Source organism: Nocardiopsis sediminis (genome assembly GCF_042650565.1).
Classification (GTDB): domain Bacteria; phylum Actinomycetota; class Actinomycetes; order Streptosporangiales; family Streptosporangiaceae; genus Nocardiopsis_B; species Nocardiopsis_B sediminis.
Map to the genome: position 1 here is coordinate 574,132 of NZ_JBHSBH010000015.1, position 45,942 is coordinate 620,073.

The 45,942-nt window shown below is 71.6% G+C and carries 37 protein-coding genes, 2 tRNA genes and 1 pseudogene; 15 read left to right on the forward strand and 25 right to left on the reverse strand.

The window, feature by feature from the left end:
- Positions 1-18: 18 nt before the first annotated feature.
- The 3 genes from ACFOVU_RS25080 to ACFOVU_RS25090 all read right to left on the reverse strand — a co-directional run bounded on the left by ACFOVU_RS25080 (position 19) and on the right by ACFOVU_RS25090 (position 4,595).
- Positions 19-1,431, reverse strand: a complete 1,413-nt coding sequence (locus tag ACFOVU_RS25080; RefSeq protein ID WP_378537513.1) for an LVIVD repeat-containing protein — start codon at positions 1,429-1,431, stop codon at positions 19-21.
- Positions 1,432-1,633: 202 nt separating this feature from the next.
- Entirely contained in the window at positions 1,634-3,040 is a 1,407-nt protein-coding gene (locus ACFOVU_RS25085; RefSeq protein ID WP_378537515.1) for an LVIVD repeat-containing protein, read from the reverse strand.
- Positions 3,041-3,182: 142 nt separating this feature from the next.
- Positions 3,183-4,595 (reverse strand): LVIVD repeat-containing protein, encoded by a 1,413-nt coding sequence (locus ACFOVU_RS25090; RefSeq protein ID WP_378537517.1) that lies wholly within the window; start codon positions 4,593-4,595, stop codon positions 3,183-3,185.
- 255 nt (positions 4,596-4,850) lie between these two features.
- On the opposite strand from ACFOVU_RS25090, the gene ACFOVU_RS25095 reads away from it, so the two are divergent.
- Entirely contained in the window at positions 4,851-5,549 is a 699-nt protein-coding gene (locus tag ACFOVU_RS25095) for a DUF305 domain-containing protein (protein WP_378537519.1), read from the forward strand.
- Positions 5,550-5,627: 78 nt separating this feature from the next.
- On the opposite strand, the gene clpX is transcribed toward ACFOVU_RS25095, so the two are convergent.
- The 5 genes from clpX to ACFOVU_RS25120 all read right to left on the reverse strand — a co-directional run bounded on the left by clpX (position 5,628) and on the right by ACFOVU_RS25120 (position 10,568).
- Positions 5,628-6,899 (reverse strand): ATP-dependent Clp protease ATP-binding subunit ClpX, encoded by a 1,272-nt coding sequence (gene clpX / locus ACFOVU_RS25100; protein ID WP_378537521.1) that lies wholly within the window; start codon positions 6,897-6,899, stop codon positions 5,628-5,630.
- A 246-nt stretch (positions 6,900-7,145) separates the two neighbouring features.
- The gene (locus ACFOVU_RS25105; RefSeq protein WP_378537523.1) at positions 7,146-7,832 is read right to left on the reverse strand and encodes an ATP-dependent Clp protease proteolytic subunit; all 687 of its coding nucleotides are present in this window, start codon (positions 7,830-7,832) and stop codon (positions 7,146-7,148) included.
- A gap of 68 nt (positions 7,833-7,900) precedes the next feature.
- Positions 7,901-8,488: an ATP-dependent Clp protease proteolytic subunit gene (locus ACFOVU_RS25110; RefSeq protein ID WP_378538213.1), complete on the reverse strand. Its 588-nt coding sequence runs from the start codon at positions 8,486-8,488 to the stop codon at positions 7,901-7,903.
- A 315-nt stretch (positions 8,489-8,803) separates the two neighbouring features.
- On the reverse strand, positions 8,804-10,249 hold the full coding sequence (gene tig / locus ACFOVU_RS25115; protein ID WP_378537525.1) for a trigger factor: 1,446 nt from the start codon (positions 10,247-10,249) through the stop codon (positions 8,804-8,806).
- Between the two features lie 244 nt (positions 10,250-10,493).
- Positions 10,494-10,568: transfer RNA gene (locus tag ACFOVU_RS25120), tRNA-Pro, on the reverse strand.
- Positions 10,569-10,678: 110 nt separating this feature from the next.
- Between ACFOVU_RS25120 and ACFOVU_RS25125 the strand changes: the two genes are divergently transcribed.
- The 5 genes from ACFOVU_RS25125 (at position 10,679) to ACFOVU_RS25145 (ending at position 15,943) form a co-directional block, all read left to right on the forward strand.
- Positions 10,679-10,752 (forward strand) — tRNA-Gly (locus ACFOVU_RS25125).
- A 182-nt stretch (positions 10,753-10,934) separates the two neighbouring features.
- Positions 10,935-11,432, forward strand: a complete 498-nt coding sequence (locus ACFOVU_RS25130) for an adenylyltransferase/cytidyltransferase family protein (RefSeq protein WP_378537527.1) — start codon at positions 10,935-10,937, stop codon at positions 11,430-11,432.
- Between the two features lie 234 nt (positions 11,433-11,666).
- Positions 11,667-13,538, forward strand: a complete 1,872-nt coding sequence (locus ACFOVU_RS25135; protein ID WP_378538215.1) for an ABC transporter ATP-binding protein — start codon at positions 11,667-11,669, stop codon at positions 13,536-13,538.
- A gap of 97 nt (positions 13,539-13,635) precedes the next feature.
- Positions 13,636-14,262, forward strand: a complete 627-nt coding sequence (locus tag ACFOVU_RS25140; RefSeq protein ID WP_378537529.1) for a TetR/AcrR family transcriptional regulator — start codon at positions 13,636-13,638, stop codon at positions 14,260-14,262.
- A 76-nt stretch (positions 14,263-14,338) separates the two neighbouring features.
- Positions 14,339-15,943, forward strand: coding sequence for an MDR family MFS transporter (locus ACFOVU_RS25145; RefSeq protein WP_378537531.1), 1,605 nt, complete (start codon positions 14,339-14,341; stop codon positions 15,941-15,943).
- A gap of 101 nt (positions 15,944-16,044) precedes the next feature.
- Here ACFOVU_RS25145 and ACFOVU_RS25150 read toward each other — a convergent pair whose 3' ends face one another.
- Positions 16,045-16,584, reverse strand: a complete 540-nt coding sequence (locus ACFOVU_RS25150) for a (2Fe-2S) ferredoxin domain-containing protein (protein ID WP_378537533.1) — start codon at positions 16,582-16,584, stop codon at positions 16,045-16,047.
- A gap of 106 nt (positions 16,585-16,690) precedes the next feature.
- Between ACFOVU_RS25150 and ACFOVU_RS25155 the strand changes: the two genes are divergently transcribed.
- A complete protein-coding gene (locus ACFOVU_RS25155) occupies positions 16,691-17,497 on the forward strand; it encodes an ABC transporter ATP-binding protein (RefSeq protein ID WP_378537535.1) in 807 nt (268 codons plus the stop codon).
- Here the strand turns inward: ACFOVU_RS25155 and ACFOVU_RS25160 are convergent.
- The 4 genes from ACFOVU_RS25160 to ACFOVU_RS25175 all read right to left on the reverse strand — a co-directional run bounded on the left by ACFOVU_RS25160 (position 17,487) and on the right by ACFOVU_RS25175 (position 21,231).
- Positions 17,487-18,287 carry a M23 family metallopeptidase gene (locus ACFOVU_RS25160; RefSeq protein ID WP_378537536.1) on the reverse strand — a complete coding sequence of 267 codons (801 nt, stop codon included), beginning with the start codon at positions 18,285-18,287 and terminating at the stop codon, positions 17,487-17,489. The two genes, ACFOVU_RS25155 and ACFOVU_RS25160, sit on opposite strands and share 11 nt — an antisense overlap.
- A gap of 66 nt (positions 18,288-18,353) precedes the next feature.
- Entirely contained in the window at positions 18,354-18,584 is a 231-nt protein-coding gene (locus tag ACFOVU_RS25165; protein WP_378537538.1) for an antitoxin, read from the reverse strand.
- A gap of 91 nt (positions 18,585-18,675) precedes the next feature.
- On the reverse strand, positions 18,676-20,019 hold the full coding sequence (gene mgtE, locus ACFOVU_RS25170) for a magnesium transporter (RefSeq protein WP_378537540.1): 1,344 nt from the start codon (positions 20,017-20,019) through the stop codon (positions 18,676-18,678).
- Between the two features lie 108 nt (positions 20,020-20,127).
- Positions 20,128-21,231, reverse strand: coding sequence for a PP2C family protein-serine/threonine phosphatase (locus ACFOVU_RS25175; protein WP_378537541.1), 1,104 nt, complete (start codon positions 21,229-21,231; stop codon positions 20,128-20,130).
- Positions 21,232-21,511: 280 nt separating this feature from the next.
- Between ACFOVU_RS25175 and ACFOVU_RS25180 the strand changes: the two genes are divergently transcribed.
- Entirely contained in the window at positions 21,512-22,792 is a 1,281-nt protein-coding gene (locus ACFOVU_RS25180) for a GNAT family N-acetyltransferase (RefSeq protein ID WP_378537543.1), read from the forward strand.
- 16 nt (positions 22,793-22,808) lie between these two features.
- Here ACFOVU_RS25180 and ACFOVU_RS25185 read toward each other — a convergent pair whose 3' ends face one another.
- From ACFOVU_RS25185 to ACFOVU_RS25200, 4 genes are all read right to left on the reverse strand, one after another.
- Positions 22,809-23,276, reverse strand: coding sequence for a ribose-5-phosphate isomerase (locus ACFOVU_RS25185; RefSeq protein WP_378537545.1), 468 nt, complete (start codon positions 23,274-23,276; stop codon positions 22,809-22,811).
- 74 nt (positions 23,277-23,350) lie between these two features.
- A complete protein-coding gene (locus ACFOVU_RS25190; protein WP_378537547.1) occupies positions 23,351-23,497 on the reverse strand; it encodes a hypothetical protein in 147 nt (48 codons plus the stop codon).
- 151 nt (positions 23,498-23,648) lie between these two features.
- Positions 23,649-23,813, reverse strand: coding sequence for a hypothetical protein (locus ACFOVU_RS25195; protein WP_378537549.1), 165 nt, complete (start codon positions 23,811-23,813; stop codon positions 23,649-23,651).
- Between the two features lie 52 nt (positions 23,814-23,865).
- Positions 23,866-24,489, reverse strand: a complete 624-nt coding sequence (locus ACFOVU_RS25200) for a mycothiol-dependent nitroreductase Rv2466c family protein (protein ID WP_378537551.1) — start codon at positions 24,487-24,489, stop codon at positions 23,866-23,868.
- Positions 24,490-24,655: 166 nt separating this feature from the next.
- Between ACFOVU_RS25200 and pepN the strand changes: the two genes are divergently transcribed.
- The gene (gene pepN / locus ACFOVU_RS25205) at positions 24,656-27,208 is read left to right on the forward strand and encodes an aminopeptidase N (protein WP_378537553.1); all 2,553 of its coding nucleotides are present in this window, start codon (positions 24,656-24,658) and stop codon (positions 27,206-27,208) included.
- Positions 27,209-27,357: 149 nt separating this feature from the next.
- Here the strand turns inward: pepN and malQ are convergent, their stop codons facing one another.
- Positions 27,358-29,430, reverse strand: a complete 2,073-nt coding sequence (malQ, locus tag ACFOVU_RS25210) for a 4-alpha-glucanotransferase (protein ID WP_378537555.1) — start codon at positions 29,428-29,430, stop codon at positions 27,358-27,360.
- Between the two features lie 101 nt (positions 29,431-29,531).
- Between malQ and ACFOVU_RS25215 the strand changes: the two genes are divergently transcribed.
- The gene (locus ACFOVU_RS25215) at positions 29,532-30,809 is read left to right on the forward strand and encodes an MFS transporter (RefSeq protein WP_378537557.1); all 1,278 of its coding nucleotides are present in this window, start codon (positions 29,532-29,534) and stop codon (positions 30,807-30,809) included.
- Here the strand turns inward: ACFOVU_RS25215 and ACFOVU_RS25220 are convergent.
- Positions 30,712-32,130, reverse strand: coding sequence for an amidase (locus ACFOVU_RS25220; RefSeq protein ID WP_378537559.1), 1,419 nt, complete (start codon positions 32,128-32,130; stop codon positions 30,712-30,714). The two genes, ACFOVU_RS25215 and ACFOVU_RS25220, sit on opposite strands and share 98 nt — an antisense overlap.
- 164 nt (positions 32,131-32,294) lie before the next feature.
- Between ACFOVU_RS25220 and ACFOVU_RS25225 the strand changes: the two genes are divergently transcribed.
- Both ACFOVU_RS25225 and ilvD read left to right on the forward strand, forming a co-directional pair.
- Positions 32,295-33,095 carry a nuclease-related domain-containing protein gene (locus tag ACFOVU_RS25225; protein ID WP_378537561.1) on the forward strand — a complete coding sequence of 267 codons (801 nt, stop codon included), beginning with the start codon at positions 32,295-32,297 and terminating at the stop codon, positions 33,093-33,095.
- 148 nt (positions 33,096-33,243) lie between these two features.
- Entirely contained in the window at positions 33,244-35,112 is a 1,869-nt protein-coding gene (ilvD, locus tag ACFOVU_RS25230) for a dihydroxy-acid dehydratase (RefSeq protein ID WP_378537562.1), read from the forward strand.
- 12 nt (positions 35,113-35,124) lie between these two features.
- Here ilvD and ACFOVU_RS25235 read toward each other — a convergent pair whose 3' ends face one another.
- Together ACFOVU_RS25235 and ACFOVU_RS25240 are read right to left on the reverse strand one after the other, a co-directional pair.
- A complete protein-coding gene (locus ACFOVU_RS25235; protein WP_378537564.1) occupies positions 35,125-35,325 on the reverse strand; it encodes an FmdB family zinc ribbon protein in 201 nt (66 codons plus the stop codon).
- 64 nt (positions 35,326-35,389) lie between these two features.
- Positions 35,390-35,935, reverse strand: coding sequence for an HNH endonuclease (locus tag ACFOVU_RS25240; RefSeq protein WP_378537565.1), 546 nt, complete (start codon positions 35,933-35,935; stop codon positions 35,390-35,392).
- Between the two features lie 268 nt (positions 35,936-36,203).
- Here ACFOVU_RS25240 and ACFOVU_RS25245 point away from each other — a divergent pair, with 268 nt between their 5' ends.
- From ACFOVU_RS25245 to ACFOVU_RS25255, 3 genes are all read left to right on the forward strand, one after another.
- Positions 36,204-38,315, forward strand: coding sequence for a prolyl oligopeptidase family serine peptidase (locus tag ACFOVU_RS25245; protein WP_378537566.1), 2,112 nt, complete (start codon positions 36,204-36,206; stop codon positions 38,313-38,315).
- A gap of 53 nt (positions 38,316-38,368) precedes the next feature.
- Positions 38,369-38,836, forward strand: coding sequence for an acyl-CoA thioesterase (locus tag ACFOVU_RS25250; RefSeq protein WP_378537568.1), 468 nt, complete (start codon positions 38,369-38,371; stop codon positions 38,834-38,836).
- Positions 38,837-39,051: 215 nt separating this feature from the next.
- Positions 39,052-40,128 carry an RDD family protein gene (locus tag ACFOVU_RS25255; RefSeq protein WP_378537569.1) on the forward strand — a complete coding sequence of 359 codons (1,077 nt, stop codon included), beginning with the start codon at positions 39,052-39,054 and terminating at the stop codon, positions 40,126-40,128.
- 18 nt (positions 40,129-40,146) lie between these two features.
- On the opposite strand, the gene ACFOVU_RS25260 is transcribed toward ACFOVU_RS25255, so the two are convergent.
- The 4 genes and pseudogenes from ACFOVU_RS25260 to ACFOVU_RS25280 all read right to left on the reverse strand — a co-directional run.
- Positions 40,147-40,671, reverse strand: coding sequence for a globin (locus ACFOVU_RS25260; RefSeq protein WP_378537571.1), 525 nt, complete (start codon positions 40,669-40,671; stop codon positions 40,147-40,149).
- A 79-nt stretch (positions 40,672-40,750) separates the two neighbouring features.
- Complete coding sequence (ettA, locus tag ACFOVU_RS29405) at positions 40,751-43,582, reverse strand: energy-dependent translational throttle protein EttA (protein WP_449289742.1); 2,832 nt, start codon at positions 43,580-43,582, stop codon at positions 40,751-40,753.
- Between the two features lie 123 nt (positions 43,583-43,705).
- Positions 43,706-45,094: a sensor domain-containing diguanylate cyclase gene (locus tag ACFOVU_RS25275; RefSeq protein WP_378537574.1), complete on the reverse strand. Its 1,389-nt coding sequence runs from the start codon at positions 45,092-45,094 to the stop codon at positions 43,706-43,708.
- A 429-nt stretch (positions 45,095-45,523) separates the two neighbouring features.
- Positions 45,524-45,942, reverse strand: a pseudogene (locus ACFOVU_RS25280) (GTPase); the annotation flags it as partial.

The following is a 45,942-nucleotide window of genomic DNA, read 5'->3' on the forward strand; positions in this document are numbered from 1 at the left end:
CGCTTCGTACCGGGCCGGTCAGCCCCTGCCGGGGCTGTAGACGGGCTGGCTCTGCGGGTTGAACTCGTCGTAGGTGACGCGCTCGGCCCCGTTCAGGCGGTCGTCGTCGATCTCGAGGACGTCGAGGCCGCGGACGATGTCGGAGGAGTACACGTGGCCGTTGTAGTAGTACGTGGACCAGGTGTCACCGCCGAACGCGTCGGGGTCGACGCGCGGGTCGGGGTCGAAGTAGCCGATCTCGACGGGGTTGGAGAGGTCGTTGAAGTCGATGACCGAGACGCCGCCCTCGTACCAGGACTGCACGAAGAAGTTCTTCCCGGGGACCGGGATCAGCGACCCATTGTGGGCCACGCAGGTCTGGTCGCCCTGGTGCCGGTCGATCTTGAAGTAGCTCTCGAAGGACAGCTCGGGGCTGTTGCCGCGGCTGAGGCTGTAGACGGCGTTGGCGCCGCGCTCGGGGCCGATCTCCTCGGTGCAGGTCGGTGCGCCGCCGCCGCCGAGCTCGTCGGTGAACAGCACGCCCCTGGCGTCGTTGGTGAACGTCGCCGAGTGCCAGAACGCGAAGTTGTCGTCGCGGACGTGGTCGATGATCGTCGGCTCCAGCGGGTCGGCGATGTCCAGGATCAGGCCGTCGCCCATGCACGCGCCCGCCGCGATGTCCCTGCTCGGGAAGACCGTGATGTCGTGGCAGCCCTCGGTGGGACGCAGCAGGCCGGGCTGGTCGTGGTTGCCGCCGTCGGGGAAGAGCACCGGCTCGGCCGCGATCGCGGCGGAGGCGGGGTCGTTCTTGGGGACCTCGATGATGGAGATCTTGTCGTGCGGCGGCTGGCAGTTCGGGTACCGCTCCGAGGGCGCGTAGGAGGAGACGTAGATGTAGTCGGTCTCCGCGTCGCCCGGCACCAGGGTGTTGGTGTGGGAGCCGCAGTCGGTGGGCACGGCGGCCACGTACTGCGGGTTGGCCTTGTCGGAGATGTCGAAGATCCGGATGCCCTCGAACGCATCGGCGTCCTCGGGGCTGCTCTCCGGCGCCCCGCACTCCTCGCTCTCGCGGGGGTAGTCCACCGAGTAGTAGAGCAGGTCGCCGCTCACCGACACGTCGCCCTGGCCGCCTTCACACAGCACCGTGGCGGTGATCTCGGGCTCGGCCGGCGTGGAGATGTCGTAGATGACGAAGCCGTTGTAGTTGCCCCCGATGGCGTAGTCGCCCGAGAACGCCAGGTCGGAGTTGGTGCCGTCGACCGGCGAGGGCTTGGGGATGTTGGCCAGGTGCGTGATGTTGTCGCTGCTGGTCCCCTCACCCGGGGGGTTGGCGTCGGCGAGCGCGGCCGGCGCCTGGACGAGGCTCAGCAGCAGCCCGGCGATCGCGGCCCCGGCCAGGCCGGTGCGGTGCAGGGTTCGCCGTCTCTGCGACGGCGCGGGGGATGTCGGCACTGGCACTCCTCATTCCGACGCGGATCAAAAACACCCACAAACTACACATTTGCCAAGACAGTTGTACAGGGCGACGTATCGGCACAACACGAAATTTACAATTTCCCGCCCTTCTACCTGCACATATAACGCAGAGAAACAGAAAACGGCCCCCCGCCGCAGCGGGGGGCCGTCGTTCAGCGGCCGTTCACCAGCGGGCCGGTCAGCCCCTGCCGGGGCTGTACACGGGCTGGCTCTGCGGGTTGAACTCGTCGTAGGTGACGCGCTCGGCCGGGCGCAGCCTCCGGTCGTTCAGCTTCAGGACGTCGAAGCCCTGCTGGATGTCGGAGGAGTACACGTAGCCGTTGTAGTAGTACGCCGACCACGAGCCGCCCAGGATCAGCTCGCTCTCCGAGAGCGGCGGGCGGTCGAAGTAGCCGATCTCCTGCGGGTTCGCCGGGTCGTTGAAGTCGATGATCGACACGCCGCCCTGGTACCAGGACTGCACGAAGTAGTCCTGGCCCGGAACCGGGATCAGCGAGCCGTTGTGGGCCACGCAGTTCTCGGTGTCGGACTGATGCCGGTCGATCTTGAAGTAGCTCTCGAAGGACAGCTCGCCGCGGCGGATCGAGAAGATCGCGTCGGCGCCCCGCTCGGGGCCGGTCTCCTCATTGCAGACCGCGCCGGCGCCGCCGCCCAGCTCGTCGGTGAACAGCACGCCCTTGGCGTCGTTGGTGAACGTCGCCGAATGCCAGAACGCGAAGTTGTCGTCGCGCACGGTCTCGGTGACCACCGGGTTCAGCGGGTCGCTGATGTCCATCAGGATGCCGTCGCCCATGCACGCGCCCGCCGCGAGGTCCTTCTCGGGGAAGACGGTGATGTCGTGGCAGCCGGACGTCTCACGCGACGGCGTGCCGGGCCCGTTGCCGCCGTCGGGGAACAGCACCGGCTCGGCCGCCAGGGCCGCCGAGGCGGGGTCGTCCTTGGGGATCTCGACGATGGAGATCTTGTCGTGCGGCGGCTGGCAGTTGGGGAACCTGGCCGACGGGCTGTAGGACGACACGTAGACGTAGTCGCTCTCCTCGCCCGGCACCAGCGTGTTGGTGTGCGAGCCGCAGTCGGTGTCCACCGCGGCCACGTACTGCGGGTCGGCCTTGTCCGAGATGTCGAAGACGCGGATGCCCTCGAAGGCGTCCGCGTTCTCGGCGGTGCTCGCGGGCGCCCCGCACTCGTCGGACTCCCGCGGGTAGTCCACCGAGAAGTAGAGCAGGTCCCCGCTCACCGACACGTCGCCCTGCCCGCCCTCGCACAGCACCTGGCTGACGATCTCGGGCTCCTCGGGCGAGGAGATGTCGTAGATGACGAAGCCGTTGTAGTTGCCGTCGATGGCGTAGTCGCCCGAGAACGCCAGGTCGGAGTTGTAGGCGGCCTGCGTGTCGAAGGGCGGCGGCTTGGGCAGGCTGGCGACGAGCTCGACGTTGTCGCTCGTGTCGATCTCGTCGGCAGCCGTCTGCGCACCGGCCGCCGGGGCCAGTGACGCGACCAGGACGGCCGCGCCGGCCATGGCCAGGCCCATACGCCCGAGCCGGCGGCGTCCGCGCCGCCGCGCCGGGCTAGGGGGAGTCGGCATGTGGTCTCCTTTTTTTCCGATACACACCGAAATACGAGAACAGCACCGGGGTATCCGGCTGGCGTACAGCGGATAACGCCCGGAAACCGCAGATCAGGAACGCCCTTGACGGCGCCCTGACCTGCGGCTGCACGCGACGGCGTCAGCGACCCCGGTACTGGGGCTGGTTCTGCGGGTTGAATTCGTCGAAGGTGATGCGCTCCGCGCCGCGCAGGCGGCGGTCGTCCAGCCGCAGCACATCGAAGCCGCGGGTCCGCTCCGAGGAGTAGACGTAGCCGTTGTAGTAGTACGCCGACCAGGTACCGCCGCGGACCAGCTCGGTCTCGGAGACGGGGCCGCGGTCGAAGTAGCCGATCTCACGCGGGTTCGTCGGGTCGTTGAAGTCGATGATCGACACGCCGCCCTGGTACCAGGACTGCACGAAGTAGTCCTTCCCGGGAACCGGGATCAGTGATCCGTTGTGCGCCACGCAGTTCTCGGTGTCGGACTGGTGGCGGTCGATCTTGAAGTAGCTCGCGAACGTCAGCTCGGGGTTGCTGCGGCCCTCGAGCGTGTAGATCGCGTCGGCGCCCCGCTCGGGGCCGACCTCCTCGTTGCAGGTGGCCGCGCCGCCGCCGCCGAGCTCGTCGGTGAAGATGACGGCCTTGGCGTCGTTGGTGAAGGTCGCCGAGTGCCAGAACGCGAAGTTCTCATCGCGCACGGTCTCGGTGACGACCGGGTTCAGCGGGTCGCTGATGTCCATCAGCACGCCCTCGCCCATGCAGGCGCCGGCCGCGATGTCCCTGGCCGGGAAGACGGTGATGTCGTGGCAGCCCTCGGTGGGACGCGCCAGGCCGGGCTGGTCGTGGTTGCCGCCGTCCGGGAACAGGACCGGCTGGCTGACCACCGCGGCCGAGGTCGGATCGTCCTTGGGGACCTCGATGATGGAGATCTTGTCGTGTGGCGGCTGGCAGTTGGGGAAGTTCTCCGCGGGGGCGTAGGACGACACGTAGATGTAGTCGCTGTCCTCGCCCTGGAGGAGGGTGTTGGTGTGCGAGCCGCAGTCGGTGCGCACCGCCGCGATGTACTCGGGGCTGGTCTTGTCGGAGATGTCGAAGATCCGGATGCCCTCGAAGGCGTTCGGGTCGGCGGCGGTGCTCTCGCCCGAGCCGCACTCCTCGTTGACCTGCGGGTACTCCACCGAGTAGTAGAGGAGGTCGCCGCTGACCGAAACGTCGCCCTGGCCGCCCTCGCACAGCACTGCGCTGCTGATCTCCGGGGCGGTGGGGTCGGAGACGTCGTGGATCACGAAGCCGTTGTAGTTGCCGACGATCACGTGGTCGCCGGTGAAGGCGAGGTCGGAGTTGCTGACCTCGAAGCCCTCGGGCTTGGGCAGGTTCGCGACCAGGTCGATGTTGTCGCTCTTGTCGATCTCGTCGGGGGGCGTCTGCGCGTTCGCCGCGGCCGGCGACAGCAGGGACGCGCCCAGCGCGGCGGTCGACAGCAAGGCCACGGCCGCGTTCCGCAGCCTTCGCCGCAGCGGGGGTCTCGTGGACGCCCGGGGGGATGTCGGCATGTGGGGTTCCTCCTCAGTACACACCGTCTGAACAGAAGGAAGATACATTTCCCCAGGAACGGCTGACTAGCCGCGAATGCCACAAAACGCATGATAAGCGACATAAGGCCAGATCAACGGCCAGATCAAACAGTGGAAATACGCTGCGTGATGATCACAAGATCGCCGTCATACTGGACAAAACACCACCCGACTGAGTAGACAACGGGGAGCGGCTCACGAGGCCGTTCGACGACCCTGCTGGAAGGAGCCCCTGTGCGGCGCTGGGTTCTGGCGGCGGGAGCCGCCGTCCTGATCACCGGAGCAACGGCCTGCTCCTCATCGGACTCCGCCGACGGCCCGCCCGTCCTGGCCCCGGGCGCGCCCGGCGAATCCGCTTCGCCGGCCTCCCAGGAGCAGATCGACGCGGCGTCGGAGACCATCCGGCACAACGAGGCCGACGTCGAGTACGTGCTGATGATGATCGAGCACCACGGCCAGGCCATCACGATGACCGACCTCGTCGAGGGCCGGCTCGAGAACGACGACCTCGCACTCATCGCCGACCGCATCAGTGCGGCCCAGGGCCCTGAGATCGAGGCCATGGAGGGCTGGCTCGACACCAACGTCTACGGCCCCGCCGAGGAGAACCCCAACCACCAGGGGTTCTGCGCCAACGGTCCGAGCGAAGAGGGCCACCACGGCGGCGAGGGCGACTGCCCGGTGAACCTCGACCACGACGACATGCCCGGCATGGCCTCCGAGGAGGAGCTCACCGAGCTCGAGGAGGCCGACGGCGCCGACATCGACGAGCTGTTCGTCGAGCTGATGACCGCCCACCACGAGGGCGCCATCTCCATGGCCGAGGACGAGGGGGCCGACGGCAAGCACCCCGATGCGCTGAAGATGGCCGCGGACGTGATGGTCGAGCAGCAGGCCGACATCAACCGCATGGCCGAGGTCATGGACCAGTAGCGCACCACCGGCCGCATCCTGACACGCGAAAGGCCCCCGCGAGGCGGGGGCCTTTCGCGTGCGGGCGGCGGGGCCGCCCTAGGCGCTCTTCTCCTCGCGCTCCGGGCTGAGCTTGGCCCGGGGCACGATGGTGGGGTTGACGTGCTCCAGCACGGCTTCGCGGGTGATGATGACCTGGCCGACGTCCTCGCGGCTGGGCACCTCGTACATCACCGAGAGCAGGACCTCCTCGATGATGGCGCGCAGCCCGCGCGCACCGGTGCCCCGGATGATGCCCTGCTCGGCGATGGCGTCGAGGGCGTCGTCGGTGAACTCCAGCTCGACGTTGTCGAGCTCGAAGAGCCGCTGGTACTGCTTGACCAGGGCGTTGCGCGGCTCGGTGAGGATCCGGATCAGCGCCGCACGGTCGAGGTTGTGCACGCTGGTGATGACCGGGAGCCGGCCGACGAACTCCGGGATCATCCCGAACTTCAGCAGGTCCTCGGGCATGACCTCGGAGAAGCCGTCGGCGGAGTCCTCGTTGGCCGGCCGCAGCACGGCGTTGAAGCCCATGCCCTGCTTGCCCACCCGGGACTCGATGATCTTCTCCAGCCCGGCGAACGCCCCACCGCAGATGAACAGCACGTTGGTGGTGTCGATCTGGATGAACTCCTGGTGGGGGTGCTTGCGCCCGCCCTGCGGGGGGACGCTGGCGGTGGTGCCCTCGAGGATCTTCAGCAGCGCCTGCTGGACGCCCTCGCCGGAGACGTCGCGGGTGATCGACGGGTTCTCGCTCTTGCGGGCGACCTTGTCGACCTCGTCGATGTAGATGATCCCGGTCTCGGCCTTCTTGACGTCGTAGTCGGCCGCCTGGATCAGCTTGAGCAGGATGTTCTCGACGTCCTCGCCCACGTAGCCGGCCTCGGTGAGGGCGGTGGCGTCGGCGATGGCGAAGGGGACGTTGAGAATCTTGGCCAGCGTCTGTGCGAGGAGGGTCTTGCCCGACCCCGTGGGGCCCAGGAGGAGGATGTTGGACTTGGCGATCTCCACGTCCTCTTCACGCGGCCGGTCCGACTCGGACTGCACGCGCTTGTAGTGGTTGTAGACCGCCACCGACAGCGCCTTCTTGGCCTGTTCCTGCCCGATCACGTAGGAGTCGAGGAACTCGTAGATCTCGCGGGGCTTGGGCAGGCTGTCCCACTTCAGCTCGGTGGCGTCGGCCAGCTCCTCTTCGATGATCTCGTTGCACAGATCGATGCACTCGTCGCAGATGTAGACGCCGGGACCGGCAATGAGCTTTTTCACCTGCTTCTGGCTCTTGCCGCAGAACGAGCACTTCAGCAGGTCTCCACCGTCGCCGATGCGTGCCACCCAGCTACTCCTTAAAACGTAGGCCACCCCGTCATCGTCCACCCGGCGCGCCGTGCAAGGGATGACGTGCCCTCTACCAGAGCAAGCTACCGCTTTTGCAGGATATGCGCTCCCGATGTGCCCGAGGGCGGGGCGATCTGTGCGTCCTTCATCCGAGCCTAAGCGAAGAACCGGACCGGCTTCACCACTCCGGGACCCCCGGCGTGTGATCCCCCGGCCCGGCTCCGACGGCGGGCCAGCGGCGCCCTACTTCGAGGACGCGGGCTGAGAGCTCTGGAGCGACGTCTTGCGGTACGGCAGGATGTCGTCGACCAGCCCATACTTCACGGCCTCCTCGGCGGTGAAGACCTTCTCGCGCTCGATGTCGCGGCTGATCGTGTCCTTGTCCTGGCCGGTGTGGCGGGCCAGGACGTTCTCCATCTGGTCGCGGATCCGCATGATCTCACGGGCCTGTAGCTCCAGGTCGGTGACCTGGCCGTAGGTGGCCTCCGTGGCCGGCTGCTGGACGATCAGGCGGGCGTTGGGGAGCATCAGGCGCTTGCCCTTGGTCCCGGCGGCGAGCAGCACGGCGGCGGCGGTCGCGGCCTGGCCGATGCAGGTCGTCTGGATGTCGGGGCGGACGAACTGCATGGTGTCGTAGATGGCCATCAGCGACGTGAACGACCCGCCGGGGGAATTGATGTACATCTGGATGTCGCGGTCGGCGTCGATCTGCTCCAGCGTGATCAACTGCGCCATGATGTCGTTCGCGGAGGTGTCGTCGATCTGCACCCCCACGAAGATGATGCGCTCCTCGAAAAGCTTGTTGTACGGATTCATCTCCTTGATGCCGTACTGGGTCCGCTCAACGAAGGAGGGCATCACGTACCGGGCCTGCGACGGCTGCGGGGCCATTCCGTACGCGCTGGCGGGTGAATTGCCGATAATGCTCATGTCAGGAACTTTCGCCTTTCAAGCTGACTCGTCGGAGGCACAGGCCTGGGAACGCGGCGTCGGGCGTCTCAGCCGGCGTTGATCTGCTGGAGGCTGCCGACGACCTCGTCGACGAAGCCGTACTCCTTGGCCTGCTCCGCGGCGAACCAGCGGTCGCGGTCGGCGTCCTTCTCGATCTGCTCACGGGTCTGCCCGGTGTGGTGGGCGATGATGTCGAGGAGCGCGCCCTTGACGTAGACCAGGTCGTCGGCGCGGATGCGGATGTCGGTCGCGGTGCCGCCGACACCGGCCGAGGGCTGGTGCATCATCACGCGGGCGTGCGGGAGCGCGTAGCGCTTGCCGGGGGTGCCGGCGCACAGCAGGACCTGTCCCATCGAGGCGGCGAGCCCCATGCCGACGGTCGCGATGTCGTTCGGGATGTACTGCATGATGTCGTAGATCGCCATACCGGCGGTCACGGAGCCGCCGGGCGAGTTGACGTAGAGCGAGATGTCGCGCTTGCGGTCCTCGGCCGAGAGGAGAAGCAGGTCACCCACCACACGGGTGGCCATTGCGTCGTTGACCTCATCGGCGATGAAGATGATCCGCTGGCGCAGCAACCGCTGTGCGGTCTGCTCGATGACGGTCGGCTGCGGGGTCTCCCCCGCCGCGCGGATCTCGTCGAGAACGCCTGTGAAAGGCTGTTCGGTCACCCTGGCACCTGCTTTCGCCTTGAGCGGTCACTCGGAGGTTCGTCCCGTCAAATCACACTAGCGTGGGGGAACGGCCGCTGGGGCGCGCTCACAGGGGTGTTCGCTGTTGGCGCAGGCTCCCCGCGAGGGTGGCGCCGCCGACGCGCCGGGCCGCGCGGGAAGCGCGAAAGGCGCCGACGGGATGATCTCCCATCGGCGCCTCTTCCGCACCGCGGCGTGCCGCCCGCACCGGGCGGGGTGCGCCGCCCGGTGCCATGGCCCGCCGTTGCCGGCTCGGCTCTACTTGTCCTTGGCGGCGTCCTCGTCGGCCGCGGGGGCCTCGGGCTCGCCGGCGGCCTGAGCAGGCTCGGCCGCGGCCTCGGCGGCGGGGGCCTCCTCGGTGTCCGCGGCCTCGGCGGCCGGGGCCTCAGGCGCCTCGGGGCTCTCCTGCTCGACGACGTTGCCGGACTCGTCGGTGATCCGCGCCTTCTGCAACACGAGGTCCATGGCCTTGGCCCGGACGACCTCGGTGTAGGCGACCCGGATCTGGTTGGACTCCACCAGGTGCTGGGCGAGCTGGTCGGGGGAGACGCCCATGCGCTGGGCCTGCTCCACGACGTACTGGCTCAGCTCGCTGTTGTCGGCCGACAGCTCCTCCTGCAACGCGAGCTGGTCGAGGATGAACCCGGCCTTCACCGCGGAGCGGGCGCTGGAGGACAGCTCCTCCTCGAACTCCTCCTCGGTCTGCTCCTGCGACTCGAGGTAGGACTCCTTGGTCAGGCCGCCCTGGGTGAGCTGCTGCTCCAGGCTCTCGCGGCGGCGCGCGACCTCTTCCTCGATGACGGACTCGGGCAGCGGGATGTCGATGGAGTCGACCAGCTTCTCCAGCGCGCGGTCGCGGCCCTGGGAGAGCTGCTGGAGGCGGCGCACCTGCTCCAGCCGGGAGCGGACGTCGGCGCGCAGCTCCTCGATGGTGTCGAACTCGCTCGCCATCTGCGCGAACTCGTCGTCGAGCTCCGGGAGCTCCTTGACCTTGACGCTGTGGACGGCCACGGTGACGTCGGCCTCGCGGCCCTCGTACTCGCCGCCGACCAGCTTGGTGGCGAAGGTCGCGGACTCGCCCTCGGACATCCCCTCAAGGGTGTCGTCGAGCCCTTCGAGGACGGTGTTGGTGCCGACCTCGTAGGACAGGCCATTGGCCTGGACGTCCTCGAGCTTCTCGCCGTCGACGGCGGCGGAGAGGTCGATCGAGACGTGGTCGCCGCTCTGAACGGGGCGGTCGGCGCCGACGAGCGTCGAGAAGCGCTCGCGCAGGTTGCCGACCTGGTCCTCGATCTGCTCCTCGGTGGCCTCGGCGTCGTCGACCGTGACCTCGATGCCCTCGTACCCGGTCACCTCGAACTTCGGCCGGATGTCGACCTCGGCGGTGAAGGCGAGCTGGTCGTTGTCCTCCAGCTTGGTCACTTCGACGTCGGGCTGGCCGAGCGCGAAGATGTCCTCTTTCTGGATGGCCTCGTTGTACAGCTCGGGAACGGCGTGGTTCACCGCCTCGCTGATCACCGCGCCGCGGCCGACGTAGCGGTCGATCAGCCGAGCCGGCGCCTTGCCCGGGCGGAAGCCCTTGATCCGGACCTGCTTGGCGAGCGACTTGTAAGTCACGTCGAAGGCGTGGTCGAGTTCCTCGAAGGGAACCTCGATGGTCAGCTTGACCCGGGTCGGGCTGAGCTCCTCGACATCGGTCTTCACGGGGCGGTACTCCTAGATTTCCGGCTGGTGTCCGGGACGGCCCGGCACGCACGGGACACTGCCCGGCCCGCGGTGCGCGTGTCCACGCGAACCGGCGCCGGCCGACGCAGGTCACCGGGCCGTGGGGCCTGATGAAGGACTGACTGAATTCGCGATTTTCCTGCTGATCACGCCAAGTCTAGGGCAGATATGCGGGGCCTCAGGGCCCCCCGACGAGCCGCACCGGGCGCCACAGGCGATTTCGTCGGGGAGGCGGGATTCGAACCCGCGGCCTCATGCTCCCAAAGCATGCGCGCTAACCAAGCTGCGCTACTCCCCGTGGACCGTGCGCCGACGCCCGGAGAGTGGACGACCCGCGCTCCGGAGACGGTAGTCTTATCCCCGTCGGCCCCACGAGTCTAGAGGAAACTCCGGGGCCCTGACGCCATCGCGGGCGTAGTTCAATGGTAGAACTCCAGCCTTCCAAGCTGGTCGTGCGGGTTCGATTCCCGTCGCCCGCTCCACTGCCCCCGACGGCCGGTCCCGGCCGGGGTCTCCCTGCCGCCGGCCCTTTTCTCCGCGGCGCTCAGCGGGGCACGCGCGAGATCGCGTGGCCGGTGCGGATATGTTGGCGATGAGGGCGCATCCGTCGTTGTCGCGCCCGGGTGCGATACCGAGGCGTCGAGCCGTTCGTGAAGGTTGCGTGATGACGAGTTCCGATCCGCTGCGCGTGCCTGATCTGGTCTCCCAGTGGTTCTCCCGGCCCCACACGGCGAGCGCGCCCGTGGTCGTCACCGGGGTCTTCGACGTGCTGCACGTGGGCCACGCCCGCTTCCTGACCGCGATCCGCGACCGCGGCCTGCCGCTGCTGGTCGGCGTCGAGGACGACGCCCGGGTGCGCGCCTGGAAGGGCCCGGAGCGGCCGGTCAACCCCGACATCGAACGCGCCGAGATGCTGGCCGCGCTGCGCTGCGTCGACGGGGTGTTCATCATCTCCGGGCCGCCCGAGACCGCCGGCTGGGAGCCCTACACCGATCTGCTGCGCCCGCTGGGCCCGGCTGCTCTGGCGTTCACCGCGGGCGACCCCTACACCGACGGCAAGCGGCGCGGCGCCGAAGCCCTCGGGGCCGAGGTGTGGGAGCTGCCGCTGACCGAGGGCCGCTCCACCAGCGCCGCGCTCGGCCGGCTCGCGCGCTCGCTCTGACCGCGCCGCGGGCGCCCCCTGCCCCGCTGCGCGCCCGCCCCGGGCCCGCACCACACGCTCGCTCCGCCCCCGAGCCGCGGGGGCGCCCGTTTCGTGGTTCCCTGGTCCCCTATTCCCGCCGCCACCGCTTTTGCGCTCATGGTGGACGGCCGGAAGGCGGGGGCGTTCCTCGGTGTTGACGCTTCCGACGCTGTGCAGCGATCCGCGCGACGAAGGAAACGGGGTTCGGCGATGATGATGGGTGGACCGCCCATATACCGGGCGCTCGTCAATGACGGGGCGGCCAAGGGCACCCGCCTGCCGCGGGGGACGGTGCGCCGGATCGCCGGCTATGCCCGCCCGCACTGGCGGGCCATCGTGCTGTTCCTCCTGGCGACCTCGGTGAGCGCCGCGATCGTGGTGGCCAACCCGCTGCTGCTCAAGACGATCATCGACCACGGGGTGGCCCGGCAGGACGCGTCGCTGGTCACCTGGCTGGCGGTGGGGGTCGCGGCGCTGGCCGCGCTGGAGGCGGCGCTCGGGCTGACCTCCCGGTGGCTGTCGGCGCGCATCGGCGAGGGCGTCATCTACCTGCTGCGCACCCAGGTGTTCACGCACGTGCAGCGGATGCCGCTCGCCTTCTTCACCCGCACCCAGACCGGTTCGCTGATCAGCAGGCTCAACACCGACGTGGTGGGGGCGCAGCGGGCGATCACGTCGGTGCTGCAATCGGTGGTGTCCAACCTGATCTCCGCCGTGGCGGTGGTGACCACGATGGCCGTGCTGTCGTGGCAGATCACCGCCATCGCGCTGCTGCTGGTGCCGTTGTTCATCCTGCCCGCGAAGCTCATCGGGCGCCGGGTCGCCGACATCTCGCGCTCCGGCATGAACACCAACGCCGAGATGAGCGCGCTCATGACCGAGCGGTTCAACGTGGGCGGCGCGATGCTGGTGAAGCTGTACGGCCGGCCCGCGGAGGAGGCCGAGGCCTTCGCCGGGCGCGCGGCCCGGGTGCGCGACATCGGGGTCGCCCAGTCGGTGTTCGGCGGGCTGCTGTTCACCATGATCGGGCTGATCACGTCCCTGGCCACCGCCGTGGTCTACGGGGTGGGCGGCCACCTGGTGATCGGCGACGCGTTCGAGCTGGGCACCCTGGTGGCGCTGACCACCCTGCTCACCCGGCTGTACGCGCCGATCACGGCGCTGTCCAACGTGCACGTGGAGGTCATGACGGCGCTGGTCAGCTTCGACCGCGTCTTCGAGGTCCTCGACCTCAAGCCCATGATCGACGAGCGCCCCGGCGCCCGGGACCTGCCGGAGGGGCCGCTGTCGGTGCGGTTCGACGACGTGTCGTTCCGCTACCCCTCGGCCGAGGAGTCGTCGCTGCCCTCGCTGGAGCTGACGCCGCAGGCCGAGAGCGCCGACGACGCCCAGGTGCTGAGCGGTGTCTCCTTCACCGCCGAACCGGGGCACATGGTGGCGCTCGTCGGCCCCTCGGGGGCGGGCAAGACGACCCTGACCCACCTGGTGTCGCGCCTGTACGACCCCGTCGACGGGGCGGTGCGGATCGGCGGCGTGGACCTGCGCGAGGCGACCGCGGCGTCGGTGCGCGACTCCGTCGGCGTGGTCACCCAGGACACCCAGCTGTTCCACGACACCGTGGGCGCCAACCTGCGCTATGCCCGGCCGGACGCCACCGACGAGGAGCTGGCCGAGGCCATGCGCGCAGCGCGGCTGGGCCCCCTGCTCGACGCGCTGCCCGACGGCCTGGAGACCATGGTCGGCGACCGCGGCTACCGGCTCTCGGGCGGGGAGAAGCAGCGGCTGGCGATCGCCCGGCTGCTGCTGAAGGCGCCGTCGGTCGTGGTGCTGGACGAGGCGACCGCGCACCTGGACTCCGAGTCCGAGGCCGCGGTGCAGCAGGCCCTGGCCACGGCCCTGAAGGGCCGGACGTCGCTGGTCATCGCGCACCGGCTGGCGACGGTGCGCGAGGCGGACCTGATCCTGGTGCTGGAGGACGGCCGGATCCTGGAGCGGGGCACGCACGAACAGCTGCTCGCGCACGGCGGCCTGTACGCGGCCCTGCACCGCACCCAGTTCGCGCCGCAGGAGAAGGCCCGCGCGTGATGTCAGCGGCCGACGAGATGCAGATCACGCATTAATTCGTTTGCCGCATTTTTGCATCATCTGCAATATTGGACACAAGGGGGACGAAGGGGGATCGATGGGGCTGCGCGAACGCAAGAAGCTCGCCACGCGGCAGGCACTCCAGAGCGCGGCCGTCGACCTGGTCCTCGAGCGGGGGCTCGACGACGTCACGGTGGACGACATCGCGGCCGCCGCCAACGTGTCCACGCGCACCTTCTTCAACTACTTCGCCTCCAAGGACGACGCGCTCATCGGCGAGGGACCCTTGCTCTACTCCGACGAGGCCCGCCAGGTCTTCGCGGAGGGCGGCCCGACCGGCCACCTGCTGGAGGATCTGAAGCTCCTCCTGCTCTCGCCGGCCACCGACCACAACGACGACGCCGAGCCCCTGTTCGACCGGGTCCACATGCTCAAGCGCATCGTGGAGAAGGAGCCCCAGCTCGGGCCGCGCGTCATGGCGTCCTTCGCCGCCGCCGAGACCGCCATGGCCGGCGCCATCGCCGCCCGCCTGGGCGACGACCCCGAGAACGACATCCGGCCGCAGATCATCGCGGCCGTCGGCACCACCGCCATGCGCTACTCGATGCGCCGCGTCAAGTGCCTCGGCGACGTCGACGCCGACACCGCCGACCTGCGCCGCGAGTTCGACCAGGTCTTCGACGTCCTCACCGAGACGTTCACCGCCACATCCCGCCCGCTGTGACACCCGGCCGCACGCGGCCGCGCCGTCTCCGGGATGTGCCATGCCACGAAACACCAGGGGAAGCGAGTACCACCCGATGAGTTCGACCAGCGCCCAGGCGCAATTACCCGGTTCGGCCCCACTGAGCAGGCGGCAGGTGGGCTGGGTCTTCCTCGGCGTCATGCTGACGATGCTGCTGGGCGCCCTCGACCAGACCATCGTGTCCACGGCCCTGCCCACCATCGTGGGCGAGCTCAACGGCCTTGAGCACCTGTCGTGGGTGGTCACCGCCTACATGCTGGCGGCCACCGTGGGCATGCCGATCTACGGCAAGGCCGGCGACCTGTTCGGCCGCAAGATCGTCTTCCAGTTCGCGATCGTCACCTTCCTGATCGGGTCGGTCCTGTGCGGCCTCGCCCAGGACATGAACCAGCTGATCCTCTTCCGCGCCATCCAGGGCATCGGCGGCGGCGGGCTGATGATCAGCGCCCAGGCGGTCATCGCCGATGTCGTGCCGGCACGGGAGCGCGGCAAGTACATGGGCCTGATCGGCGGCGTGTTCGGCCTGGCCTCGGTGGCCGGCCCGCTGCTGGGCGGCGTGTTCACCGACCAGCTCGACTGGCGCTGGATCTTCTACATCAACCTGCCGCTGGGTGCGGTCGCGCTGGCCGTCGTCTCGGCGGTGCTGACCCTGCCCAAGCGCTCCGGCCCCAAGCCGCGGCTCGACTACCTCGGCACGCTGCTGCTGGCCGCCGCCAGCGTCTGCATCGTGCTGTTCACCAGCTGGGGCGGCAGCCAGTACGACTGGGGCAGCCCGGTCATCATCGGGCTGGGGATCGGCGCCCTGGCCGCGGCGGCGCTGTTCGTGCTCGCCGAGCGCCGCGCGAGCGAGCCCATCATCCCGCTGCGGCTGTTCCGCGACCGCGACTTCGTGCTCACCGCCCTCATCGGGATCAGCGTGGGCATCGCGATGTTCTCGACCATCTCCTACCTGCCGACCTTCCTCCAGATGGTCAACGGCGCCACCGCGACCGAGTCGGGCCTGCTGATGATCCCGATCGTGGCCGGCATGCTCACCGCCACCATCACCACCGGCCGGCTGATCACCGCGACCGGCCGGTACAAGGTGTGGCCGATCGTGGGCACCGCCGTGATCATGGTGGGCCTGGTGCTGCTGTCGCGGATGGACGCCGACACGCCCTACCTGTACAACGCGGCCGGGATGGTCGTCCTGGGGCTGGGCGTGGGCATGGTCATGCAGAACCTGGTGCTGATCGTGCAGAACAGCGCCGCACCGCGCGACTTGGGCACGGCGACGTCGGCGAACAACTACTTCCGGCAGATCGGCGCGTCCTTCGGTATCGCGGTGTTCGGCTCGATCTTCATCAGCCGACTCAACGAGCAGGTCGCCGACGCGCCCGCTCAGGGCGGCGGGCTCGCGTTCGAGGGCGGCGAGGCGGGCATCAGCTCGCTGACGCCCGAGATGCTCCAGGCCCTTCCGGCACCGGCGCGGGAGTTCATCGTGCACGCGTTCTCCGACGCGCTGCCGCCGATCTTCCTCTACGCGGTGCCCATCGTGGCCGTCGGGTTCGTGCTGGCCTTCTTCATCCGCGAGAAGCCGCTGGCCACCGAGATCCGCTCCGCCGACGACGCGGGCGACGACGGCGAGCGCGAGCCCGTCGGCGCGGGCGCCGCGGGGTAGGACGGGACCGGCCGCCCCCACGACAGGGCGCGGGCCGAGCCGCGGGAGACCGGCTCGGCCCGCGCCCCAGCGGGCAGCGGAAGCGGCGCGGCCCGTGGGGGCTACCCCTTCTTCTTTTTCTTCTTGTCCTTTTTCCCGGCCGCCTTCTTGTCCTTCTTCTTCTCCTTCTTCTTGCTCTTCTTGTCGCCGCCCGCGCCCGGGTCCTCCCGCTCGGCGCGCTTCCTCTCCCGCTCGGCGCGCTTCTTCAGCTTCTTGCGGTCGCTCTTCTTCGGCTTCTTGGCGTCCTTGGACGTGACGTGGGCGGCCAGCTCCTCCGGCAGCGGGGCCGCACCGGGGCCTCCGGCGAAGATCCAGTCGTCGAGGCGGTCGATGAGCCGGTCCTCGGTGAAGTCGCCCAGCCACACCGGGCGGCCGCCGGCAGCGCGCCCCTCCGACGAGGGCTGGACGACCACCACGTTGGCCTTGAAGCAGATCCCCAGGCAGGTGCTCACGCGCACGGGCACGCCGCGGCCCTCGTGGTCGGTCAGGGCGCCGAGCCGCTCGAGCTGCCCGCGGTGGTCGACCCCGGGGCGCTTCTTCTTCGTCCCGCAGCAGCATCCGCGGCACACCACGAGGCGGCACGGCCGATCCGTCGGGGTCACCTGCGCCGGCTCCTTCCATGGCGTCGCACGGCTGTCCGTCTCCACCGTATCCGCGCAGTTCAGGACCCCGGTCACCGGACATCGGGGCGAGCTATAGGGTGATCCGATGACCGAGGCACCGCAGACCCCCATCATCGCCGTCGACAAGGTGGATCTCGTCCGTTCCGGCAAGCTCCTGCTCGACCAGGTGAGCATGGCCGTACGCCCCGGAGAGCACTGGGCGCTGATCGGCCCCAACGGTGCGGGCAAGAGCTCGCTGCTCAGCCTCGTCGGCGCGGTCCAGCACCCCACCCGCGGCGATGTCAGCGTCCTCGGCGGCCGGCTCGGCCGCACCGACATCCGCGAGCTGCGCGCGCACATCGGCCACGTGAACCCGCGCCACGACATCCGCACGGCGCTCACCGGCCGCGAAGCCGTCCTGACCGGCGCGACCGGCAGCATCGAGCTCCCGCCCCGCTGGTCGCCCACCCCCGAGCAGGAGCAGCGGGCCGACCGGCTCATCGCCACGCTCGGGGTCGACGCGCTGCGCGACGACGTGTGGCCGACCCTCTCCCAGGGTGAGCGCGGCCGCTTCCTCATCGCCCGCGCGCTGATGCCGCTGCCCCGCCTGCTGCTGCTCGACGAGCCCGCCACGGGCCTCGACGTCGCCGCCCGCGAACAGCTGCTGTCGAGCATCGACCGCCTCCGCTCCGAGCACCCCGGGCTGGCCACGATCCTGGTGACCCACCACCTGGAGGAGCTGCCGGCCACGACCACGCACGCCATGCTGCTGCGCGGCGGCCAGGTCGTGGCGGCAGGCGAGGCCGACGACGTCCTCACCACCAAGCTCGTCACCGCCTGCTTCGACCAACCGATCGCCATCGAGCGCCGCGACGGCCGGTGGGGCGCGCGGGCGGCGTCCGTCACGCCCTGAACGGGCGCCACGTCTCGGGCAGGCCGCCGGTCAGCCGGCCGGCGGCGGCGCCCTCGGCCCAGCGGAAGGGCAGCCCCGCGGCCAAGAGCGGCCAGGGGTGGTCCATGAGCTGGATGCGCACCTGCGGCTCGGTGCAGCTCCCGGACGCGCCGCACCGCGCAACGGGGTCGCCGGCCTCGACCCGCTGCCCGGCGGCGACCACGACGGAGCCCCGCCGCAGGTGCCCCAGCAGCACGTAGGAGCCGTCCCCGGCGTCGATGACCACGTGGTTGCCCAGCAGCCCGGCCGGGCCGCGCAGCTCGCGCAGCGCGGTCTCGGCCACCATGCCCAGCACCCACGGCCAGGAGTTGCGGCTGCGGTGGTCGCGCTGGCGGTCGTGGGCGCGCACGACCACCCCGCTCACCGGGGCGAGCACCGGGAGGCCGAACCCGGGGAAGTCCTCGGGCGGGCGGCTCAGCGGCCGCCACCCGATGTCGGGGCGGGAGGCGTCGGCGGGCTCGGCGACGAGCGCGAGCGCATAGGTCTGGCCGTAGGCGTGCGCGCCCATGCTGGGCACGTTGTCGACGGGGCTGGCCAGCGCCATCCACCGCCCCTCCACCGGGGGCCGGAGGGTGCGGGGGGCGCAGCGCACCCGGCCGATCCGCAGGTAGACGAGGAGAGCCGCGGCGAACACCGGGACACTGACCCACCACGGGACGCCGGCGAAGGCGCCGAAGGCAAGAAGGGCGGTCCCGGCCCACATGGCGGGCATGCGGATCCGGGCCAGGAGGACGGCGGAGGGGGGCTGCATCGCCCCATCATCGCGCAGACACGGGGCGGCCCCGGAGTCCGCTCCGGGGCCGCCGACGGAAAACGGCTATGGACGGTCGTCCTCGCCGGACCGGCGGTTGCGCTCCCGGTCCTGCTTGGCCTGCCTGCGGAGGTAGTCGGTCGCTGCACTGCCGGCCTTGTCGATCTTCTCGTCGTACTTTCCGCCGGTCTTCTCCTTCGCGACCCGCTTCGCCTTGTCGACGCCCTCCGCGACCTTCTCGCTGTTCTCGCTCGCCGCCTTCTTGATCTTGTCGAAGGCGTCTCCGAGTCCGGACATCCGACCCCCCTGGTCCGCGATGGTCATCCGACGTATGTCGGCCCTCACCGACGGCGATACCCGATCAGACGGCGCTTAACCTGCGGCGATATCAGATGCCGAGGATGGTCCGGGCGATGGTGAAGTAGATGAGCAGGCCCGTGGCGTCGACCAGGGTGGACACCAACGGGGCCGACACCACGGCCGGGTCGACCCCCACGCGGCGCGCCAGCAGCGGCATGGAGCTGCCGATCACCGCGGCCCACGTGCAGATGACGATCACCGAGGCGGCGACCACGACCGCGATGTCGCGTCCCACCAACGCCGTGCCGATGACCAGGGCGATACAGGCGAGCATCAGCCCGAGGAGCAGGCCCACGCGCGCCTCCTTCCACGCCGTCCCCGGCAGGTCGCGCACGCGGACCTCCCCCACGGCGAGGGCGCGCACGATCGCGGTCGCCGACTGCGAGCCGACGTTGCCCCCGGTGCCGGTGAGCATGGGGACGAACAGGGCCAGCGCCGTGACCTGCTCGATGGTGGCCTCGAAGGCCTGCATCACGTTGACGGTCAGGGTCGCGGCGACGATCAGCAGCAGCAGCCAGACCGAGCGCGCCCGGGCCAGGCGCACCACGGAGGCCGCGACGTAGTGGCCGGCGACCGGGCTGGCGCCCGACTGGCGGGCGATGTCCTCGGAGTCGGCCTCCTCGATGAGCTCCAGGGCGTCGTCGAAGGTGAGCAGCCCGAGGAAGCGCTCCTCGGAGTCGACCACCGGCAGCGCGACGAGGTTGGCCTCCTGGATCAGCCGGGCGGCGTCCTCGGCGGGCTCCGTCGCCCGCACCCGGGGCACGAGAATGTCGACGATGTCCTTGATCTCGGCGGTGTCGTCGCTGACGACCAGGTCGCTGAGGCGGACCGTGCCGGCCAGCCGGCGGCCGTCGTCGACCACGGGCAGGGTGTAGACGGTCTCGGCGGCGGCCCCCTCGGCGCGCACGACCTCCAAGGCGCGGCCGACCGTGAGGTCGCGGTGGAGGACGACGGTCTCGGGGGTCATGACCCGGCCGACCGACCCCTCGGGGTAGCCGAGCAGGGCGGCCGTCATCCGGCGCTCGGCGGGGCTCAGCCCCGCCAGGGCCCGGGCGGCGATCTTCGCGGGCGCCTCCCCGATGAGCCGGGCGCGGTCATCGGGGTCCATCTCCTCCAGCAGCTCGGAGAACGCGGTGCCGCGCAGCCCCGCCAGGATCTCGTGCTGGTGGACGGGGTCGAGCTCCTCGAAGACCTCCAGCTCGCGGTCCTTGTCGAGGAGGCGGAAGGGGATCATGGCCAGGGCGCTGTCCATCCGGGACAGCTCGTCGGCGATCTCGTACGGGGGATGCTCGGCGAGCCAGAGCCGGACTCCGGTCAGATCGCTGCGCTCGACCAGCGAGGTCAGCTCCTCGCCGGGCTCGTCCGCGGACATGCGCCGCCTCCCCCCAAGGCCCTGTCTTCCGGATGCCTTCGGAGCCCGGAACGATCCGAAGGACAGGGCCGAGCCCGGCCCGTCGACCCCCATGGACCTTACCGGGGGTCAGGAGCGCCAGATCACCACAAGGGCCGTGTCGTCGTTCTTGCCCTTGCTGAGAGTGTCGACCACCCCCTCGGCACCGGCGCCGAACCCCTCGCCCACGAGGCGGTCGGCGGCGCCCAGGAGCCGGTCGATGCCGGAGTCGAGGTCCTCGCCCGGGGTCTCGATGAGGCCGTCGGTGTAGAGCATGAGGGCGTCGCCGGGGCGCAGCCGCCCTTTGACCGGGACATAGGTGATCTCGGGGATGACGCCGAGGACGACGCCCTTGGCGTCGGTGGCCGACCAGGCTCCGGCGGCCCTGTCGTACTGCACGGCGGGCGGGTGCCCGGCGGAGGAGATGATGTAGTCGCCGTTGTCGAGGTCGAGGCTGAGGTGGACCGCCGTGACGAACCCCTCGCCCACCGAGGTGCGCATCAGGTAGTCGTTGCACTGGGCCAGGAACTCCCCGCGCGGGACCGCGCCGATGAGCCCGCCGAAGGCGCCCGACAGCAGCAGGGCGCGGGTCCCGGCGTCGACCCCTTTGCCCGAGACGTCGACCACGGCGAGTTCCAGGCGGTCGCCGTGGCGGGTGGAGACCACGAAGTCGCCGCCGAAGGAGGAGCCGCCGGCCTGCCGGAGGAAGGCGGTCGCGCCCCAGCCATCGGGCAGGTCGGGCAGGCTGCCCTGGGCGCGCAGCCGGTCGCGCAGTTCGAGCAGCATCTTCTCGCCGCTCAGCCCTTGGACGCCCAGGCGCTCGCGCACGCCGGAGAGCAGGTAGGCCAGGACGGCGGTGACCCCGATGGTGACGAGCAGGCCGGGGCCGACCTGGCCGAAATCGAGTGCGAAGGCGCTGAACAGCAGGACGGCCGCCACCACGGCGAGCAGGAACGCGAGGCTCTTGCGCTTGAGCAGCAGCCCGCCGGCGAGCACGTTGAGGATGACGGCGCTCGGCGGGAACCACCCGGTCGGGCCCCAGACGGCGCCGACGCCGATACCCACCGCAAGGAGGACAAGGGTGATCAGAACAAGCCGGTAGCGGAAAAGGACCTTGCGCCGCAGCAGGGCGACCGCGCGCTGCCACAGCGAGCGGGCCTGGCGGGTGAGCTTTGCGGAGGGCGAGGCGTTCATCGTGCCCGCACTGTAGCCGCTGTGTGCGGGAGCACACTCGGCTCCGTGGATGAGGCCAACCGATTTTCCTCCAGTGTGCATGCCGAAAATTCCGCAGGGTTGCTCATGATCCAGTATGGGCAATGAACGCGGCTTCCGTCAGTCGGCCGGGGCGTTAACCCTCGAAAGGGCCGGAATTCACCGACGCGGTCGGACATGAATCCGCACTTCGGTCTGTTCACAACACGCCCGATGGAAAACCATTCGCCGCCCCGCCTCGGCGGGTGATAGTGACAGCAGCATGTCCTCTTCCCGCGTGTCGCCCGCCGGCGCGGCCGGTGCCGGGCCCGGCTGGCCGGTCCGTACCCTCACCGAAGCCGAGTTCGACGACTACCTCCTGGTGTGCCGCACGGCGATGCACCGCCCCGCACCCCCGTCCACCACCGATACCGCCCGAGTCCGCGCCCGCACCGAGCTCGACCGCACCATCGGCGTCTTCGACGGCACGCGCCTGGTGGGGACGGCCACCGCGTTCTCCTTCACGATGACCATGCCGGGCGGACCGCGGGCGGTCGCGGGCGTATCGGCCGTAACGGTGTGGCCGACCCACCGCCGCCGGGGGATCCTCTCCGCACTCATGCGCCACCAGCTCGCCGACATCCGCGACCGCGGCGAGCGGGTGGCGGCCCTGTTCGCCTCCGAGGGCGGCATCTACCAGCGGTTCGGCTACGGGCCCGCCTCCCGGACCGTGGCCGTCGACATCGCCACGCACGAGGCGCGGCTGCGCCCGGACATCCCCCGCGACCCCGCGCTGCGGCTGCGGCTGAGCACCCCCGAGGAGTCGCGCAAGGAGCTGGCCGCCGTGCACAGCGCGGCCGCCCGCCAGCGGGTGGGCGAGTTCCAGCGCGACGACGCCTGGTGGGACCACCTGCTCCACGATTCACCCGAGACCCGCGACGGCTTCGGCGCCTTCCGCTGCGCCCTCGCCGAGGACGACGCCGGCCCGCTGGGCTACGTCCTCTACCGCACCCGCCAGCGCTGGGACGATTATGGTGTGGCCGATTCCCCGCTGCGCATCTCGGAGATGTACGCGACCGCCCCGGCCGCCTCGGCGCTGCTGTGGGAGCACGTCCTCGGGGAGGACCTGGTGTCCTCGGTGACCACGCACATGACCCCGCCCGACGACCCCGTCTACCACCTGCTGGCCGACCGCTACCGGGCGCGTACCCGGCTGAGCGACAACCTGTGGCTGCGGCTGGTCGACGTCCCCGGCGCGCTGGAGGACCGCTCCTACGTGGCGCCCGTCGAGACCGTGATCGAGGTCGCCGACCGCCACTGCCCGTGGAACGCGGGCCGGTGGCGGCTGAGCGCCGACCACACGGCGGCCCGGTGCGCGCCCACCGACGCCGCGCCCGACATCCGCCTGGACGTCGCCCACCTGGGGTCGGCCTACCTCGGCGACCAGACGCTGGGCTCCTACCTGGCGGCGGGGGCGATCGCCGAGGACACGCCGGGGGCAGTGGAACGGCTCGACGCCGCACTGAGCCGGCCGACCCGGGCCCACTGCGGCGTCATCTTCTGAAAGTCCTCAAGGCCGGTCAGGGCAGCGGCGGGAGCTCCCGCGTGCGCTCGTAGTCGCTCAGCATGTCGATGCGGCGCGTGTGGCGGGGCTCGCCGCTGTAGGGCGTCTCCAAGAAGACCTCGACGAACCGCGTGGCCTCGTCGAGCGGGTGCATGCGCCCGCCGACACTGATCACGTTGGCGTCGTTGTGCTCGCGGGCGAGCCGGGCGGTGTCCTCGCTCCACGCCAGGGCGGCGCGCACGCCGGCCACCTTGTTCGCGGCGATCTGCTCGCCGTTGCCCGAACCGCCGATGACGACCCCCAGCGCACCGGGGTCGGCCGCCACGCCCTCGGCGGCGCGCAGCACGAACGGCGGGTAGTCGTCGGCGCCGTCGTAGACGGCCGGCCCGGAGTCGACCACCTCATGGCCGTTCTCCTTGAGCCAGGAGACGAGGTGCTCCTTCAGCTCGAAGCCGGCATGGTCGGATCCAATGTAAACGCGCACGTGGCAAGTCTTTCATGACGACGCCCGCCCCCCGGTGCCGGGCACCGGGGGGCGGGCGCAGCGGTCGGCTCGGGCTACAGGCTCCCGTTGGCGGCGATCGCGATGCTCAGGCCCATCGCGGCGAAGAGGGCGATCGAGGCGACGGCGACGATGTTCGCCAGCACGATCATCCCGATGTCCTTGCTCAGCGGGCCGGCCTTGGACTGCGTCGGCTTGCTCAACTTCCACCTCGACCTGGGTCTACGGATGTTCCACGGCCGATTCTAGGCGGCCCGCGGGACCGCCCCGCACCGGCCCCCGTTCCGGCCGTGACCTCGCCGGACCGGTCCCGGCCGGCGCACGCATGTGCCCCGGCCGGGACCGGGCACAGGGTCACCCCCAGTGCGGCGGCCGGTCCTCCAGAAGCCGGGCGGTGTTGTCGTCGTCGGCCGGGGACTCGCCCCAGCCGGCTCCGCGTTCGTCCGCCGTGGTGTCGGGGAGGATGTCGGGCCCGTCGTCGAAGAAGTCGACGCGCCGGTCGTCATCGGGTGCGCTCATGGCCGCTCCCTCACTGCTCGGGTCGGGGATGGGGGTCGGGTCGTCCGGGGGCTCAGTCGAAGATGGGGTCGCGGGTGCGGGTGCGCTTCAGCTCGAAGAAGCCGTCGGTACCCGCTACCAGCAGCACACCGTCCCACAGGCGACCGGCCGCCTCGCCCTTGGGGGCGGGGGTGACGACCGGCCCGAAGAAGGCGGTGCCGTCGACGGAGATGATCGGGGTGCCGACCTCCTCGCCGACCTGGTCCATGCCGGCCCGGTGCGACCGGTTCAGGGGCTCGTCGTACTCCTCGCTCTCGGCGAAGTCGATCAGCTCCTCGGGCAGCCCGACCTCGGCCAGCGCCGCCTTCACCGTGGCGAGCTCGCGCGGCTCGTCGCGGACGTGGTAGCGCTCGCCGATGGCGGTGTAGAGCGGGCCGAGCACCTCGTTGCCGAAGCGCTGCTCGGCGGCGGTCAGCACGCGCACCGGGCCCAGGGCCGATTGGAGCCTGTCGCGGTAGCTCTGCGGGATGTCCTCCTTGTCCCGGTTGAGGATCGACAGGCTCATCACGTTGAAGCGGGTCCGGATCGGGCGGACCTTCTCCACCTCCAGGAGCCACCGCGACGTCAGCCACGCCCACGGGCACAACGGGTCGAACCAGAGATCGGCGGTGTCCACCCGCCCCGTCTGCTCGCTCACCTGGTCATCTCCTCACGGTCGGCGGGAGCCCCACTGCGATGGCCCCCTGGTCATCCGGCAGGTTCAACCTCCGCGCCCGGTTCCGCATTCCACGTGGATGCGTGGCAGGATCGGACGCGGCAAGCACTCGAGGCCGCCAACGGCGGCGGCCGTGAAGGGAGCGGACGTGGCGGGCAACCTGACACGGGACGAGGCACGCGAGCGCGCTCGCATACTCAGCGTCACGTCCTACGACGTCGAACTCGACCTCACGCACGGCGACCAGACCTTCCTGTCCCGCACGGTCGTCCGCTTCGACAGCGCCGAGCCCGGCGCCGCCACCTTCATCGACCTGGCCGCCCCCCGCGTGCACGCGGTGGAACTGAACGGGCGCGAGCTCGACCCCGCCGAGGTGTTCGACGGCGGCCGGATCACCCTGGCCGGCCTGGAGGCCGCCAACGAGCTGCGGGTGCTGGCCGACGCCGCCTACATGCGCACCGGCGAGGGCCTGCACCGCTTCGTCGACCCCGTCGACGGCTCGACCTACCTCTACACGCAGTTCGAGACCTCCGACGCCCAGCGGATGTACGCCTGCTTCGACCAGCCCGACCTGAAGGCGCGCTTCGAGCTGACGGTGCTCGCGCCCGCCTCCTACCAGGTGGTCTCCAACAGCGCCCCCGATGTCGCGGGCGAGGCGGTGGAGGACCCCGGGGGCCCCAAGGCCCGCTGGCACTTCCCGGCGACCGAGCCGGTCTCGACCTACATCACCGCGCTCATCGCCGGCCCCTACCACGTGGTGCGCGACGAGCACGACGGCATCCCGCTCGGCGTGTACTGCCGCGCCTCGCTGGCCGGGCACCTCGACGCCGACGCGATCATCGAGGTCACCAAGCAGGGCTTCGACTTCTACCACGAGCTCTTCGGCCTGCGGTACCCGTTCACCAAGTACGACCAGCTGTTCGTGCCCGAGTTCAACGCCGGGGCCATGGAGAACGCCGGCGCCGTGACCTTCCTGGAGGACTACGTCTTCCGGTCGCGGGTCACCGACGCCCGCTACGAGCGGCGCGCCGAGACCATCCTGCACGAGATGGCCCACATGTGGTTCGGCGACCTCGTCACGATGCGCTGGTGGGACGACCTCTGGCTGAACGAGTCGTTCGCGACGTTCGCCAGCGTGTACTGCCAGGCCAACGCCACCAAGTGGACCGAGGCCTGGACCACCTTCGCCAACGTCGAGAAGGCGTGGGCGCTGCGCCAGGACCAGCTGCCCTCCACCCACCCCATCGCCGCCGACATCCCCGACATGCAGGCCGTCGAGGTCAACTTCGACGGCATCACCTACGCCAAGGGCGCCTCGGTCCTCAAGCAGCTGGTCGCCTACGTCGGCACCGACGCGTTCTTCGCCGGCGTGCGCGCCTACTTCCAGCGCCACGCCTGGGGCAACACCGTGCTCGCCGACCTGCTGCGCGAACTGGAGGCCGCCTCGGGGCGCGACCTGTCCACCTGGTCGCGCGAATGGCTGGAGACCGCGGGCGTCAACACGATGCGCGCCGACTTCGAGGTCGGCGCCGACGGCGGCTTCACGTCCTTCGCGGTGCTCCAGGAGGCCGCTCCGGACCACCCCACGCTGCGCTCCCACCGGCTGGCGATCGGCCTCTACGACCGCACCGCCGACGGCATCGTGCGCCGCGAGCGCGTCGAGCTCGACGTGTCCGGGGCGCGCACGGAGGTGCCGGAGCTCGTCGGCAAGGCGCAGCCGGACCTGGTGCTGATCAACGACGACGACCTCACCTTCACCAAGATCCGGCTCGACGAGCGGTCGCTGCGCACGGTGGTCGAGGGCGCCGGCGAGATCCGCGAGTCGCTGCCGCGGGCGCTGTGCTTCGCCGCGGCCTGGGACATGACCCGCGACGCCGAGATGGCCGCCCGCGACTACGTGCGGCTGGTCGTCTCGGGCATCAGCGGGGTGAGCGACGTGTCGGTCGCGCAGATGCTGCTGCGCCAGGCCGCCGCCGCGCTGCACAACTACACCGACCCCGCGTGGCAGGAGACCGGGTTCGCGCTGCTGGCGGGCCGGCTGCGCGACCTGCTCGGGGCGGCCGAGCCGGGCGGCGACCTCCAGCTGGCCTACGTGCACGCCTTCGCCGACGCCGCGGTGAGCGGCGAGCACCTGTCACTGCTCCAGGGGCTGCTCGACGGTGCAATCACCGTCGAAGGGCTGGCCATCGACACCGACCTGCGCTGGACGCTGCTCCGCCGGCTGGTGGTGCACGGCCGGGCCGGCGAGAAGGAGATCGCCGCGGAGCTGGAGTCCGACCCCACGGCCACGGGCGAGCGCCAGGCCGCCGGCTGCCGGGCCGCGATCCCCACCGCGCAGGCCAAGGCCGAGGCGTGGGACCGGATCCGCTCCAGCGGCGAGATGGCCAACGCCGAGTTCCGCGCCACCCTCGGCGGCCTGGTGGAGCCGGCGCACGCCGAGCTGTACCGGCCCTACGCCGAGGCGTACTTCGCGCTGCTGGGCGAGGCGTGGCGCGACTGGACCGGCGAGTTCGCCCAGACCTTCGCGCAGGCCGCCTACCCCGGCCACCTGATCGAGAACGCGACACTGGAGCGCACCGACGCCTACCTCCGCGACGAGGACCCGGCTCCGGCGCTGCGCCGGCTGCTCATCGAGGGCCGCGCGGGGGTGGAGCGGGCGCTCGCCGCCCGCCGCACCGACGCGGCGTCCGGGCAGGACTGAAGCTGACGGCACCGGCGCGGGCCGGGCACGGGGCGGTGTCCCCGGGCCCGGCCCGCGCCGTTCGCGCCCCGGGGGCGGCGTCGCCCGTTGGGGTGCCGTGCGCCGGCCGGCCCCTCCCGCCGGGCACCCTCGGCCCTCGCCGCGGCGGCTCAGCCGCCGGCGCGGTGGGCCGAGGGGAGATCGGGCTCCATCACCGGGCGCAGTACCCGCCGGGCTGCGTCGTTGAGCCGGGGGTCGGCCATCAGCTCGTCGAGCAGGACCGGCTCGCCCTCGGCGCTGGTGAGGGGGATGCGCCAGTTGGGGTACTCGCCGGTGGTGCCCGGCTGGTGCTGCATGCGGCGGTCGCCCACCACGTCGGTCAGGGCGATGCCGATCAGCCGGGCGGGCGTGCGCGCGAGGTAGGCGTGCAGCGCCTCCACGATCGTGGCGGGGTCCGACACCGGGTCGGCGCCGGGGTCGAGCAGGCCGAGGTCGACCAGGGTCGCGCACCACGCCGCCACCTGGACCTCGGCGGCGGCGCGCTCCTCGTCGACGGGCCGCCCCAGGAGCCCGAGCCGGTCGCGCAGCTCGATGTGCTCGGCCGACAGGTAGGACGCCACCGGCGGCAGGTCGTGGGTGGCGACGGTGGCCAGGCAGGCGCTGCGCCACACGTCGGGGCGGCGCGGCACGCCGCCGGGGTCGCGCTCGAACCACAGGGCCGAGGTGCCCAGGATGCCCCGCTCGGCGAGGTGGTCGCGCACCCAGGGCTCCACCTCGCCGAGGTCGTCGCCGATCACGAGCGAGCCGAACTCGCGGGCGGCCAGCGCGAGCGCGCCCACCGTGCCCTCGTGGTCGTAGCGCACGTAGGTGCCCTGGTCGGGTGGGGCGCCCTCGGGCACCCACCACAGCCGGAACAGCCCCGCTGCGTGGTCGATCCGCACCCCGCCGGCGTGCCGCATCGCCTGGCGCAGGATCTGGCGCAGGGGCGCGTAGCCCTGTTCGGCCAGGCGGATCGGGTGCCAGGGGGGCTGCCGCCAGTCGCGGCCCTGGGGGTGGGCCTCGTCGGGCGGCGCGCCGACACTGATCCCGGGCGCGATGGCGTCGCGGTACATCCAGGCGTCGGCGCCGCCGGGCGCAACGCCCAGCGCGACGTCGTGGACGATGCCGATGGGCATGCCCGCGGTGCGCGCGCCAGCCTGGGCGGCGGCGAGCTGGTCGTCGAGCACCCATTGCATCCATCTGTGGAAGTCGACGCCGGGCCAGCGGCGCAGCGCCTCGGCGCCGACCGTGTGGGCCGAGACGTCGCGCAGTTCGCCGGGCCAGGTGCGGTAGTCGGGGCCGTGGTCCTCGGCGAGGTGGCTCCAGGTGGCGAACTCCACGAGCGGGGCGCCTTCGCGCTCCAGGTAGGCCTGGAAGGCGGCTTCGCGCGCGGGCGAGCGCGGCGCCTGGAACAGCACGGTGAGCGCTTCGCGCTTGGCCTCCCACACGGCGTCGCGGTCGAGGAGGTCGGCGGTGCGGCCGCGCTCGCGCAGCGGGCGCGCCAGGCGCTGGATGCCCTCGCGCTGGACCGGCTCCAGCCGGGCGTACTCGGGGATGTCCTCGATGCGGATGTAGAGCGGGCTGGCGTAGCGGCGGCTGGCGGGCAGGTAGGGGGAGGGCTCCAGCGGCGGCAGGGGCCCGGTGGCGTGGAGCGGGTTGACGGCGGTGAAGGCCGCCCCGAGGTCGCGGGCGCTCCAGTCGGCGAGCTCGGCGAGGTCGCGCAGGTCGCCCAGTCCCCACGACGCGCGTGAGCGCACGGAGTAGAGCTGGGTCATCAGGCCCCATTCGCGGCCCTCGGTGAGCGCGGTGCCCGGTTCCAGGCGGTCGGGGACGACGAGCAGGGGGGCGCGCTGGCGCACGGTGCCGTTCTCGACGTGCAGGACGTGCACGCCGATGGGGAGGTCGGCGCAGGGCTCGGTCCACTGCGCGCCGGCCATCTCGACCCAGGCGCGGGTGTCGTCGGGCAGGGGGAGCTTCGGCGGCCGCCCGGCGCGGGTGACGACGGCCGGGGGCAGCAGCCGGGTGGCCTGGCGCGCCCAGTGCTCCTCCAGCGCGGCCTTGGGGCGGGAGGGGTCGGCGCCGAGGGCCGCAAGGACGTGGCGCAGGGTGTCGACGGGCACGCGGACGCGGCGCCCGCGCCAGTCCTCGCGGGTCGTCGCGACCCCGTACTCCTCGGCCAGCCGTGCAAGATGCGCATCGCTCACAGAAACCGATGATGCCCTACGCGCCCCCTGTGTCGGAGTATCGCCGTGCCCGCGGTGTCGGCCTACTTACGCCTTCCGGCCATTCCGGCATAATCGAGCCGATGCTCCAGTCCTACCGGCGGCTGTTCGCGCTCCCCCATCTGAAGTCCCTTCTCTTCTGGTCTCTCACGGCGCGGCTGCACATCGGCGGGATGCCGATCGCCGTCACGTTCCTGGTGGCCGGGTGGACCGGGTCCTACGCGCTGGCGGGGCTGGTCTCGGGCGGGCTGACCGTGGGCACGGCGCTGGGCGGGCCGGTCCGCGGCCGCCTGGCCGACCGCCGCCCGGCCGACCGGCTGCTGGTGGCCTCGGCCGCCGTCTACGGCGCCGGGCTGGCGGTGCTGGCGCTGCTGCCCGGCTCGCTGTGGTGGCTCGCGGTGCCGCTCTCCGTGGTCACAGGCGTGTTCCTGCCGCCCGCCTCGCAGATCGCGCGGTCGCTGTGGCCGCGGGTGACGAGCGGGCCGGCGCGCCAGACCATGTACGCCGCCGAGGCGACCCTCCAGGAGCTGCTGTTCATCATCGGTCCGCTGCTGGCCGCGGCCGTCGTCGGCGCTGCCGGGGGCCGGGCCGGGGTGGCGGTCCTGACCGCGGTGTCGTGCATCGGCGCGGTGGGCTTCGCCTGGGCGCTGCGCAGGGCGGGGTACACGGTGCCCCCGCCGCCGGCCGCGCCGGCGCCGGGCCGGGTGCGCAGGTCGCTGCTCGCCGACCGCGGGGTCCTGGCCGTGCTGGCCATGTGCCTGCTGCTGGTGGCCGGGCTGGGCGGGGTGGACCTGGTGATGGTCGCGTGGTCGCGCGAGCTGGGCTCGCCCGGCTACGCCGGGCTGCTCATGGCGGTCTATGCGGCGGGCTCGCTGGTGGGCGGCCTGGTGGCGGGCGGGATGAGCGGACCGCCCCGGCTGGTGCGCCGCGCGTTCGCCACGGCCGTGGGGATGCTCCCGCTGATCGTCCTGCTGCCGCCGGTGGCCCACGTGCCCTCGCCGTGGCTGGTGGCGCCGGTGCTGTTCGTGGCGGGCCTGGCGATCGCGCCGACGCTCGCGGCGGTGACCGAGCGCCTGGGCGACCTCGCCCCGGCGCACCGGCGCGGCGAGGCGTTCGGCTGGCTGACCACGGCCAACACCGCCGGGATCTCGGTGGCCGCCCCGATGACGGGGTGGCTGATCGACGCCGGCGGCGTGGCGACGGGGATCGCGGGGACGGCGGGGTTCGCGCTGGCCGCCGCGTGCCTGAGCCCGTTGGTCGCGGCTACCAGACCGGCGGGGTCCGCGCCCGCCACGGACGGGCCGCCTCCAGCTGAGCCGACAGGGCCAGCAGGGTCGGCTCGCCCCCCGGACGCCCCGTGAGCATGACGCCGATGGGCAGGCCGCCGGCGTTCCAGTGCAGCGGCAGGTTCACCGACGGCTGGCCGGTGACGTTGAACATCGAGGTGAACGGGGTGAACAGGGTCATCCGGCGGAAGTCCTCGGCGGGGTCGGCGCCGAAGTGGCCCACGGGCACCGGTGGCTGCGCGAGGGTCGGGGTGAGCACGGCGTCATAGGGCAGCAGCCGCCGCAGCGCCGCGCGCATGGCGGCCTGGAGGGCGGCGGTGGCCGCCATGTAGGCGGGGATGGAGGAGGCGCGGGCGCGCTCGCGCAGCCACCGGTTGAGGGGGCGCAGGCGGTGCTCGTCCTCGGGGGCCACCGGGTTGGCCGCTGCCATGGCGGCCCACACGAGTTCGAAGTGCGGCATGAAGGACGCGTCGAAGGGCGGGGCGATCTCCTCGACGTCGTGGCCCAGGCCGGTCAGCAGCGCGGCGGCCTCGGCGTGGGCGGCCGCGGCGTCGGGGTGGACGGGGACATCGGGCAGGGGCGGCGCCGAGAAGCTCGCGATGCGCAGCCGGCCGGGGTCGCGGCGGGCGTGGCCGAGGAACGTCTCCCCGGCGGGCAGGGGCGGCGCGGCGTAGTAGTCGCCGGGGGCGCTCACGGCGATCACGTCGAGCATGAGCGCGGCGTCGGCCACCGTGCGGGCGAGCGGGCCGGCGGTGGACAGTCCGATGAAGTCGGGCTTGAACGGGCCGGAGGTGACCCGCCCCCGGGTGGGCTTGAGCCCGAACAGGCCGCAGGCAGAGGCGGGGATGCGGATCGACCCGCCGCCGTCGCTGCCGTGGGCCAGAGGGGCGAGCCCCGCGGCGACGGCCGCCGCGGCCCCGCCGCTGGAGCCGCCGGCCGACAGGGACGTGTCCCACGGGGTGCGGGCCGGGGCGGCGATGTCGTTCTCGGTGTAGCACGGGGAGCCGAACTCGGGGGTGTTGGTCTTGCCCGGCATGACCGCCCCCGCGGCGCGCAGGGCGGCGACGACGTCGGAGTCGGCGTCGGCGACGCGCTCGGAGTGCAGGGCCGACCCCGAGGTGAAGCGGACGCCGGCCACGGGGTCGAGGTCCTTGATGGGCACGGGGACCCCGAGGAGGGGCGGGAGGTCGTCCGGCGTGTCGGACAGCGCCTGCTTTTCCGCCATTCGGGCTTGTTCCTGCGCCAATTCTGCGGTGACCGTAATAAAGGCGCCGAGCCGGTCCCCGAGCCGGCGGATGCGCTCCAGATAGTGGCCGGCGATCTCGACCGGCGAGAGCTCCCGGCGGCGCACCGCCCCGACCAGGTCGTTCGCGGTCAGATCGTGGATCTGGGTCATGATCGGAGGCTAGCGCCTGCGTGGTTCTCTAGAGAAGGGCGGGGGAAAGGTTATCCTTCCCTGGTATGGGCGCCCGACACGCCACATTCACTCCCCCGCGGGGAAGAAAAGTGTGAGATTCGATGGACTAGGACTCGCATATGGATGGCCCTAATCTGTCCACCGTGGATTCGGCAACAGTCAACGGCGGCGATGCCCGCAAGAACCAGGGCACCGTCTACCAGTCGCCTTTCGTGACCTCACGCGGCAAGGGCTCCCGGACGTCCAAGGGCACCGCCCGGGCGACCTACGGCGCCCTGGTCTCCTCCGAGGCCGCCCGGCAATGGGCGATCCGCTCCCTGATCGCCATCGCGGTCGGCGTCGCGGCCGGCTACCTCACCGCCGACTGGCGCATCGGCGCCACCTTCGGCATCGGCGCGCTCATCGCCTTCACCGTCCACCACTCCCGCCGCCAGTCGGAGGTCCCGCACTGGCGCCGGCCCTCGGCCGCCCAGCGCCGCACCGAGGCCCAGCTCAAGGTCATGAAGCGCCTGGGGTACCGGGTCCTGCACGCTCGCGGCATCGAAGGCGGCAACGGGCAGATCGACCACTTCATCGTCGGCCGGCGGGGCGCCTTCGCCATCGACTCCGAGTCGTGGGACAAGCGGCTCCCGCTGCGCAACAAGCTCGAGAAGCTCTACCACGGCCGGTTCTCCAAGAACGAGCGGATCGACGAAGCGCTCGAAGAGGCGCGCGCCGCCCAGCGGCTCATCAGCGAGCAGCTGGGCCGTGAGATCCACGTCCGCGCCTCGCTGGCGATCTACGGCCCCGGGATGCCGTGGGACAGCCACAACCTGCGCGGCGTCGACATCATCACCGGCACCAAGGTCCGCAAATGGCTGCGCACCGGGAAATCGCGGCTGTCCGAGCAGGAGATCGAGGAGATCTACCAGGCGGCGCAGAAGGTCCTGCTGCCCCGCTACTGAGGGGCCCCGGCCCGCACCCCACCCCTACGTCTCACTATGCGGACCCCTGATCCCTGAGACCGAGACGGCATACGGTCTCCATCGCGACTACCATCGATGTCGAAGCACATATCGATCACGCCTCTCGGCGTCGATGGGAGTACACCCCATGCCCGCGCTCCGATCTCGCACGGTCACCCACGGCAGGAACATGGCCGGCGCGCGCGCCCTCATGCGCGCGTCCGGCGTGGAACGCGAAGACTTCGGCAAGCCGATCGTCGCGGTGGCCAACAGCTTCACCCAGTTCGTCCCCGGCCACGTCCACCTCCGCGAGGTCGCCGACGTCGTCGCCGGGGCCGTCCGCGAGGCCGGCGGTGTACCCCGGGAGTTCAACACCATCGCGGTCGACGACGGCATCGCCATGGGCCACGGCGGGATGCTCTACTCCCTGCCCAGCCGCGAGCTGATCGCCGACGCCGTGGAGTACATGGTCAACGCCCACTGTGCCGATGCCCTGGTGTGCGTCTCCAACTGCGACAAGATCACCCCGGGGATGCTGCTCGCCGCCATGCGGCTCAACATCCCCACGGTGTTCGTCTCGGGCGGCCCCATGGAGGCCGGCCGGGTGACCGTCTCCGACGGAACGGCCACCAAGGTCCGCAAGCTCGACCTGATCAACCCCATGATCGCCGCCGCCGACGAAAGCGTCTCGCAGGCCGAGCTGGACGAGATGGAGGAGGCCGCCTGCCCCACCTGCGGCTCCTGCTCGGGCATGTTCACCGCCAACTCGATGAACTGCCTCACCGAGGCCATCGGCCTGGCGCCGCCCGGAAACGGCACCGTGGTCGCCACCCACGTCGCCCGCAAGCGGCTCTACGAGGACGCCGGCCGGCTGGTCGTGGACGTCGCGCGCCGCTACTACGAGCAGGACGACCACTCCGTGCTCCCGCTGTCCATCGCCACCCCGGCGGCGTTCGGCAACGCCATGGCGCTCGACGTCGCCATGGGCGGCTCGACCAACACGATCCTGCACCTGCTGGCCGCGGCCACCGAGGCCGGGGTGAAGTTCGGGCTGCCCGAGATCGACGAGCTGTCCCGCCGGGTGCCGTGCCTGTGCAAGGTCGCGCCCAACACCGACAAGTACCACGTCGAGGACGTCCACCGGGCCGGCGGCATCCCCGCCATCCTCGGCGAGCTCGCCCGCGGCGGGCTGCTCGACACCTCGCTGCCCACCGTCCACGGCGCAACGGTCGGCGAGTACCTCGCGGCCTGGGACATCGCCGAGCCGACCGTGTCGGCCGAGGCCGTCGAGCTGTTCCACGCCGCCCCCGGCGGGCAGCGCACCACCCGCGCCTACTCCCAGGACGTGCGCTGGGACAGCCTCGACACCGACCGCGAGGCCGGCTGCATCCGCGACGTCGCCCACGCCTACACCGCCGACGGCGGGCTGGCGGTGCTGCACGGCAACCTCGCCCCCGACGGCGCCATCGTCAAGACGGCCGGGGTCGAAGAGGAGCTGTGGACCTTCACCGGCCCCGCCAAGGTGTTCGAGAGCCAGGAGGACGCGGTCGACGGCATCCTGAACAAGCAGGTGGCCCCGGGCGACGTCGTCGTCATCCGCTACGAGGGGCCCAAGGGCGGCCCCGGGATGCAGGAGATGCTCTACCCGACCAGCTTCCTCAAGGGCCGCGGCCTGGGCAAGGCGTGCGCGCTGATCACCGACGGCCGGTTCTCCGGCGGCACATCGGGCCTGTCGATCGGCCACGCCTCGCCCGAGGCGGCCTCGGGCGGCGACATCGCCCTGGTCGAGGACGGCGACACCATCAGCATCGACATCCCGGCGCGCTCGATCAGCCTCCAGGTGCCGCGCGAGGAGCTCGACTCCCGCCGCGAGCGCCTGCTGGCCGACCTGGGCGGGTTCCGGCCCCGCGAGCGCGACCGGCCGGTGACCGCGGCGCTGCGCGCGTACGCGGCCATGGCCACATCGGCCTCGACCGGCGCCGCGCGCGATGTGTCGCAGGTGGAGCAGGGCCGCTAGGAGCGGTCCGGGTCAGCCGCAGCAGCCGCCCCCGCAGCACCCGCCGCCCTGCGGCGGGGCTGCGGCCACACCGCCCACGGCCACGGCCGACAGCAGCTTGACGGTGTCGTCGTGGCCCGCGGGGCAGGTGGCGGGCTCGGCCGATTCCGCCATGGGGCGCGACAGCTCAAAGGTCTCGCCGCAGGAGCGGCAGCGGTAGTCGTAGCGAGGCATGGCGACAGCATAAACGCCCGGGAGCGGCTGGGACCGGACCGCTCCCGGGCGCTGTGGACGGCGGCTAGGCCGCGACCCTGGCCATGTACGGGGCCCACTGGGGGTCGCCGTGCTGCTCGCCGTTGATGAGCCGCCAGTGCAGGCCCCGGGGCACCGTGGGGGTCACGTTCAGCTCCCATCCCAGCTCGTCGAGCAGTCGGTCGGCCTTGCGGTGGTTGCAGGGCTTGCAGGAGGCCACCACGTTCTCCCACACGTGCGGCCCTCCGCGGCTGCGGGGGATGACGTGGTCGATGGTCTCGGCCTTCTTCCCGCAGTAGGCGCAGTGGTGGGAATCGCGGCGCATGAGCGCGACCCGGGTCAACGGGACCCGCCTGCGGTAGGGGACCCTGATGTAGCGCCGGAGCCGGATCACCGACGGCACCGACAGCGCCGCCGTGGCCGAATGCAGGACGGCGCCCGCGGCGTCGCCGTGCACGACCTCGGCCTTCTCCCGCAACACCAGCAGGATCGCGCGACGCAGCGGCAGCGTCGTCAACGGTTCATAGCTGGCGTTGAGCAGCAGTACGTGGCGGTGGATTGTCCCGTCCTCCGTACTGTGCCCGGAGCTCATGGCGTCTCCAAGGTCGTCGTGTCGACCGACCGTGTCTCATCCCCGGCCAGCCGGTCGGCCAGCCAGGAGACCTCCTTGTCGACCGGCCGGGTGACCGGTTCCGTTCGCATTGCCACACGGACCTCCCGTGGGTGGTTTTCCCGCCGAGTAACGTCCCGCATTCAGTGTGCCGAGTGGAGCCGCTCCACCGCCACCCCAATTATCGGTGCTCGTCAACGGCATGGATTCCCTCCCGGGGCGTGTCGAACCGGCCGGATAGAGTTCATCCATGCCTGAACGCCGTTATCCCGCCGCAGAGCGTCTGGACCTCGTCGAAACCCTGCACGGCCATGACATCTCCGACCCCTACCGGTGGCTCGAGGACCCGGAGTCCGCCGCCACAAAGGAATGGGGCGCAGCGCAGGACACCCTTTTCACCGATGCGGCCGCCGGGCTCGCGGGCCGGGAATGGTTCGGCGGGCGGCTCACGGAGCTGATGGGCGCCGGGTTCGTCGGCACGCCGGTGTGGCGGGGAGTTCGCCATCTGTTCACCCGCCGGACCGCCGAGCAGGAGCACGGCGTCCTCTATCTCAGCGAGCCCGGCCTGCCCGAGCGCGTCCTGATCGACCCCACGGCGATCGACCCCACCGGCGCCACCACCCTCGACTCCTGGCGCCCCGACCGCGAGGGGCGGCTGCTCGCCTACCAGCTCTCCGAAGGGGGCGACGAAGAGTCCCTCCTGCGCGTCATGGACATCGCCACCGGCGAGGAGGTCGACGGCCCGATCGACCGGTGCCGCTACTCCCCCATCGCCTGGCTCCCCGGCGGCGAGGCGTTCTACTACGTGCGCCGCCTCGCACCCGACCGGGTGCCCGCCGGGGAGGAGCAGTACCACCGCCGCGTCTACCTGCACCGGGTCGGCACCCCCACCGACGACGACGTCCTCATCTTCGGCGAGGGCCGCGACAAGACCGAGTACTACGGGGTGGGGGTCAGCCGCGACGGCCGCTGGCTGCTGCTCACCTGCACCAAGGGCACCTCGTCGCGCAACGACGCCTGGATCGCCGACCTGTCGGACAGCGGCCTGGAGTCCCCGCGCCTGCGCACGATCCAGGAGGGCGTCGACGCCGAGGTCTCCCCCTACGTTGGGCGCGACGGCCGCCTCTACCTCTTCACCGACCGCGACGCCCCCCGCGGCCGGCTGTGCGTGACCGACCCCGCCGCCCCCGGGGCCGAGCACTGGCGCACCCTCATCGCCACCGACCCCGATGCCGTCCTCAGCGACTTCGCCATCCTCGACGAAGGCCTCGCCGAACCGCTGCTGCTCGCGGCCTGGCGCCGGCACGCCATCAGCGAGGTCAGCGTGCACGCCCTGGCCGACGGCGAGCGGCGCGGCGCGCTGGAGCTGCCGGGCCTGGGCTCCATCGGCGGGCTCGTCGAACGGCCCGAAGGCGGCCACGAGGTGTGGTTCGGCTATACCGACAACACCTCGCCCACCACGGTCCACCGCTACGACGCCCGCACGGGCGAGCTGTCGGTGTGGGCCTCGCCGCCCGGGCGGCTGGACCTCCCCGAGGTCCGCACCGAGCAGGTCACCTACACCTCGCGCGACGGCACGCCGGTGCGCATGCTGGTGATCTCCCCGCCCGATGCCGACGGCCCGCGCCCGGCGATCCTCTACGGCTACGGCGGCTTCTCGATCTCGCTCACCCCCGGCTACTCCTCCACCATCCTCGCGTGGGTGCGCGCGGGCGGCGTGTACGCCGTCGCGAACCTGCGGGGCGGGCTGGAGGAGGGGGAGGAATGGCACCGCGGCGGCATGCTCGACCGCAAGCAGAACGTGTTCGACGACTGCGCCGCCGCCGCCGAGCACCTCATCGCCACCGGGCGCACCACCGCCGGCCGGCTGGCCGTCATGGGCGGCAGCAACGGCGGCCTGCTGGTCGGGGCGGCGATCACCCAGCGGCCCGACCTGTTCGCGGCGGCCGTGTGCTCGGCGCCGCTGCTCGACATGGTCCGCTATGAGCGGTTCGGCCTGGGCCAGCTGTGGAACGTCGAGTACGGCAGCGCCGACGACCCCGAGGCGCTGGCCCGGCTGCACGGCTACTCCCCGTACCACAACGTCACCGACGGCGTGCGCTACCCGGCCACGCTGTTCACCGTCTTCGACAACGACACCCGGGTCGACCCGCTGCACGCCCGCAAGATGTGCGCGGCCCTCCAGCACGCGACTTCGGCGTCCCCGGCCGAGCGGCCGATTCTGCTGCGGCGCGAGGCCGAAGTGGGGCACAGTTCAAGATCGGTGAGCCGCAGTGTGCGGTTGAACGCCGACCAACTCGCGTTCCTGGCCCGCTACACCGGGCTCGTGGTCCCGGAGGACACCGGGGACGCGTCGAGCTGAGCACGGGCCGCCGGCGATCGTCCGGTCGGCAGGCGAGAAAGGATGGACCGGCAGTGACAGAGGTCGCGACCGAGGCACGCACCGAGGAGGACCGGAGCGGGGGGCGGCGGCGCCACGTGCATTTCGCGCACGTCCGGTTCGCCGACCTCGATCCGCTGAACCACGTCAACAACGTGCGCATGCTCACCTACCTGGAGGACGCGCGCATCGCCTTCCTGAAGTGGGACGCGCCCGAGGAGGGCGGCCACAGCATCGGCGGACTGGTGGTCGCCCGGCACGAGGTCGACTACCTCCAGCCGCTGCTGCTGCGACGCGAACCGGTCCGCGTCGAGACGTGGGTGACCGAGGTCCGCAACGCCAGCTTCCGGCTGGCCTACGAGATCGTGGACGACGCCCGCGTCTACGTCCGCGCCGAAACGGTGCTCGTCGGCTACGACCTCGCCACCCAGGGGGTCCGCCGCCTCGACGCCGCCGAGCGCACCTACCTGCGCGGCTACCTGGACACCGGCACCCCCGCCTGAGACCGCCACACCCCACCGGGGGTGCCGCGCGAATGCGCGGCCCCCCCGTCGCATTCCCGAAGGCGGGACTTCGGCGGGCCGGAGGCCGGTCCAGGGCGCCTCCTGGCGCCCTCACCTGTTCCGATCGCACCGTCACCGTGTGTCGCCGGGTGCCGGTGGCGGCCCGCGGCCATGATGGAGGCGAACCGCCACACCACCTCCGAGGTGCACCGACGATGAACCAGCCACCTTCCGGCGACCCGGCCGGGGATCCCGGATCGGACGCGCCGCGCGAGCCGCGGCCGGAGCCGCCGCACCACCGCCCCCAGGAGCCGCCCAGCCCGCATGCGCCGCCGGAGGAGGGTGCCCCGGAGGCGGAGGAGCCGCACCGCCCGCAGGAGCCGCAGGCACCGTCCGACGACCCCTACGCGGCGCCACAGGGGCCGCCCGGCGGCCCCCACCAGCCCGCGGCCCCCCACGGCGAGCCGGTCGACCCCCACGCCCCGGCCTACCGCCCGCGGCACGCGCCGCCACGCGAGGACGACGCGCCCGGCGGCGCGGACCCGCCGCCGGGGGCCGACGCGGACCAGCCGCCGGGTGCCGGAACGGGCCCGCCGCCGCCTGCGAGCGGGTTACAGCCGCCCGCCGGGTGGCCGGACGGCCCCGCGGAGACCGGGCACCAGCGGCCCTACGGGGGGTTCGACCCGGGTGAGCAGGAGCCCTACCGGGCCTACCGGCCCTTCGCGCCGCCCGGATCGACCGCCGCCGCCCTGGGGCTGCGGCCCGCCGACTGGTGGCAGCGCCTGATCGCGCGCATCGTCGACGCCCTGGTGGTGGTCATCCCGATCTTCATCGTCCTGTTCGCCGTGCTGATCACCTGGGTGCTCGCCGCCGGCCCCGGCCGGGCGCTGCCCGCCGGCCCATTCGCCGCGGGCGCCGGGGAGAACCTGCTGCTCGACGCGGTGAGCGGAATCCTGGTCTGCGCCCTGCTCGTCGCCTACGAGACCTGGATGCTGACCCGATGGGGGGCCACCCTCGGCAAGATGGCCATGGGGCTGCGGGTCATCCCGCTGCACGCCCCCGAAGGCGGCGGCGTGCGGCGCGGGCCCGAGGGCACGGGCCTGGCGGGTCAGGCGGCGCTGGTCCGGGCCCTGGTGTGGTGGGGGCCCGCCGGCCTGAACTGGCTGCCGGTCCTCGGCGCGCTGATCGCGCTCTTCCCGTTCCTCAACGGCCTGTGGCCGCTGTGGGACCGCCCGGAGCAGCAGTCGCTCAACGACAAGGCGGCCCGGACCATCGTGATCCGCGAGCACTGACCGCGGCCGCGCCCGCGGTCATTTCAGCGAGATCCGGATGGGGTCGCCGCCGCCGTCGTCGTCGGAGCGGGGGTCGCCGGACTCCCCCGGCTCGGAGCGCCGGGTGACCGTGATGGACGTGGGGTCGGCCACCGCGGGCGGCTCGGTGTCGTCGGCGACGTTGACCATGCTGTGGGCGGCGTAGACCATGTACTCCCACAGCCGGCGTTCGAGCGCCGCCGGCAGGGCGAGGTCGTCGATCGCGGCGCGCATGTGGGCGAGCCAGTGGTCGCGCTCGCGGGCCCCCACCCGGAAGGGCATGTGGCGCATCCGCAGCCGCGGGTGGCCGCGGAGCTCGTTGTAGGTGCGCGGGCCGCCCCAGTACTGGATGAGGAAGAGCCGCAGCCGCTCCTCGGCAGGGCCGAGGTCCTCCTCGGGGTAGAGGGGGCGCAGCACGGGGTCGGCCGCGACGCCCTCGTAGAAGCGGCGCACGAGACGGACGAACGTCTCTTCGCCGCCGACGGCGTCGTAGAAGGTCACGGGGTCTTCGCGCGGATCACTCATCGCCTGCCAGCTTACGTGGTGGGCGATCGCCGCCGGAAACCCGGACCGCAGGGGCCCGGCGGCCCCTGCGGTCGCGGACTCAGTCGCGGGTGAGCTTGCGGTGGGTCACCGCGTGCGGGCGCGTGGCTTCGGCGCCCAGCCGCTCGATCTTGTTCTTCTCGTAGGACTCGAAGTTGCCCTCGAACCAGAACCAGTTGGCCCCGCCCTCCCACGCAAGGATGTGCGTGGCCACGCGGTCGAGGAACCAGCGGTCGTGGCTGGTGATCACGGCGCAGCCGGGGAAGTCCAGCAGCGCGTTCTCCAGCGAGCCCAGGGTGTCGACGTCGAGGTCGTTGGTGGGCTCGTCGAGCAGCAGCAGGTTGCCGCCCTGCTTGAGGGTGAGCGCGAGGTTGACCCGGTTGCGCTCGCCGCCCGAAAGGACGCCGGCCGCCTTCTGCTGGTCGGAGCCCTTGAACCCGAAGGCGGCGACGTAGGCGCGGCTGGGGATCTCGACGTGGCCGACCTGGATGAACGTCTCGCCGTCGGAGATGGCCTCCCAGACGTTCTTCTTGTCGTCGATCCGGCCCCGGTACTGGTCGACGTAGGAGATCTTCACGGTGTCGCCGACGGAGATCGAGCCGGAGTCCGGCTCCTCCTCGCCCACGATCATCTTGAACAGGGTGGTCTTACCGACGCCGTTGGGGCCGATCACACCGACGATGCCGTTGGGCGGCAGCTGGAAGCTGAGGTCCTCGATCAGCAGGCGGTCGCCGAAGCCCTTGGTGAGGCCCTTGACGTTGACCACGCTGCTGCCCAGGCGCGGGCCCGGCGGGATCTGGATCTCCTCGAAGTCCAGCTTGCGGGTCTTGTCGGCCTCGGCCGCCATCTCCTCGTAGCGCTGGAGGCGCGCACGGCTCTTGGTCTGGCGGGCCTTGGCGTTGGAGCGGACCCACTCCAGCTCCTCGGCGAGCCGGCGCTGGCGCTTGATGTCCTTCTGGCCTTCGACCTTCAGCCGCGAGGCCTTGGTGTCGAGGTAGGTGGTGTAGTTGCCCTCATAGGGGTAGAGCTTGCCGCGGTCCAGTTCGAGGATCCAGGTGGCGACGTTGTCGAGGAAGTACCGGTCGTGCGTGATGGCGACGATGGTCCCGGGGTACTTCTCCAGGTGCTGCTCCAGCCACTGCACGCTCTCGGCGTCGAGGTGGTTGGTGGGCTCGTCGAGCAGCAGCAGGTCGGGCTGTTCCAGCAGCAGCTTGCACAGGGCCACGCGGCGCTTCTCACCGCCGGAGAGCACCGAGACGTCGGCCGACGGGTGCGGGCAGCGCAGGGCGTCCATGGCCTGCGCGAGCTGGCTGTCGAGGTCCCAGGCGTTGCGGTGGTCGAGCTGTTCCTGGAGCTTGCCCATCTCCTCCAACAGCTCGTCGGAGTAGTCGGTGGCCATCTTCTCGGCGATCTCGTTGAAGCGGTCGAGCATCGCCTTGGTCTCGGCCACGCCGTCCTCGACGTTCTGGAGGACGGTCTTGTCCGGGTCGAGCTGGGGCTCCTGGGCGAGCAGGCCGACGGTGAACTCCGGCATCAGCCGGGCCTCGCCGTTCGAGGGCTGCTCGATACCGGCCATGAGCTTCAGCAGCGTGGACTTCCCCGCGCCGTTCGGCCCCACGACACCGAGCTTGGCCCCGAACAGGAACTGGCCCGAGACGTCGTCCAGCACGACCTTGTCGCCGTGCGCCTTGCGCACGTTTCGCAGGCTGTAGATATAGTCCGGCATGCCTTCAAGCCTAGGGCTTCGGCGCCGGTGCCCCGGCCACTCCGCCGAATCGACGCCGACCGCTTCTGCCAGCGGATATCGCTCTTCGAGCCATTCCGGGGTGAACCCCTCCCACACGATCCCGCCGCGCAGCGCCCGCCGGATCAGCCCGGCCATGGAATAGCCCGGCGCGACCTCGTCGACGCGGTCGAGCGCGACCTCGGCCAGCGCGAGGTCGCCGCCCGTCCACGCCGCCACCGCCAGCAGCGCCCCGGGCGCCGCCGCGTAGGCGGGGCCGACGTGCCGCAGCACCTGGCGCCACAGCGCCACATGCGCCCGGGCGGTCGCGGGCTCGATCCGCGCCCACGCTTCGTCGCGGACGCGGACGCATTCGAGCAGGACTCCGATCCACGCGATCCGTACGGGGTCGCGGGGCGGCCGTCCGCACAGGGCATCGGCGGCGGCCGCGCGGACGGCGCGGGCGCCTTCGGCCCGGAAACGGTGCCCGTAGGTGTCGCGCTCATCGGGCTCGCGCAGCAGCCACCCCCGCGCCACCGCTGCGGGGGTGGCACGGGCGACGGCGTCGCGCAGGGCGGGGTCGCCGTCGCATACGAAGGCCCGGATGTCATCGCGGCCGGGCCAGGCGGTAAGGCCGTTGGCCACCGCGGCGGCCGCGACGGGCGATGACCCGAGGCCGAAGGCGACGCCTTCGGGCGGGCAGCAGTCGGCCGACCGGCACAGGTAGGACCAGTAGCGCCCATCGGTGACGCGCAGCGCCTCGCGCACCGGAACGGTGTCGGCCTCGCCGGCGGCGAGCAGAGCGTCGATGCAGGGGGTGACCGCCGGGGCGGGGCCGTATCCGGCCACGAGCATGGCGGTGCAGCCGTCGCGGCGCAGCGTGGCGGAGACGTGGCGCGCGGAGGCGGCGATCCCGTCGGGCGGGCCGCCGCCGACGGGGAGGTCGCAGCGGAAGACGATGTGCACGCGGCCTTCGCGGCCGCGCAGCCCGAGGACGACCAGCAGGTCGGCGGGGTGGTAGCCGAGGAGGTAGGGGGTGGCGGCGATGATGTCGGCCGGCGCCGACAGGGTCAGCCGCCCGGGAACCCCCACGGCCGGGCCGGCGGGGAACGGGAGGGGAGAAGAGGGGCGGGGACCACGGGACGGGGAGGGGGAGTCGTCGTTGGCCATGCATTCACGGTGCGTGACCGGACATGTACGGCACAAGGCGGATCGGTGGCTTGTGGACAGCACCCCCGCGGCCGGTGAACGCAGCCCGCGGGGGCGGCGAGCGGACACTCATAGCGGCAAGGGCTACCCGCTTTCCTCACAGGCGGGCGCCCCCAGGCGGTGGATCTCGCCGGGGAGCGTGCGCTCGGGTTCGGGCCGGACCGGGCCGGTGCGGCCGCGCAGGGTGCGGCCGGTGAGCGGCAGGCACACGCGGTTGCGGCCGGCGCCTTTGGCCCGGTAGAGGGCGAGGTCGGCCGCTGCGAGCAAGCCCACGATGTCGTCGCCGTGCACGCCCAGCACCGCCACCCCGATGGAGACGGTGATGGAGACGCCGGCGTCGTCGGCCTTGAGCACCATGCGCCCCACGCGCATGCGCAGCCGTTCGGCGGCGCGGCACGCCTCGGCCATGTCGGCGCCGGGCAGCAGCACGACGAACTCCTCGCCGCCGAACCGCCCGACCGCATCGGTGGGCCGGAGCTGGTGGGTGAGCGTGGTGGCCACGCCGGCCAGCACGTGGTCGCCGAAGAGGTGGCCGTAGGTGTCGTTGACGCCCTTGAAGTGGTCGATGTCGACGATGAGCACCGCGACCGGATCGCCCGACTGGTGTGCGCGCGCCACCTCGGTCGCGGCCTCGGCCTCCCACGCGGCGGCGTTGAGCAGCCCGGTCTTGGGGTCGGTGCGCGCCGCGGCCTGTAACTGCTGGTAGAGCAGGCTGCGCTGGAGCAGCATCACCGGTGGCAGCGCGATCAGCAGCAGGACCATCGACAGCCCGGTCATGATGGCGACGGTCAGGCCCACGCACAGTTCCGCGCTGTCGATGGTGAACGCCTCGCGGTCCCAGAACGTGCGCTTCCACGGGGTCTCGGGGGCGCTCAGGTGCACGGCGACGGCCACCACCGTTGTGTTGAGCACGGTGAAGATCGCGCAGCACAGCAGGGCCAGGATCGCGCCGGGGCCGGTCACCAGGGTCCGTTCCGCCTCGTCCACGGGCAGGGAGAGGGCGCGGACAGGGTCGCCGGCCAGCACCGTGTGGAAGGCGAGCGAGGCCAGGAAGCCGGACAGCCCGGCGGAGGCGACGTTGAACACCCTGCGGTGCACCACCCCGCGGTGGTGGCGGTACTGGAGGAGCAGGTAGACGGGGATGGGGATGAGCAGGGCGTAGACGGGGGGCAGGAGCAGCAGGGTCGGGAACCACCACGCGCCGAGCAGGTCGCGGGTGAGCACGGCGGGCGAGCCCAGCCGCCGCATGGCCTCGACCGACCCGCCCGCGCACGCCACCAGGGCCAGGAAGACGCCGGCCTCTTGGGGGCGGATCGGGGTGAGCGCGATCGCGGTCAGGAGCACCCCGAGCGCGCCGGCCAGCAGCGCCCCCAGATACCAGGCGAGGGACCGCGGTAGCCCGAACACCGGCCAGGAGCGCACCCGGTGAACCCACATCGCACGCTCGGGAACGGTTCGCTCTGCCACCGCCACGTGGATCTCCCTCGCTACCCCGGACATCGCGCCGACACCCGAGGTCCCACTTTGAACTACAGTCAGTGATACTTTAATCGCTGATTGTGCAACACCGAGAGGGAACCGTTACATTGGGGAGCGCTGCGGCCGGTCCCGGCCAGCCGGTCGGCCCATGGCCGCCAGGCGCCGGTTCCGCGCGGACCGACACCACACCGATCGGCCCCATGCAGCGGCGATGGGCGGGCATGAACCGCCCGCGGTTCGTTCACAGAGGGAGAGGGGTCATCGTGTCCTCTGGTATCCAGTGGGTCTAAACCCGGCCGGTGCGTCCGGACGCTGATTCGCCGCGCATGCCGCCGGCGGTCCGCGACGATGAACGGCAGTGCGAACGAACGGCGGGCGGGGGATCGCTTCCCCGGCCCGCCGTTCGCCTGTTACCGCCGGTTCTCAGCCCTTGGCCGACACCAGGGCCTCGCTGTACTCCTGGTAGCGCCGCAGTTCCTGCTCCACGGGGGCGAGGATCCGCTCCTCGGCGATGGCGCGGACACGCTCGGCGCTGGTCAGCTCCACCCGCTCGCGCCGCTGCGCGGCGGCGACCGAGACCAGGTTGCGGCAGCCCACGTCGGTCAGCCAGCCGACCACGGGGGCGGCGACCACGATGGCCGCCGCGAACCCGATGAACCCGGGGTCGTCGAAGGCGACGATGCCCGTGAGCCCGCCCGCCCACCAGCTGGCCACCAGGGTCGCCAGCCACGCGAGCCCGGCGGCGCCGAGCGCCACGAGCAGGTGCTGCACGAAACTGACCGTCCGCCACCACGACGGGGTGTCCTCGGGGTCGGGCACTGTCGAGGCGATCACCTCGCCCA

Coding starts and splice junctions, on each gene's coding strand:
- ACFOVU_RS25085 (WP_378537515.1), bottom strand. CDS start 3,040: ATGCCGACTCCCCCTAGCCCGGCGCGGCGGCGCGGACGCCGCCGGCTC.
- ACFOVU_RS25090 (WP_378537517.1), bottom strand. CDS start 4,595: ATGCCGACATCCCCCCGGGCGTCCACGAGACCCCCGCTGCGGCGAAGG.
- ACFOVU_RS25105 (WP_378537523.1), bottom strand. CDS start 7,832: ATGAGCATTATCGGCAATTCACCCGCCAGCGCGTACGGAATGGCCCCG.
- ACFOVU_RS25130 (WP_378537527.1), top strand. CDS start 10,935: ATGACGAGTTCCGATCCGCTGCGCGTGCCTGATCTGGTCTCCCAGTGG.
- ACFOVU_RS25135 (WP_378538215.1), top strand. CDS start 11,667: ATGATGGGTGGACCGCCCATATACCGGGCGCTCGTCAATGACGGGGCG.
- ACFOVU_RS25140 (WP_378537529.1), top strand. CDS start 13,636: ATGGGGCTGCGCGAACGCAAGAAGCTCGCCACGCGGCAGGCACTCCAG.
- ACFOVU_RS25145 (WP_378537531.1), top strand. CDS start 14,339: ATGAGTTCGACCAGCGCCCAGGCGCAATTACCCGGTTCGGCCCCACTG.
- ACFOVU_RS25155 (WP_378537535.1), top strand. CDS start 16,691: ATGACCGAGGCACCGCAGACCCCCATCATCGCCGTCGACAAGGTGGAT.
- ACFOVU_RS25160 (WP_378537536.1), bottom strand. CDS start 18,287: ATGCAGCCCCCCTCCGCCGTCCTCCTGGCCCGGATCCGCATGCCCGCC.
- ACFOVU_RS25165 (WP_378537538.1), bottom strand. CDS start 18,584: ATGTCCGGACTCGGAGACGCCTTCGACAAGATCAAGAAGGCGGCGAGC.
- mgtE (WP_378537540.1), bottom strand. CDS start 20,019: ATGTCCGCGGACGAGCCCGGCGAGGAGCTGACCTCGCTGGTCGAGCGC.
- ACFOVU_RS25175 (WP_378537541.1), bottom strand. CDS start 21,231: ATGAACGCCTCGCCCTCCGCAAAGCTCACCCGCCAGGCCCGCTCGCTG.
- ACFOVU_RS25180 (WP_378537543.1), top strand. CDS start 21,512: ATGTCCTCTTCCCGCGTGTCGCCCGCCGGCGCGGCCGGTGCCGGGCCC.
- ACFOVU_RS25195 (WP_378537549.1), bottom strand. CDS start 23,813: ATGAGCGCACCCGATGACGACCGGCGCGTCGACTTCTTCGACGACGGG.
- ACFOVU_RS25215 (WP_378537557.1), top strand. CDS start 29,532: ATGCTCCAGTCCTACCGGCGGCTGTTCGCGCTCCCCCATCTGAAGTCC.
- ACFOVU_RS25220 (WP_378537559.1), bottom strand. CDS start 32,130: ATGACCCAGATCCACGATCTGACCGCGAACGACCTGGTCGGGGCGGTG.
- ilvD (WP_378537562.1), top strand. CDS start 33,244: ATGCCCGCGCTCCGATCTCGCACGGTCACCCACGGCAGGAACATGGCC.
- ACFOVU_RS25235 (WP_378537564.1), bottom strand. CDS start 35,325: ATGCCTCGCTACGACTACCGCTGCCGCTCCTGCGGCGAGACCTTTGAG.
- ACFOVU_RS25240 (WP_378537565.1), bottom strand. CDS start 35,935: ATGAGCTCCGGGCACAGTACGGAGGACGGGACAATCCACCGCCACGTA.
- ACFOVU_RS25245 (WP_378537566.1), top strand. CDS start 36,204: ATGCCTGAACGCCGTTATCCCGCCGCAGAGCGTCTGGACCTCGTCGAA.
- ACFOVU_RS25255 (WP_378537569.1), top strand. CDS start 39,052: ATGAACCAGCCACCTTCCGGCGACCCGGCCGGGGATCCCGGATCGGAC.
- ACFOVU_RS25260 (WP_378537571.1), bottom strand. CDS start 40,671: ATGAGTGATCCGCGCGAAGACCCCGTGACCTTCTACGACGCCGTCGGC.
- ettA (WP_449289742.1), bottom strand. CDS start 43,582: ATGGCCAACGACGACTCCCCCTCCCCGTCCCGTGGTCCCCGCCCCTCT.